The 55,933-nt window shown below is 64.0% G+C and carries 55 protein-coding genes and 2 pseudogenes (2 of these 57 running past the window's edge); 25 read left to right on the forward strand and 32 right to left on the reverse strand.

Going from position 1 to position 55,933, the window contains the following annotated elements:
• The 4 genes from E3O11_RS00290 to E3O11_RS17945 all read right to left on the reverse strand — a co-directional run.
• Positions 1-1,132 carry the 5' portion of a threonine synthase gene (locus tag E3O11_RS00290; protein ID WP_092448783.1) on the reverse strand. Its footprint begins 11 nt before the window's first position, so only the first 1,132 of its 1,143 coding nucleotides appear in the window; it begins with the start codon at positions 1,130-1,132; the stop codon falls past the left edge of the window.
• Positions 1,133-1,156: 24 nt separating this feature from the next.
• Positions 1,157-2,878: an Ig-like domain-containing domain gene (locus E3O11_RS00295; RefSeq protein ID WP_241994597.1), complete on the reverse strand. Its 1,722-nt coding sequence runs from the start codon at positions 2,876-2,878 to the stop codon at positions 1,157-1,159.
• Positions 2,879-3,123: 245 nt separating this feature from the next.
• The gene (locus E3O11_RS17940; RefSeq protein ID WP_241994598.1) at positions 3,124-3,540 is read right to left on the reverse strand and encodes an alpha/beta fold hydrolase; all 417 of its coding nucleotides are present in this window, start codon (positions 3,538-3,540) and stop codon (positions 3,124-3,126) included.
• On the reverse strand, positions 3,495-3,839 hold the full coding sequence (locus E3O11_RS17945) for a hypothetical protein (RefSeq protein WP_241994599.1): 345 nt from the start codon (positions 3,837-3,839) through the stop codon (positions 3,495-3,497). Before E3O11_RS17945 ends, E3O11_RS17940 begins: the two co-directional genes overlap by 46 nt.
• On the opposite strand from E3O11_RS17945, the gene E3O11_RS00305 reads away from it, so the two are divergent.
• The 5 genes from E3O11_RS00305 (at position 3,838) to E3O11_RS00325 (ending at position 6,723) form a co-directional block, all read left to right on the forward strand.
• Entirely contained in the window at positions 3,838-4,068 is a 231-nt protein-coding gene (locus tag E3O11_RS00305; RefSeq protein WP_134479338.1) for a hypothetical protein, read from the forward strand. The genes E3O11_RS17945 and E3O11_RS00305 overlap by 2 nt on opposite strands.
• An 82-nt stretch (positions 4,069-4,150) precedes the next feature.
• A complete protein-coding gene (locus tag E3O11_RS18625) occupies positions 4,151-4,546 on the forward strand; it encodes a PIN domain-containing protein (protein WP_373866146.1) in 396 nt (131 codons plus the stop codon).
• A 73-nt stretch (positions 4,547-4,619) separates the two neighbouring features.
• The gene (locus tag E3O11_RS00315) at positions 4,620-5,714 is read left to right on the forward strand and encodes a type I restriction endonuclease (RefSeq protein ID WP_092448785.1); all 1,095 of its coding nucleotides are present in this window, start codon (positions 4,620-4,622) and stop codon (positions 5,712-5,714) included.
• 39 nt (positions 5,715-5,753) lie between these two features.
• The gene (locus E3O11_RS00320) at positions 5,754-6,248 is read left to right on the forward strand and encodes a hypothetical protein (protein WP_092448786.1); all 495 of its coding nucleotides are present in this window, start codon (positions 5,754-5,756) and stop codon (positions 6,246-6,248) included.
• A 37-nt stretch (positions 6,249-6,285) separates the two neighbouring features.
• Positions 6,286-6,723 (forward strand): hypothetical protein, encoded by a 438-nt coding sequence (locus tag E3O11_RS00325; RefSeq protein ID WP_092448787.1) that lies wholly within the window; start codon positions 6,286-6,288, stop codon positions 6,721-6,723.
• Here the strand turns inward: E3O11_RS00325 and E3O11_RS00330 are convergent.
• Positions 6,720-6,992 (reverse strand): annotated as a pseudogene (locus tag E3O11_RS00330) (DUF2277 domain-containing protein). The gene E3O11_RS00325 and the pseudogene E3O11_RS00330 sit on opposite strands and share 4 nt — an antisense overlap.
• 118 nt (positions 6,993-7,110) lie before the next feature.
• Positions 7,111-7,272: a hypothetical protein gene (locus tag E3O11_RS17950; protein WP_241991213.1), complete on the reverse strand. Its 162-nt coding sequence runs from the start codon at positions 7,270-7,272 to the stop codon at positions 7,111-7,113.
• On the opposite strand from E3O11_RS17950, the pseudogene E3O11_RS18525 reads away from it, so the two are divergent.
• Positions 7,201-7,617, forward strand: a pseudogene (locus E3O11_RS18525) (N5-glutamine methyltransferase family protein); the annotation flags it as partial. The gene E3O11_RS17950 and the pseudogene E3O11_RS18525 overlap by 72 nt on opposite strands.
• On the forward strand, positions 7,611-7,865 hold the full coding sequence (locus E3O11_RS18530; protein WP_307725672.1) for a class I SAM-dependent methyltransferase: 255 nt from the start codon (positions 7,611-7,613) through the stop codon (positions 7,863-7,865). The pseudogene E3O11_RS18525 and the gene E3O11_RS18530, both read left to right, overlap by 7 nt.
• Here E3O11_RS18530 and E3O11_RS00340 read toward each other — a convergent pair.
• From E3O11_RS00340 to E3O11_RS00355, 4 genes are read right to left on the reverse strand one after another with little or no spacing between them, the layout of a single operon-like run.
• Entirely contained in the window at positions 7,855-8,643 is a 789-nt protein-coding gene (locus tag E3O11_RS00340; RefSeq protein WP_092448788.1) for an ABC transporter ATP-binding protein, read from the reverse strand. The two genes, E3O11_RS18530 and E3O11_RS00340, sit on opposite strands and share 11 nt — an antisense overlap.
• Positions 8,644-8,671: 28 nt before the next feature.
• On the reverse strand, positions 8,672-9,457 hold the full coding sequence (locus tag E3O11_RS00345) for an ABC transporter permease (protein WP_092448789.1): 786 nt from the start codon (positions 9,455-9,457) through the stop codon (positions 8,672-8,674).
• Complete coding sequence (locus tag E3O11_RS00350) at positions 9,454-10,314, reverse strand: ABC transporter permease (protein ID WP_092448790.1); 861 nt, start codon at positions 10,312-10,314, stop codon at positions 9,454-9,456. The genes E3O11_RS00345 and E3O11_RS00350 overlap by 4 nt, the downstream gene beginning before the upstream one ends.
• Positions 10,311-11,315 (reverse strand): ABC transporter substrate-binding protein, encoded by a 1,005-nt coding sequence (locus E3O11_RS00355; protein WP_092448791.1) that lies wholly within the window; start codon positions 11,313-11,315, stop codon positions 10,311-10,313. The genes E3O11_RS00350 and E3O11_RS00355 overlap by 4 nt, the downstream gene beginning before the upstream one ends.
• A 339-nt stretch (positions 11,316-11,654) precedes the next feature.
• Between E3O11_RS00355 and E3O11_RS00360 the strand changes: the two genes are divergently transcribed.
• From E3O11_RS00360 to E3O11_RS00390, 7 genes are all read left to right on the forward strand, one after another.
• Positions 11,655-12,311 carry an IclR family transcriptional regulator gene (locus E3O11_RS00360; RefSeq protein ID WP_092448792.1) on the forward strand — a complete coding sequence of 219 codons (657 nt, stop codon included), beginning with the start codon at positions 11,655-11,657 and terminating at the stop codon, positions 12,309-12,311.
• Between the two features lie 58 nt (positions 12,312-12,369).
• Positions 12,370-14,052, forward strand: a complete 1,683-nt coding sequence (gene hutU / locus E3O11_RS00365) for a urocanate hydratase (RefSeq protein WP_092448793.1) — start codon at positions 12,370-12,372, stop codon at positions 14,050-14,052.
• Between the two features lie 2 nt (positions 14,053-14,054).
• A complete protein-coding gene (locus E3O11_RS00370; protein WP_092448794.1) occupies positions 14,055-15,245 on the forward strand; it encodes an allantoate amidohydrolase in 1,191 nt (396 codons plus the stop codon).
• Positions 15,242-16,561 carry a formimidoylglutamate deiminase gene (locus tag E3O11_RS00375; protein ID WP_092448795.1) on the forward strand — a complete coding sequence of 440 codons (1,320 nt, stop codon included), beginning with the start codon at positions 15,242-15,244 and terminating at the stop codon, positions 16,559-16,561. The genes E3O11_RS00370 and E3O11_RS00375 overlap by 4 nt, the downstream gene beginning before the upstream one ends.
• The gene (hutI, locus tag E3O11_RS00380) at positions 16,558-17,721 is read left to right on the forward strand and encodes an imidazolonepropionase (protein WP_092448796.1); all 1,164 of its coding nucleotides are present in this window, start codon (positions 16,558-16,560) and stop codon (positions 17,719-17,721) included. Before E3O11_RS00375 ends, hutI begins: the two co-directional genes overlap by 4 nt.
• 88 nt (positions 17,722-17,809) lie before the next feature.
• Positions 17,810-19,924 (forward strand): S9 family peptidase, encoded by a 2,115-nt coding sequence (locus tag E3O11_RS00385; protein WP_092448797.1) that lies wholly within the window; start codon positions 17,810-17,812, stop codon positions 19,922-19,924.
• A gap of 2 nt (positions 19,925-19,926) precedes the next feature.
• Positions 19,927-22,599 carry a DEAD/DEAH box helicase gene (locus tag E3O11_RS00390; RefSeq protein ID WP_092448798.1) on the forward strand — a complete coding sequence of 891 codons (2,673 nt, stop codon included), beginning with the start codon at positions 19,927-19,929 and terminating at the stop codon, positions 22,597-22,599.
• A gap of 69 nt (positions 22,600-22,668) precedes the next feature.
• Here E3O11_RS00390 and mgrA read toward each other — a convergent pair whose 3' ends face one another.
• The 6 genes from mgrA to E3O11_RS00420 form a co-directional block, all read right to left on the reverse strand.
• Entirely contained in the window at positions 22,669-23,694 is a 1,026-nt protein-coding gene (gene mgrA / locus E3O11_RS00395) for an L-glyceraldehyde 3-phosphate reductase (protein WP_092448799.1), read from the reverse strand.
• Positions 23,695-23,763: 69 nt separating this feature from the next.
• Positions 23,764-24,552, reverse strand: a complete 789-nt coding sequence (locus E3O11_RS00400; protein WP_092448800.1) for a glycosyltransferase family 2 protein — start codon at positions 24,550-24,552, stop codon at positions 23,764-23,766.
• Positions 24,549-25,973, reverse strand: coding sequence for a PIG-L family deacetylase (locus E3O11_RS00405; RefSeq protein ID WP_092448801.1), 1,425 nt, complete (start codon positions 25,971-25,973; stop codon positions 24,549-24,551). The genes E3O11_RS00400 and E3O11_RS00405 overlap by 4 nt, the downstream gene beginning before the upstream one ends.
• The gene (locus E3O11_RS00410) at positions 25,967-26,971 is read right to left on the reverse strand and encodes an acyl-CoA dehydrogenase family protein (protein WP_092448802.1); all 1,005 of its coding nucleotides are present in this window, start codon (positions 26,969-26,971) and stop codon (positions 25,967-25,969) included. The genes E3O11_RS00405 and E3O11_RS00410 overlap by 7 nt, the downstream gene beginning before the upstream one ends.
• Before the next feature lie 36 nt (positions 26,972-27,007).
• Positions 27,008-27,496, reverse strand: coding sequence for a Dps family protein (locus E3O11_RS00415; protein ID WP_092448803.1), 489 nt, complete (start codon positions 27,494-27,496; stop codon positions 27,008-27,010).
• A 144-nt stretch (positions 27,497-27,640) separates the two neighbouring features.
• The gene (locus tag E3O11_RS00420) at positions 27,641-27,928 is read right to left on the reverse strand and encodes a helix-turn-helix domain-containing protein (protein WP_092448804.1); all 288 of its coding nucleotides are present in this window, start codon (positions 27,926-27,928) and stop codon (positions 27,641-27,643) included.
• Between the two features lie 139 nt (positions 27,929-28,067).
• Between E3O11_RS00420 and E3O11_RS00425 the strand changes: the two genes are divergently transcribed.
• A complete protein-coding gene (locus tag E3O11_RS00425) occupies positions 28,068-28,625 on the forward strand; it encodes an MOSC domain-containing protein (RefSeq protein ID WP_092448805.1) in 558 nt (185 codons plus the stop codon).
• A gap of 178 nt (positions 28,626-28,803) precedes the next feature.
• Here E3O11_RS00425 and E3O11_RS00430 read toward each other — a convergent pair whose 3' ends face one another.
• Positions 28,804-29,628 carry a DarT ssDNA thymidine ADP-ribosyltransferase family protein gene (locus E3O11_RS00430; protein WP_166787440.1) on the reverse strand — a complete coding sequence of 275 codons (825 nt, stop codon included), beginning with the start codon at positions 29,626-29,628 and terminating at the stop codon, positions 28,804-28,806.
• 187 nt (positions 29,629-29,815) lie between these two features.
• Positions 29,816-30,496, reverse strand: coding sequence for an HAD-IA family hydrolase (locus E3O11_RS00435; protein WP_092448807.1), 681 nt, complete (start codon positions 30,494-30,496; stop codon positions 29,816-29,818).
• Between the two features lie 139 nt (positions 30,497-30,635).
• On the opposite strand from E3O11_RS00435, the gene E3O11_RS00440 reads away from it, so the two are divergent.
• Positions 30,636-31,379, forward strand: a complete 744-nt coding sequence (locus tag E3O11_RS00440) for a sulfite exporter TauE/SafE family protein (protein ID WP_092448808.1) — start codon at positions 30,636-30,638, stop codon at positions 31,377-31,379.
• A 20-nt stretch (positions 31,380-31,399) separates the two neighbouring features.
• On the opposite strand, the gene E3O11_RS00445 is transcribed toward E3O11_RS00440, so the two are convergent.
• Positions 31,400-32,161 (reverse strand): endonuclease/exonuclease/phosphatase family protein, encoded by a 762-nt coding sequence (locus E3O11_RS00445; RefSeq protein WP_233195448.1) that lies wholly within the window; start codon positions 32,159-32,161, stop codon positions 31,400-31,402.
• Between the two features lie 115 nt (positions 32,162-32,276).
• The gene (locus E3O11_RS00450) at positions 32,277-33,596 is read right to left on the reverse strand and encodes a short-chain fatty acid transporter (RefSeq protein WP_092448809.1); all 1,320 of its coding nucleotides are present in this window, start codon (positions 33,594-33,596) and stop codon (positions 32,277-32,279) included.
• A 207-nt stretch (positions 33,597-33,803) separates the two neighbouring features.
• Here E3O11_RS00450 and E3O11_RS00455 point away from each other — a divergent pair, with 207 nt between their 5' ends.
• Complete coding sequence (locus tag E3O11_RS00455) at positions 33,804-34,403, forward strand: histidine phosphatase family protein (protein ID WP_092448810.1); 600 nt, start codon at positions 33,804-33,806, stop codon at positions 34,401-34,403.
• Between the two features lie 227 nt (positions 34,404-34,630).
• On the opposite strand, the gene E3O11_RS00460 is transcribed toward E3O11_RS00455, so the two are convergent.
• Positions 34,631-34,921, reverse strand: a complete 291-nt coding sequence (locus E3O11_RS00460) for a hypothetical protein (protein WP_092448811.1) — start codon at positions 34,919-34,921, stop codon at positions 34,631-34,633.
• A 61-nt stretch (positions 34,922-34,982) separates the two neighbouring features.
• On the opposite strand from E3O11_RS00460, the gene E3O11_RS00465 reads away from it, so the two are divergent.
• The 3 genes from E3O11_RS00465 (at position 34,983) to E3O11_RS00475 (ending at position 35,992) form a co-directional block, all read left to right on the forward strand.
• A complete protein-coding gene (locus E3O11_RS00465; RefSeq protein WP_092448812.1) occupies positions 34,983-35,279 on the forward strand; it encodes a hypothetical protein in 297 nt (98 codons plus the stop codon).
• A 49-nt stretch (positions 35,280-35,328) separates the two neighbouring features.
• The gene (locus E3O11_RS00470) at positions 35,329-35,601 is read left to right on the forward strand and encodes a glutaredoxin family protein (RefSeq protein WP_092448813.1); all 273 of its coding nucleotides are present in this window, start codon (positions 35,329-35,331) and stop codon (positions 35,599-35,601) included.
• A gap of 67 nt (positions 35,602-35,668) precedes the next feature.
• Positions 35,669-35,992, forward strand: a complete 324-nt coding sequence (locus tag E3O11_RS00475) for a hypothetical protein (protein ID WP_092448814.1) — start codon at positions 35,669-35,671, stop codon at positions 35,990-35,992.
• A 174-nt stretch (positions 35,993-36,166) separates the two neighbouring features.
• Here E3O11_RS00475 and E3O11_RS00480 read toward each other — a convergent pair whose 3' ends face one another.
• The 3 genes from E3O11_RS00480 to E3O11_RS17955 all read right to left on the reverse strand — a co-directional run bounded on the left by E3O11_RS00480 (position 36,167) and on the right by E3O11_RS17955 (position 42,645).
• Entirely contained in the window at positions 36,167-41,008 is a 4,842-nt protein-coding gene (locus E3O11_RS00480) for an NAD-glutamate dehydrogenase (protein ID WP_092448815.1), read from the reverse strand.
• 208 nt (positions 41,009-41,216) lie between these two features.
• Positions 41,217-42,065 carry an aggregation-promoting factor C-terminal-like domain-containing protein gene (locus tag E3O11_RS00485; protein ID WP_092448816.1) on the reverse strand — a complete coding sequence of 283 codons (849 nt, stop codon included), beginning with the start codon at positions 42,063-42,065 and terminating at the stop codon, positions 41,217-41,219.
• 196 nt (positions 42,066-42,261) lie between these two features.
• Complete coding sequence (locus tag E3O11_RS17955; protein WP_241994600.1) at positions 42,262-42,645, reverse strand: Wadjet anti-phage system protein JetD domain-containing protein; 384 nt, start codon at positions 42,643-42,645, stop codon at positions 42,262-42,264.
• Between E3O11_RS17955 and E3O11_RS17960 the strand changes: the two genes are divergently transcribed.
• The gene (locus E3O11_RS17960) at positions 42,644-43,099 is read left to right on the forward strand and encodes a Rossmann-fold NAD(P)-binding domain-containing protein (RefSeq protein ID WP_241994601.1); all 456 of its coding nucleotides are present in this window, start codon (positions 42,644-42,646) and stop codon (positions 43,097-43,099) included. The two genes, E3O11_RS17955 and E3O11_RS17960, sit on opposite strands and share 2 nt — an antisense overlap.
• A gap of 244 nt (positions 43,100-43,343) precedes the next feature.
• On the opposite strand, the gene E3O11_RS00500 is transcribed toward E3O11_RS17960, so the two are convergent.
• From E3O11_RS00500 to E3O11_RS00520, 5 genes are all read right to left on the reverse strand, one after another.
• Positions 43,344-44,999, reverse strand: a complete 1,656-nt coding sequence (locus E3O11_RS00500; protein ID WP_092448819.1) for an ABC1 kinase family protein — start codon at positions 44,997-44,999, stop codon at positions 43,344-43,346.
• A gap of 54 nt (positions 45,000-45,053) precedes the next feature.
• Entirely contained in the window at positions 45,054-45,602 is a 549-nt protein-coding gene (locus E3O11_RS00505; protein ID WP_092448820.1) for a PadR family transcriptional regulator, read from the reverse strand.
• Between the two features lie 139 nt (positions 45,603-45,741).
• Entirely contained in the window at positions 45,742-46,182 is a 441-nt protein-coding gene (locus tag E3O11_RS17865; RefSeq protein ID WP_198415519.1) for a hypothetical protein, read from the reverse strand.
• A gap of 47 nt (positions 46,183-46,229) precedes the next feature.
• The gene (locus tag E3O11_RS00515; protein ID WP_092448821.1) at positions 46,230-46,820 is read right to left on the reverse strand and encodes a dihydrofolate reductase family protein; all 591 of its coding nucleotides are present in this window, start codon (positions 46,818-46,820) and stop codon (positions 46,230-46,232) included.
• A 34-nt stretch (positions 46,821-46,854) separates the two neighbouring features.
• Complete coding sequence (locus E3O11_RS00520; RefSeq protein ID WP_092448822.1) at positions 46,855-47,265, reverse strand: DUF2256 and DUF3253 domain-containing protein; 411 nt, start codon at positions 47,263-47,265, stop codon at positions 46,855-46,857.
• 90 nt (positions 47,266-47,355) lie between these two features.
• On the opposite strand from E3O11_RS00520, the gene E3O11_RS00525 reads away from it, so the two are divergent.
• The gene (locus tag E3O11_RS00525) at positions 47,356-47,730 is read left to right on the forward strand and encodes a YccF domain-containing protein (protein WP_092448823.1); all 375 of its coding nucleotides are present in this window, start codon (positions 47,356-47,358) and stop codon (positions 47,728-47,730) included.
• Between the two features lie 60 nt (positions 47,731-47,790).
• On the opposite strand, the gene E3O11_RS00530 is transcribed toward E3O11_RS00525, so the two are convergent.
• Positions 47,791-49,017, reverse strand: coding sequence for an exonuclease domain-containing protein (locus tag E3O11_RS00530; protein WP_092448824.1), 1,227 nt, complete (start codon positions 49,015-49,017; stop codon positions 47,791-47,793).
• Between the two features lie 77 nt (positions 49,018-49,094).
• Here E3O11_RS00530 and E3O11_RS00535 point away from each other — a divergent pair, with 77 nt between their 5' ends.
• Positions 49,095-49,457: a hypothetical protein gene (locus E3O11_RS00535; protein ID WP_198415520.1), complete on the forward strand. Its 363-nt coding sequence runs from the start codon at positions 49,095-49,097 to the stop codon at positions 49,455-49,457.
• 567 nt (positions 49,458-50,024) lie between these two features.
• Positions 50,025-51,821, forward strand: a complete 1,797-nt coding sequence (locus tag E3O11_RS00540; RefSeq protein WP_092448826.1) for an AIPR family protein — start codon at positions 50,025-50,027, stop codon at positions 51,819-51,821.
• Between the two features lie 192 nt (positions 51,822-52,013).
• Here E3O11_RS00540 and E3O11_RS00545 read toward each other — a convergent pair whose 3' ends face one another.
• Together E3O11_RS00545 and E3O11_RS00550 are read right to left on the reverse strand one after the other, a co-directional pair.
• Entirely contained in the window at positions 52,014-53,006 is a 993-nt protein-coding gene (locus tag E3O11_RS00545; RefSeq protein WP_092448827.1) for a DUF4928 family protein, read from the reverse strand.
• A complete protein-coding gene (locus E3O11_RS00550; RefSeq protein WP_198415521.1) occupies positions 52,999-54,144 on the reverse strand; it encodes a DNA cytosine methyltransferase in 1,146 nt (381 codons plus the stop codon). The genes E3O11_RS00545 and E3O11_RS00550 overlap by 8 nt, the downstream gene beginning before the upstream one ends.
• A 1,235-nt stretch (positions 54,145-55,379) precedes the next feature.
• Between E3O11_RS00550 and E3O11_RS00555 the strand changes: the two genes are divergently transcribed.
• On the forward strand, positions 55,380-55,933 hold the 5' end (the start) of the coding sequence (locus E3O11_RS00555; protein WP_092448828.1) for a DUF6361 family protein. Its footprint extends 649 nt past the window's final position; the window shows 554 of its 1,203 coding nt (coding positions 1-554); it begins with the start codon at positions 55,380-55,382; the stop codon falls past the right edge of the window.

The raw sequence follows: 55,933 nt of genomic DNA on the forward strand, positions 1-55,933 counted from the left end.
ATTTCAGGCCGGCGCCGCACAGCGGCACGACCACGGACTCGGCCGTGAGCAGGCTCGCGGCCACCGCCCAGGTGGGGCTGGCTTTGTCGAACGTCGAATCAACGGCGGCGCGCACGGCAGCGAAGCAGACAGCCGAGGTCGGCTCGACGAAGAGTCCCTCATCGGCCAATTCCTGGCGCGCGCCCGCGGTTTGCCGGTCACTGACGGAAACGATCGTGCCACCGGTGGCACGCACGGCGGACAGAATCTGCCGGCCCCGGGGAGGCGCCGCGATGGCGATACCCTCGGCGATCGTGGCGCCGCCGTCAACCGCCGCGGGCATCGCAAATCCCTGCGCCATGGCCTGTTCCAGCGGCGAACAAGCGGATGCCTGCACCGCGACAATCCGCGGCATCCGCTCGGCGAGACCAGCGGCGACCAGCTCGCTGAAGGCGAGGTAACAGCCGAGCACCAGCGTGCCGTTGCCGACCGGAACCACCACCGTCTCGGGCAGCGAGCGCCCGCGCTGCTCCCAGATCTCATAACCGTAGGTCTTCACGCCGTGCAGAAAGTACGGGTGATAGACGTGGCTCGCGTACATGACGCCGGGTCGGCCCGCTGCCCGAAGGGCCGCCGCGGAGGTATCCGCGCGCGAGCCGGGTACCAGCTCGACCGTGGCGCCGTGCGCCCGCATCTGCGCGAATTTGCCGGGCGAGGTGGACTCGGGAACGTAGACCGTGCAGCCGATGCCGGCCCGCCCGAAATAGGCGGCCATCGCCGTGCCGGCGTTTCCGCTGCTGTCGACCATGGCGTTGGTCACACCGAGCCGTTGGGCGAGGGTTGCGAGCAAGACCGCGCCGCGGTCTTTGAACGAGAGCGTCGGCAGCAGAAAGTCGAGTTTGAGCTGTACGTGGGCCAGAGAGCGGGACGGCACGAGGGGCGAAAAGCCCTCTCCCAGGGTGATCGCCGGGTCGACGGCGATCGGCAGCGCCTCGGCATAGCGCCAGAGCGAGGGGGCGCGGCCGGGCAGCGCCTGGGCATCCACTTTAATGTCGAATTCGGCGACGTCGAGTAGGCCGCCGCAGGTGCAGCGCCAGACCAGGCTCGCGACCGGATAGACGGCGGCGCACTCGGAGCAGACAAGGTCAGGCATCCCTCGATGCTAGCTGCCCCGCCGTCAGCTGCCGGTGGTGAACCTCCAGATGCTCGTCGAGACGGGGTTGCCGGCCAGATCACGCACGGCACTGCTGCCGCCGGTGACCGTGACGGTGACGTTGGTGGTGGCGGCCAAGGTGTTGCCCGGGTTCAGAATCCACTGATTCGTTGTGCCGCTTCGGGAGACGACGGCGGCGATCGCAGCGCCGGTCGCGGTGTTCTTCAGCCTGAAAGTGGATGCCGCCACCCCCGCCATTCCCTCGCTGAACGTCACCGAGACACTCGCGGTGCGGCTGGCACCCGTCGCCCCGCTGGCGGGAGTGCGCGTGGTGATCGTCGGCGCTGGGCCGGTCGTGAAGCTCCAGCTGGTTGACACCAGCGGTGTGCCCGTCGCGTCACGGATTGCTGCGGCCCCGCCGGTGAGGCTGACGCTGTATTTGGTGTCCGGCGCGAGGGTCGCGGTCGGATTGAGCGTCGCGACCCGGGTGGTCGCGTTGTAGCTGACCGCGGCGGAGAGAACCGTGCCGGCCGGATTCTTCACCCGCATCGTTGTCGTCGACACCCCCTGCACGGCTTCGCTGAAGGTTGCGGTCGCGTTGGCGGTCTGCGCGACCCGGATGGCCAGGCTGACCGGTGGTTTCGCCGTGACGGTCGGCGGGACCTCCGCCGCCACAATCGGGCTTAGAAAACCGCTCCTGGCGGTGTTCCAGTGCGTGGCCAGGTAGTTCGACGCGGGCGGCGTGCCCGAGAAATAGTAGTCCTCGTCGTGACAGTCGATGGCCCATTCGGTGCCCGGGCAGGTGAAGGTCAGGGTGCCGCCCGCGGCGAAGTGCGGCCCGCCGTCGTCGTAACACATGAGGTCGGCCTCGTCGTAGCAGTGGCCGGCCTGGCTGGAATGCGGCGCCGAGTACTGCACCGCCCCGATATTGTGGCCGATTTCGTGGGCGATCACGAGCAGGTCCAGGTAGGCCGACATCGAATAGCGCGGCCGGGTGTCGTTGTTGGCGTTCAGCGCGGGATTCGGCTGGTCGTCGATCGAGAGCTCACCCTGACCTCCGTCGGGATAGACATCCTGAATCTGATCGATATAGGTGATGTACAGACGATCATTGGCGATGAAGTCGACCGGTCCCAGCCCGAATGCGACCTGATTTTGCAGGCTCCAGACGTAGTCGTTGAAGTCGTAGGTGGCGTCGGATCCGACCGGCAGCAGGGTCACGTTGCGCACCGTGACGTCGACGCCGTTGGTGCACAAAAAGCGGTAGTTCTGGCTGGTAGCGGCACCCGCTGCCTCGAGATTGTTGTTCACTTGCCGCATCACGTCACGCAGGGGTGTCAACATTGTTGCGTACCGGTTGGTGCGATCCTGCGGAACCCCGTAGATCACCTCGATGCGCTTACCACTCACACCGCCGGCGCTGCACAGTGCGGTCAGCTCAGAGGCCGGTGCGGCGGGAACGCTCTCTTCTGCCGCAGCGGCTGTCTGTTTCAGCCTGGCCGCGCCGCCGAACGCCTCGACCGGGTCGGGTCCGTGGCTGCACAGGAGGGTCTTGGCGACCGTGATCTTGAGCTTGGCGCACAGTTTGGCCAGATCGGGAGCGGTCCGCACGCTGCTCGAGGTCGAAGCGTCGGCGACATTGGTCGGCAGCAGCGCACAAGAGGTGGCGACGAGGGCACCCAGCGCGAGCGCGGCCAAGGAGCGACAGATGATGCGGGACGGCTTCGGAGCACGAACAAATTTCAATCTCGTGTCCTTCCGGTGCTGGCCACGGCGTGACCGTCACATTAACGCGGTTCATCCCAACCGACAAGGACTAGTCGTGCTCGCGCAGAGCCAGTCCATCGCGAGGGCGCAGGCGTTCAGCACGGAACTGTGGCCGTCCCGAGGCCGCAGCCGCAATTCCATCTCGGGCGTGTTCTGCAGCAGCCAGGTCACGTGCGGTGGCGGCACGACACGGTCACGGCCGCTCTGCGCGTACAGCACCGGTGTCACAATGTCGGCAACACTGAATCCCCACGGCAGCACGAAGGCCAGGTCGTCGACGACGAGCCCCTCGGTTCCGTCTGCTGCCGCGAGCCGACATCGGTTCCAAGGGACGCCCAGGTGCCAGCCAGGGTCGCATAATCGCGGTCGTTGAAACTTTCGGGATCGAATTCGGCGGTCAGCTCGAACTCTTCGCGGGCAGCACGGCCGAGCAGGGCGACGCGCAGGGACTCCCCGTCGGAGGCCATCCCGCCGAACCAATCGAGGGCATCCGCTTGCAGCGGAGCGAGGCTCGCCAGGCAGGCTGTGGCTGGGACCTGCTCGGGAAGCACCGCGGCGCAGGCGAGCGCATGCGGACCCCCTCCCGATGCACCCATCACCGCGAACCGCTCGAGGCCGAGCTGATCGGCCAGTTGGGCCACGTCGGCGCTGGCCGAGGCAACGGTGCGCCCGCGCAGCCGGTCGATCCGCCGTAGCTCGGCCTGCCATACGACACCAGACGGATGCCCCGCACGGCCGCCGCCACCAGCACCGGCTCGAGCAGTGCCCCGGTTTGCGGCGAGCCGCGGTGCCCGAGCACGGTGAAGGCATCCTTTTGGGAATGCGCGTCGGCGCTGTCGTGCACTCGCAATGTGCGTCCGTCGGACAGGGCCAGATTCTGCGTGGAAACCGCTGAAACAGAGTAGGACGATAGCCGGGACGAGTCCATGCGAGAGGTCATGTCGCGGCAGTCCGCCTACTACGGCGCACACCTGAAGGACCGGGTCATCGACACCGATCCTGCCCTGCTTCGTGAGCTTAAGGAAGCCTACGGGCTCCGTTCGAACAAGGAGGCGGTCGCGTTCGCCATCGGCGAGGCTGTCATGCGGCGCAGGCAATTAGTCGCCATTGACGCAATTGCGGCTCTCCACCTCGATCCACAGCCAAAGCGCTTCGACCTCGACGAATGAATAGGACGGATCCCCGATTTCGACGTCTCACAATTCGTCCCATGCCCGGCTTCAGGTCAAACGGTTCATCATCAACCACAGCGTGTGGGCCCGGTTAGGTACGTCGCCCAGTCTTGTGGCCGCCTTGCGCAAAGTCGTCGAGCTGCACAGCCCCGCCTCAATCTGGGTTTGCGCGCCGACCGCCATAGAAATTGGATTCAGCGCACGAAATGGGCCCGAGCATGACAGCGCGTGGACTCCGCTCTCGGCCTTTAGCGATTGCCCACGTGCGCCCACAATCGACGAATCTTTAGTCATCCAAAACCGACTCTGGCATGCCGCGCTCGTGCGGTCGGTCGGTGAGGTCGACACGCTTATCGCCGCATACGCTCTCATAAATGATGCGACGGTTTTGCACTACGACAGTGACTTCGAGTATGTCGCGAGGGTAATGCCCCGGTTCAGACACGAGTGGATCGTGCCACGCGGTACCGTTTGAGGTTTCAGGCTCGTCTGAGACTCTAAATTGTTTCGATAAGGTCGAAGGTAGCGATCCACAAACCGGGGGAATCATGGAATTTGCAGAACTAATCAGGGCATTGGCTCTCAAGGTGCGCAACCAGCGCGAAGCAATTCAGACTGAAGAAGCAACCAAGAACGCGTTTATCATGCCGTTCATCTCGACCATTTTGGGCTACGACGTTTTTAATCCATTGGAAGTTGTCCCCGAATTTACCGCTGATGTCGGCGTGAAAAAGGGCGAGAAAGTTGACTATGCGATTATGCGCGACGGTGAGGTCCAGATCCTCATCGAATGCAAGAAATCCACGGAAGCATTGAAGATAGAACACGCCTCGCAACTCTTCCGTTACTTCGCGGTCACCAATGCGCGTATCGCCGTTCTCACGAATGGCGAGATTTACCAGTTCTACACGGACCTGGATGCACCCAACCGCATGGACGAGAAGCCGTTTCTGGTTCTCGATTTGATGGACATCGATGAAACACTGATTCCGGAACTGCGGAAGCTCACCAAGGAAGTCTTTGATCTCGACTCGATCATCAACTCGGCTGAAGAGCTCAAGTACATTGGTCAAATCAAGCGCACTATCGCAGCTCAGTTCACGGAGCCCGAAGACGACTGGATTCGATTCTTCACGACGCGAGTCTATGAGGGTGCGTTTACGCAGAAAGTCCGTGAGCAGTTTACTTCCCTGGTCGCAAAGTCTACGAAGCAGTTCCTGAATGACCAGGTCAATGACCGCTTGAAGTCGGCGTTAGGCGGGTCGAACTTCTCAGGAGCTTCAGCAACAGAGAGCGGTGTCATCAACAGCCACGACATTGTTGAAGTTGATCTCGCCCGTGACACGGAGATTGAGACGACCCTTGAGGAGTTGGAAGGGTATCAAATCGTTAAGGCGATCGCCTGCAGCGAGGTGAAGCCTCAGCGAGTGATGCACAGGGATTCCAAGTCGTATTTCGCTGTTCTTCTCGATGACAACAATCGCAAGCCGGTCGCTCGACTTCACTTCAACGGAAAGAAGCAGAAGTATCTTGGAGTCTTCGACGCTGAGAAGGTCGAGACTCGCCACCCTATTGAAACTCTCGATGAGATCTACCTATTTGCGAATGACATCCGCGAAACGATTAAGAGTTATCAGGACTAGATACGTTCAAGTCAATCTCCGCATTTTAGGGTTGGACGCATGATGGTTCACCGCTACTGGCGCATCGCGCTGGTTGCGCCCGTGATCGGGTTCCTCCTCGGTGCCGCCGTGGTGGGAGTGATGTCCTTGGGCAGTAACCCCCAGGCGCGAGCCGGCCAGACGATCGAAGGCGTCGTGCGGGCGATTCTGGGCTTCGGTGCCGTCGGCCTGGTCGTCAGCATCGCCGCGCTGGTCGGCGGCGTCGTTCTGGTTGGCGGCCTCGACCGGCACCTCGCAAAATCGTCGGGTGCGCGCACCGCCCTGGCCTCCCTCGGTGCGGCCGGTGGCGTGCTGATTCTCGGAATCGTGTTCGCCACCGTGCAGGGAATAATCGGAGCGGGCTGGGCGTACCTCATCATTACCTTCACGGTGGCGCTCGCTATCGCGGCGGGGATCGCGGCAGCGTTTCTGGTGCACCGGGCTGAGCGACGAAGCGAGCGCACCCGGCCAGAGCGGCTGGAGCATCCGCTGCCCAGCGCCTGGGTCGATTTCTAGAATGCCGGTGCGAACCGTCGCAACGTAGGGTGGGCACATGATAGTTCGGCGCTACTGGCGCATCGCGGTGTTCGCACCGATCGTGGGGTTTCTGATAGCGGCCTGCGTCGCAGTCGTCATGACCGACGCCGGCAGCGGTGAAACCGAGTTTCGGTTCTGGTTTGTCGTGCGTTCCATGGCGAATTATGGCGTGATCGGCCTCGTTATCGGGGCGGTCGCTTTGCTGGGCGGTCTCGTGGCGGTGGCGATTGCTGATCGAAAGCTCACTAAATCGCGGCGCCTGCGCACGACAGCGGCCGCATTGGGCGCGATGGGCGGTGTGGTGTTGCTGTCCCTGACGATCGCCGCAGTCTTGACGATGCTGGACGACGGACTGTATGCGGGCATCACCATCGCCTTCGGCGTTGCCTTTGGCGCGGCGGCAAGCGTGGTGGCGGCCGTGATGGTGCTCTACGCGGAACATCACACCCGCTAGGCCGCAGCAAACCGCTTCTGCGAGCGCGCTTTGGCGTTCTCGGCCTCGATTTCCCGGTTTTTCGGCGGTGCGGAGCTCACCAGATCTTCGAGCAGGTGCCGAGAGATGCGCGCTATCTCGTGCACGGCCAGCTAAAAGGCTTCTTCGTTCGCCTTCGACGGATGCGTCGACCCGCTGATCTTGCGCACGTATTGCAGCGCCGCCGCGTGTACCTCATCGGCGGTCGCGGCGGGTTCAAAGTTATGCAGGACGTGAATGTTTCGGCACATGATTTCAGGGTAATCACAGTTCGCGCACCCTTCAAGACCCGGGCGCAGGATGCTTCTGCCCGCCGTCGACAGGAGGCGTCCCATGCCTGCACCCACCCCCGATCTGGTAGGCATCACTTCACGGTTGAGCGCTGCCGGCTGCGTCTTTGCCGAGGAGGAGGCCGGCCTGCTGCAGTCCGTGCAGCAGTCGCCCGACCAGCTCAGCGCGATGATCGAGCGCCGTCTCGCGGGCGTGCCGCTCGAGCAGATTGTGGGCTGGGCCGAGTTCTGCGGCCGGCATATTCTGGTCGACCCTGGCGTGTTCGTGCCGCGTCGCCGCACCGAGTTCCTGGTCGAGCAGACCCTGGCGCTGTGTCCACCCGAGGCGGTCATCGTCGATCTCTGTTGCGGATCCGGCGCGTTGGCAACCGTGCTGGTCGCGCCCCGACCCGGCGCGGGGCTGGTCGCGGTCGACATCGATCCGATCGCGGTGGCCTGCGCTCGCCGCAACCTGGCTGACCGCGTTCAGGTGTTGCAGGGTGACCTGTTCGCGCCGCCGCGTGCGTCGCTCACGGGGCGGGTCGACATCATTGTGGCCAACGCACCGACGCGCCGACGGACGAGGTCGAACAGATGCCGATGGAGGCCCGACTCTATGAGCCGCGCGCTTCGGCCGATGGTGGCGACGACGGCCTCGACGTTCAGCGGCGCATCAGTGCCGCCGCACCACACTGGCTCTCTTCCAGCGGATGCCTGCTCGTCGAGACCGGGCAGCGGCAGGCTCCGCATACGGCCGAGATCTTCGCCCGGCACAGTCTGCTCCCCCGCATTCTGCGGAGCGAGGAGCTGGACGCGACGGTGGTCCGGGGCGCGCGGGAATGGACTATGCCGTGATCGTGAGTGCCGAGTGAGTCTTGGCCTTCTGAATCTCTGCATACAAGTCATGGCGCAGCTCGGAGAATCGCGGCAACGAACGGGTGGAAAGCTGATCGCGTTCCGCAGGCAGGTCGACGATCATCTCTCGCTGCACGATGGTGGGCGTTGACGAGAGCACGATGACGCGCTCGGCCAGGTAGACGGCCTCGTCGATGTCGTGCGTGACGAACAGGGTCGTGATCTTCAAGTCGCGCCAGATCGTGCGAACGAGGTCTTCCAGCTCGGCCCGCGTCTGGGCGTCGACGGCCGCGAAGGGTTCGTCCATGAGCAGCACGTCGGGCCGGTAGGCGATAGCCCTGGCGATGGCCACCCGCTGTTGCATTCCACCGGAGAGTTGCCACGGGTACGACCTCGCCGAGTTCTCGAGGCCGACATGAGCCAGCGCTTCGGCGACCCGCGCCAGCCGTTCCTTCTTCGGCAGTCTCAGTTCCTTGAGCGGCAGCTCGACGTTCTCGGCGATGCGCAGCCAGGGAAACAGGCTGCGACCGTACTCCTGGAAGACTAGGGCAAGTCCTTCCGGCGGGCCAGAGACTGCTTTGTCGGCTACCCGCACCGAACCGGCCGACGGTTTCATCAGCCCAGCCATGCACTTGAGCAGCGTGGTTTTGCCGCTGCCGGAGGGCCCGACCAGGCAGACGAATTCGCCGGGGGCGACGGTGAAATGCACGTCCCGCAGTGCTTCAAAGCTGGTGTCGGCGGTGCGGTAGATCTTTTGCATGTGGGTGACCTCGAGCATGGGATTCCTTTGTTTCTGGTCTGGTCGATCAGGCGTCACGTGCGGCGCGGCGCATGCCGGTGTACCACCGCAGGGAATGCGACTCGAAGTATTGGAAGACAACGGACGCCACGAGTCCCAACAGACCGAGCACGATGATTCCCGTCCACATTTCAGGCAAGGCGAAGTTGCGTTGGAACTGCACGACGCTAAATCCAAGCCCATTCGTAGCGGCAAACATCTCACTGATGACCATGAGGATGATGCCGACCGAAAGGCCTTGACGCATACCGGCAAGAATCTGCGGAGATGCCGCCGGGAGGATGAGGGTGAAGATGCGACGCCGTGCGCTGAGACGGTAGGACCTGGCAGTGTCGATCATGACGGAATCGACCGCCCGGACGCCCTCGACGGTGTTCAGGAGAATCGGCCAGAGGCAGCCGAGGAGTACCACGATGATCTTCATCGTGTCTCCGATCCCGGCGAACAGCCCGATGATCGGCACAAGTACCGGCCCCGGAATGGCACGGAATAATTCCAGGGTCGGCTCGCAGAACGCCCGAACCCGCGGCAACAGGCCGATCAGCGTTCCCAGGGATACAGCGATGACGGTTGCTGCGACAAAGCCGAAGAGCAGCCGCCAGATGCTGGCAAAGCCGTCCACGACCAGGCGTGATTCCCCACCACCGTCGAGCCAGGTCGCCGGGAACGCAGCGAGAATGCGCTGCAGAGAGGGGAAATAGACATTCGTGCTGTCGTAACTGACGATCCACCAGGTCGTAAGGAGCACGACTGGCAGAGCGAGGATATAGCCGATGGACTGCAGTGTTTTCATTCGCTGGCATCCTTTCGAAACGACATGTGCCAGGCCAACACGCGCTTCTCCACCAGCCGCACGACGATGTTGACCGCGAGGCCGAGGAGCCCGGTGATGAGTACGAGCGCATACATTCGCGCGTTCGCCCCGCCGGATTCGGCCTGAGCGATGCTCTGCCCGAGGCCGGGGGTACCGATGATCAGTTGAGCGGTCACGGTCAGCACCAGGGCCACCGTGGCGGCCAGGCGGATACCGGTCATCACGAAGGGCAGTGCAGTCGGCCAGATCACGTAGCGCATCACACCCCAGCGGCTGAATCGGTACGACCGGGCGGTATCGGCGACGACCGGGTCGACATCCGCTACGCCGTACACCGTTTGCACCAGCACCTGCCAGAAGGCGGCGTAGATGACCAGGACGAGGGCTGACTCGTACCGCGGGCCAAAGACGAGCACGACCAGCGGCACGAGAGCAACCGAGGGAATCGGCCGCAGAAACTCAACGGTTGAGGAGGTCGCGCGGCGCAGGGGTTCGATGCTGCCGAGGAGTATCCCGACGACGACACCGGCCACAGAGGCCACGGCGAGTCCGATAGCCCAGACGTAGATCGTGTCGTAGACGGCCATCCACATCGTGGATTCGCCGAGAAGTCCTGCCAAGGCGGCCATGATCACGGTCGTCGGCGGCAGGTCCTGTTCCCGAACAATGCCCAGCGGGGCAAGAAATTGGGCGACGAGCGCTACGGAAAGCAGCCCGGCACAGCCGAGCAACACGTTCGTCACTCGGCCGCGTGCCCGGAACCGCCGCCGCGGCACCGGAGTGAAGGCGCTGGCCTCCACTCCGACCGCGGGCACGACATCCAGGCGAGTACTCATTCCGCGATGAAGCCGTCGTAGTCTGGCTCGCCGCTCAGTACGCCGTACGAGACGGCGGCGGCGGCGAGGGTTTCGAGACCGGACCGATTGATCTCGGGGAGCCACTGCGACAGGCCAACCGAGGCTGCCAACTCAGGGCTGAGCGAAGCATAGTCCTGGATGATCTCCCGAACAGCGTCTTCATTAGCGGATGCGTACGCAAACGATTCCGCGAGCGCCGCCCGGAAACTCGTGACTAGGGCCGGGTTGATCTCGACCGTTTGCGCCGACGCGAAGTAGAACGCGGAGTCGAAGTTCTCGGCCATGTCGACCATGGGGCTGGCAACAATAACGCCACCCTCCTGCACGATCTGGGTGCGGAACGGTTCCGTCGTCCACGCGGCGTCGACCTCTCCGGCGGCCAGCTGGGCCGGCATGTTCGGGTAGGGCACCTCGACGAACGAGATGGAATCGGGGTCGCCGCCGGCCTGCTCCAGGGAATTTCGAATTGTAATCTCACCGAAGTTGCTCAGCGCATTGATGGCGACCGTCTTGCCTTCGAGATCGAGGACGTCGGCGACACCGCTGTCGGCCAACGCAGCCACCTCGGTGGTGTCGGCGCCGTCCACGTTTGTTGACGTCGATCCGTTCGAGATTACCCGAATCGGGATGTCGTTCTGGTGGGCTACCAGAAGGGAGACCACGTTACTGTAGCCGAAATCGTATTCGCCGGAGACGACGGCGGGAACGATAGCGGCACCGCCCTGAGCCAGCTGGATATCCAATTCCAAACCGTGATCAGCGAAAATTCCCTGTTCAATGCCCAGGTAGATGGGTGCAACATCCGTGATGGGGATGAGCCCGAGCGTCACCGTGGTGAGTTTCCCGTCTGCGGTGGTGTCGCTGCCGCCGGGATCGCTCGGGCTGCAGCCGGCCAAAGCGAGGGCAGCGACGAAGCCGATCGCGGCCGACCTGATTACCGGGCCGAAACTGCGTGGCGAGCTGGAACGATTTGCGCTCATGGTGGGTGGTCCTTCCGAAAACGCTGAGCTCCTCCGACATGGTCGGGGAGGTTACTGAATCAGGTACTGGCTGACAACGACGCACAGGCGTTCAAAATGAAACTTCATTGTCAATCTATGAAAAGTAACGGCCAGTGCCAAACAATGTCAAGGTCTCGTCAGATGGTAATGATCACGTTACCTGAGCGAAACATCCGCTCCACAGGCTGACTGTGCACTCATTGCGAGCACCGGACCGGCGTTCAACCGACAGTGATGACTGAATTCTCTTGTCATCTAATGAAATAAGTGTTTTACTAAATGCAATTGTGAGTGGCATGGAAACACGAGGAGCTTGACATGAGCGCAATACCCGGCAAACCAGACACGACCACGCGAACGGCCGAGCGTGCCCTCGCTCTGCTCAGCGTCGTCTGCGAGCGAGGCTCACTCACCCTCGGTGAGGCCGCGAAAGCGGTCGATCTCTCCGCCAGCACAGCACTTCGCCTCTTGCGCACCCTCGAGGCAGCCACCTTTATTCGCCGTGACGACGAGGGCTCCTACCGCCCAGGAGTGGCGATCGTGCAGCTCGGCGTACTCGCCCTGAGTCAGGAATCACTCGTGGCGCTCTGTCGCGATCCGATGACGCGAATTGTCGAACAAACCGGAGAATCCGCGTATCTGAGCATCCCGGCCCCGGGACGACAGGGCCTCTACGTGGCCATTGTCGAAGGAACCCACTCCGTTCGGCACTCGAATTGGGTGGGCCGCAAGTTTCCCCTTGACTCGAGCGCCTCGGGGAAGGCCCTGCAGGGCGGCACCGGTGACACCGGCTACTGCGTCGTGAGTGACGGTGTAGAGCGTGACGTCACGGCAATAGCGGTACCGATCAGCGTCGGCGACCGCATCGTGGGCGCCCTCAGTGTGGTCGTTCCGAGCTACCGCATCACCACGTCAAGCATCGAACGTATCGGCCAGCTCTTGCTCGGCGAAGCGCGCCAGCTCTACGCCCGCTGATCACCCTGAAACTTTCCCGCACCATCCACTGCCCCGCCAGAACAAGGGAGCCCCACCTATGACTCACACCTCGTCGCACCCGACCACCCACACCCCACGCCCCGTTCGCGCCGCCCGCGGCACCGAACTGACCGCGAAGAGCTGGCAGACCGAGGGCCCGCTGCGCATGCTCATGAACAACCTCGACCCCGAGGTTGCCGAGCGCCCCGACGACCTCGTCGTCTACGGCGGAACCGGCAAAGCCGCCCGCAACTGGGAGTGCTACGACGCGATCGTGCGTACCCTCGAAACCCTCGAGAAAGACGAAACCCTGCTCGTACAGTCGGGCAAACCGGTCGGCGTGTTTCGCACCCACGAATGGGCGCCGCGGGTGCTGATCGCCAATTCCAACCTCGTCGGCGACTGGGCCACCTGGCCGGAGTTTCGCCGACTCGAGCACCTGGGGCTCACCATGTACGGGCAGATGACCGCTGGATCGTGGATCTACATCGGCACTCAGGGCATTCTGCAGGGTACTTACGAAACCTTCGGCGCCGTGGCCACCAAGAAGTTCAACGGCACCCTGGCGGGCACGCTGACCCTCACCGGCGGGGCCGGCGGCATGGGCGGCGCGCAGCCGCTCGCCGTCACCATGAACGACGGCGTTGTGCTCATTGTCGACGTCGACCCGGCGCGGTTGCAGCGCCGCGTCGATCACGGTTACCTCGACGAAATGACCGACGACATCGACGACGCCATCGCCCGGGTGCTCGCGGCCAAGGCGGAACTCCGCGCTCTGTCGGTGGGTCTGGTCGGCAATGCCGCGACCGTGTTCGCCGAATTGCTCGCCCGCAAAGTGCCGATCGATATCGTGACCGACCAGACCAGCGCGCACGACCCGCTCTCCTACCTGCCCGAGGGCGTCACCGTCGAGGAATGGCACAGCTACGCGGCCGAAAACCCGGAGGAGTTCACCGTGCGCGCCCGCGCCGCCATGGCCAAGCAGGTCAAAGCGATGGTCGAATTTCAGGATGCCGGTGCCGAGGTCTTCGACTACGGCAACTCGATTCGGGCCGAGGCGAAGCTCGGCGGCTACGAGCGGGCGTTCGAGTTTCCGGGGTTCGTGCCCGCCTACATTCGCCCGCTGTTCGCCGAGGGCAAGGGCCCGTTCCGCTGGGTGGCCCTCTCCGGCGACCCGGCCGACATCGCCGCCACCGACAAGGCCGTTCTGGAGCTGTTTCCGAACGACGCCGGGCTGCACCGCTGGATCACCAAGGCCGAAGAAAAGGTGCAGTTCGAGGGCCTGCCGGCCCGCATCTGCTGGCTCGGCTATCAGGAACGCCACCTGGCCGGGCTCAAATTCAACGAGATGGTCGCCTCCGGCGAGCTGCGCGCCCCGATCGTGATCGGCCGCGACCACCTCGACTCCGGCTCGGTCGCTTCGCCCTACCGTGAGACCGAGGGTATGTTGGACGGCTCCGACGCGATCGCCGACTGGCCGCTGCTGAACGCGCTGCTCAACACCGCCTCCGGCGCGACCTGGGTCTCCATTCACCACGGCGGCGGGGTCGGAATCGGCCGCAGCATTCACGCCGGGCAGGTCATCGTCGCCGACGGCACCCCGCTGGCCGCGGAGAAGATCGCGCGTGTGCTCACCAACGACCCGGGCACCGGAGTGATGCGGCACGTCGACGCCGGCTACGAGCGGGCCAAGGGAGTGGCCCGCGACCGCGGCCTGCGTGTGCCCATGTGGGAGGACTAAACGTGCTCGCCGGTCTCGCCGAGATCGCCGAGGTCGGCCGCGACCACCGGCGCGGCGGGTACTCCCGCCATCTCTGGCAGGTGGCCGACCTCGAACTGCGCTCCTGGTTCGTCGAACGCGCCGAACGGCTCGGCCTGCAGGTCGAAACCGACCGCAACGGCAACCTCTGGGCCTGGTGGGGTCAGCCAGGACCGGATGCGGTCGTCACCGGCAGCCACCTCGACTCCGTTCCCGGCGGCGGCGCCTACGACGGGCCGCTCGGCGTGATCTCTTCGCTCGAGGCCATCGGCCGGCTGCAGGCGAGCGGGTTCGTGCCGACCCGGCCGTGCGCGGTGCTGATGTTCGCCGAAGAAGAGGGCTCCCGTTTCGGCATCGCCTGCCTCGGCTCGAGGCTGCTCACCGGAGCGATCGACGCCGATCAGGCCCGCGCCTTGACCGACCGTGACGGCGTCACGCTGGCCGAGGCCGCCCGGAAAATTGGTGTCGACCCGGCGCACCTCGGCGTCGACCTCGTTGCACTAGAACGCATCGGACTGTTCATCGAACTGCACGTCGAACAGGGCCGCGGCCTGATCGACCTCGACCAGCCGGTGGCCGTGGCATCATCGATTCTGGCCCACGGTCGCTGGCGCCTCACCGTCACCGGCCAGGGTAATCATGCCGGCGCGACCACCATGATCGAGCGCCGCGACCCGATGGTCGCGACTGCCCAGGCCATCGTGGGTGTGCAGGCCGCCGCTCTGGGTCGCCCGGGAACCCGGGCGACGATCGGCCGCATCGAAGCGATCCCTGGCGGAACCAACGTTATCGCCAGTTCGGTGCACGCCTGGCTCGACGCCCGCGCCGAGACCGACGAAGAAACCCGCCTGCTCGTGGCCGACATTGCAGCCCGCGCCCAGCAGGCCGCCCAGCAGAACGGATGCTCCGCCACCCTCACCGAGGAATCCTGGGCCGGCGCCGTGCAGTTCACCCCCGGCTTGCGCGAGCGGTTCGCGCAAGCGCTCGGCCAGGTGCCGCAACTGTCGACCGGAGCCGGCCACGATGCCGGCGTGCTCGCCGCCCACGTGCCGAGCGCAATGCTGTTCGTGCGCAACCCGACCGGAATCTCCCACGCGCCGGAGGAATTCGCCGAAGCCGCGGACTGCGTGGCCGGCATCGACGCGCTCGAACTGCTGCTGAGGGATCTGCTATGAGCAACTTCTGGTGCGAAACCCTGCTGATCGACGGGGTCGCCGTGACCGGGGTGAGGGTCGAGGTCGACGACCACGGTCGCATCTCTCGGGTTCAGATTCACGGGGCGGAGGCCGCGGACATCCGTTTGGGAACGGTGCTTCCGGGGTTCGGTAATGCTCACTCGCACGCCTTCCACCGGGCCCTGCGCGGTCAGACCCACACCGAGGGTGGCGATTTTTGGATTTGGCGCGAGCGGATGTACCGGGTCGCCGCGCAGCTCGACCCCCTGAAGTACCAGGCGCTGGCGACGGCGGTGTTCGCCGAGATGCTGGTGAGCGGCTACACCGCCGTCGGTGAGTTTCACTACGTGCATCACCGCGCGAATGGCGAACCGTATGAGACGGAGCACGCCATGGAACTGGCGCTTGCGGCGGCGGCGCGGGCCGTCGGCATCCGTTTGGTGCTGCTCGACACGGTGTATCTGCAGGGCGGAATCGGGCAGGAGTTGGCACCCGAACAGCGGGCGTTCGGCGACTTTGACGCCGCGGGCTGGCTGGCCCGATGGCACTCGCTGCGCGCAGCACTGGGGAACGACGACCTCGTGACGCTCGGCGCCGCGCTGCACTCGGTGCGTGCCGTCACGCCCGAGGCGATGCGTGAAGTGCTCGCCGGGTTGCCGGCGGACGTTCCGCTGCACGTGCACCTGTCGGAGCAGCCGCAGGAGAACGCGGATTGCCTCGCGGCGTATGGCCTGACCCCGACCGGTGTGCTCGATTCGCTCGGTGCCCTCGGACCGCGACTGAGTGTGGTGCACGCAACGCATCTGAGCGACGCGGACCGCGCGCTGCTCGGCGACGCCGGCGTGACCGTCGTAATGTGCCCGACCACCGAGGCCGATCTCGGCGACGGAATCGGTCCGGCGCTCGCCCTGGCCGAGGCGGGCTGCCCGATTGCCCTAGGCTCCGATCAGCACGCCGTCATCGACCCGTTTTTGGAGATGCGCGGATTGGAAATGGGCGAGCGGCTGGCCTCGCGACAGCGCGGACGCTTTGCCCCGACCGCCCTGCTCACCGCGGCCACGAGCGCCGGCTATGCCTCGCTCGGGCTCGGCCGTCTCACGATGCGCGAGGGCGACCCGTGCGATCTGGTCGAGATCAGCACCGCCGGCGTGCGCACGGTCGGATCGTCTGTCGAGCAGCTTCCGCTGACCGCGACCGCCTCCGATGTGCTGCGGGTCATCGTGGGCGGACAGGTCGTGGCCGATGGCGGTCGGCTGGTCGGCGGCGCGCGGCCGTCGGAGCTGATGGCCGACGCGCTTGGAAGGCTCGGCGAATGAGCGGCACCGAGCTCATCACCGGAATCGGTGAACTGACCACGCACGATGAGTCCGGCGAGCGTCGGCACGACGCGGCACTCGTGATCGGCGACGGCCGCATCCTCTGGATCGGTGCGGCCAGCCAGGCTCCGGCTGCCGATCGTCGAACGGATGTCGATGGCCGCGCCGTTCTGCCCGGTTGGGTCGACTCGCACACCCACCTCGTCTTTGGCGGCGACCGTTCGGCAGAGTTCGAAGCCCGCATGGCCGGCCAGAAGTACGCCGCCGGCGGCATCAACACGACCGTCGCCGCAACCCGCGCGGCGTCCGAGGAGCAGCTTGTAGCCACAGCGCTGGGCCTGCGCCACGAAGCCGAAACGCAGGGCACCACCTTTCTCGAGACCAAAACCGGCTATGGGCTCGACGTGGACAGTGAAGCGCGGTCGGCCCGGGCCGCCGCCCGTGTCGCCGACGTCGTCAGCTATCTCGGCGCCCACATCGTGCCGACCGGGCTGGATCGTCGCGACTACCTCGACCTCGTCACCGGGCCGATGCTCGCCGCGGTGCTTCCCTACGTGCAGTTCATCGACGCGTTCTGCGAGCAGGGCGCGTTCGACGTGGAAGAAACGCGGGAGGTGCTGCTGGCCGGCCGGGCCGCCGGCCTCGGGCTGCGCGTGCACGGCAACCAGCTCGGCTTCACTGGCGGCGTGCGGCTGGCCGCTGAACTCGGCGCGCACAGCGTTGACCACTGCAACTACCTGGAGCCATCCGATATCGACGCACTGGCGGCGTCGGCCACGGTCGCCACGCTGCTACCGGCCTGCGACCTGTCCACCCGGCAACCGTTTCCGCCGGCCCGCCAGCTGTTCGACGCCGGTGTGACCATCGCCCTGGCGACCAATTGCAATCCAGGCACCTCCTACACCACGTCAATGCCGTTCTGCGTGGCGACCGCCGTGCTGCAGATGGGGCTGACCGTGACCGAGGCGGTCTGGGCGGCGACCCGTGGTGCGGCCGCGTCGCTCGGCCACGATCAGGGAACGGATGCCGTCGGCTCGCTGCGGGTCGGCGGCCTAGCCGACCTGCAGGTTCTGAACGCCCCGTCGATCTCGCACCTGGCCTACCGCCCCGGCGTGCCGCTGACCGCAAACGTCTGGAGACGGGGAGTGCGGGTGGCCTGAACCGCGAAAGCGAGAAAATAGCTGCTTCAGCACACCCGAAGCAACCTTTTTCCCGCTCTGGCGAGACGCGGCAAACTACGCTGGGGGGATGACCTTTGGCCCGATCACCCCTCCCCTGGCAACCAAGAAGCCGCAACGCCGCGAGCACCACAACGACGTCTACGTCGACGATTACGAGTGGTTGCGCGACAAGGACAGCCGCGAGGTCATCGCCCACCTCGAGGCCGAGAACAGCTACACCGCGGCCCGCACCGCCACCCAGGAACCACTCCGGCAGCAGATTTTCACCGAGATCAAGAACCGCACCCAGGAGACCGACCTGAGCGTTCCGGTGCGTCGCGGCGCCTTCTGGTACTACACCCGGACGGTCGAGGGCCAGGAATACGGCATACACTGTCGCGCACCGATCAGCGGCCCGGATGACTGGGCGGCGCCCGTGCTCGGCACCAACCAGAGCGTGCCCGGCGAGCAGATCCTGCTCGACGACAACGTCGAAGCAGCCGGCCACGAGTTCTTCTCGCTCGGCAGCTTCGACCTCAGCGACGACGGCACTCGGCTGCTCTACGCCGTCGACGTGGAGGGCGACGAACGCTACACGATTCGGGTGCGCACCATCGCGACCGGCGAGAACCTGCCAGACACGATCGAAAACACGAGCGCCGGCGCCCTGTTCGACCCGAGCGGACGCTACCTCTTCTACACCACCGTCGACGACGCCTGGCGCCCGGACACCGTATGGCGGCACGAAATCGGTGCCGCTGAAGTCGCTGACGCCAGCATCTTTCACGAGCCCGACGAACGATTCTGGGTGGGCGTCGGCATCACCCGCAGCCGCAAATTCCTCATGATCGAGGCCGGATCCAGCGTCACGACCGAATCGTGGGTGCTCGACGCGAGCAACCCCACCGGCGACTTCGCCGTGGTCTGGCCGCGCCAGGACAACGTGGAATACGATGTCGAGCACGCCGTGATCGCCGCGGAAGACCGCCTGCTGATCGTGCACAACGGCGGCGCGGCCGTCAATTTCGAACTGGTCAGCGTCGCAGCCGCAGACCCGCAAGGCGAAAAGCGGATGCTGCTGCCGCACGACCCGCAGATCCGGCTGGAAAGCGTCGATGCCTTCGCCGACTTTCTCGTCGTGGAGTACCGCCGCGACGGCCTCACCCGCCTCGCCATCGACCGACACGACGCGAGCGGCCTGACCGAGCTCGACTTCGACGAACCGTTGTTTGCCGTCGGTTCAGCCGGCAACCCGGAGTGGACCCAGCCGACCCTGCGGTTTGGCTTCACGAGCTTCATCACCCCGTCAACGGTCTACGACCTCTTCGTCGCGACCGGCGAACGACGCCTGCTCAAGCAGCAGCCCGTGCTCGGCGGCTACGATCCGGCGCTCTATGAGCAGCGCCGCGAGTGGGCGACCGCCGAGGACGGTACCCGGGTGCCGATCTCGCTGGTCTACCGCCGCGACCTCGTTACGCCCGGAACCCCGGCGCCGACCCTGCTCTACGGCTACGGATCCTACGAGCACAGCATCGACCCCGGCTTCGGCATCGCCCGGCTCAGCCTGCTCGACCGCGGCATGATCTTCGCCATCGCGCACGTGCGCGGCGGCGGCGAACTCGGCCGCACCTGGTATGAAACCGGTAAAACCACGACCAAGCGCAACACCTTCACCGACTTCGTGAGCTGCGCCCGGCACCTCATCGACGCAGGCTTCACCACCCCGGCCCGGCTGGTCGCCGAGGGCGGCAGCGCCGGCGGACTGCTCATGGGTGCCGTCGCCAACCTCGCGCCCGAGCTGTTCGCCGGCATCCTCGCCGAGGTGCCGTTCGTCGATGCGTTGACCTCGATTCTCGACCCGTCACTGCCGCTGACCGTGATCGAGTGGGACGAATGGGGTGACCCGTTGCACGACGCCGCGGTGTACGCCTACATGAAGTCCTACTCCCCCGTCGAGAACGTGCGGAACGTCGCCTACCCGGCGATTCTCGCCGTGACCAGCCTGAACGATACCCGGGTGCTCTATGTGGAGCCGGCCAAATGGGTGGCCAAGCTGCGCGAGGTGGGAGCGGATGCCCTGCTCAAGACCGAAATGTCAGCCGGCCATGGAGGAGTCTCCGGTCGGTACAGTGCCTGGCACGAACGCGCGTTCAACTACGCCTGGGTGCTCGACACCGCCGGCCTGAACATGCCCGAGAGCTAGAAATGTCAGAGGGCACCCCAGCCTGGAAGCGGCTGGTTCTGCCGGGGGAACCGCCGGCATCCGCTGGTCTGCGCATCGGCAATTTTGGGCAGCCGAGACCGCTGGCCACGGGACTGAAAGTGCCGATGGGGCTGCAGTTCGAGCTGCGCGAGCAGACTCCGCGCACCAACGACCGCTGGCGCGGGCCGACCGCTAAACCGGTGAAGGCGCTCGTGGCCGGGCACGGCGACTATCGGCTCGGCGTTCGGCCGGTCATCCACAATGCGCAGGGCAACTGGGTGCGCAGCAACGTCACCTGGAGCCACCTCACTTTTCAGCTCAACCGGTTCAACCTCGACCCCGAACACCACCGCTGGATCTCCCAGTTCGCCGCCCTGTACAAGGCCGTGCGCGAGGTTTACACGAGCCAGGAAACCGACTGGATCTACCTCGACAACTTCACCAGCCCGCTGCTGTGGCCGCTGCTGCGCGAGGCCGAGCAGCTCGGCATCGGCTTCGTCGGCAACAAAAAAGACGTCGTCGTACGCATCGGTTCGCTCGCCGAAATCAGCCTCGACGCCTCGCAAACGGATGCTGCTGGCCCGCTGCTCCTGCAGTCCCGCCTGCAGATCGACGGCGTCGACCATCCGCTCGAGGCCGCCGGAGTCATCGCCGGCCACGGTATCTACAGCGTGCGCTTCGGCACGCCGACCGTGTTCACGCTCGCCCCGGCCGCCGGCCCGCTGAGCGGCGAACAGCGTCACCTGGTCGGGCAGGTCGAGGCGGCGAGCGTTCCCGCCGAAGACACGGTCGAGTTTCTCGGCACGGTCTACCCGGCCCTGCAGCGCACGGTCGCGGTCACCAGCATGGATTCCTCGGTGCGCTTTCCCGCGGTAATGCCCGACGACTTTGAGCGCACCGAAACGCCCCACCTCGTGATCACGACGGTCGAGACCGACCAGCGCGACTGGTTCGACCTCGGTGTGATCGTCACGGTCGGCACGATCACGGTGCCGTTCGGCCCACTGTTCAAGGCCCTCGCGAAGGGGCAGACCCGCCTGAAACTGGTCGACAACAGCTATCTCTCGCTGCAGAGCCCTGAGTTCGAGCAGCTGCACGAGCTCATCAACGAGGCCCGCGCGCTGCACGAATGGGAGACCGGCCTGCGCATCAGCCGCTATCAGGCCAGCCTGTGGAGCGATTTTGAGGATCTCGCCGATGAGACCGTTCCGGCCGTGTCGTGGCGAGCGGCCGCCGCCGGTCTGAAAGATCTGACCGGGATCGACCTGGTCGACCTCCCCGCTGGCGTGAACGCGACCCTCCGGCCGTACCAGCAGGAGGGGTTCGCCTGGCTCGCCTTCCTCTGGAAGCACCAGCTCGGCGGGGTGCTCGCCGACGACATGGGGCTCGGCAAGACCCTGCAGACCCTCGCGCTGCTGGTGCACGCGCGCGACTCGAGGCCGTTTCTGGTGGTGGCGCCGACATCCGTTGTCATGAATTGGCTGAACGAAGCCACCCGGTTCGCTCCCGGGCTGCGGATACGCACGGTGACGGCGACCGAGGCCAAAAGCCGCACGCAGCTCGCGGATGCCGCCGCCGACGTCGACGTGCTCGTCACCTCCTACGCTCTGTTCCGTCTCGACTTCGACGCATACCAAGCCCTGAATTGGGCCGGCCTCATCCTCGACGAGGCGCAGTTCGTGAAGAACCGCACCAGCCGCGCCTACGCCTGCGCAAAAGAGCTGAACACACCGTTCAAACTGGCGATCACGGGCACTCCGCTGGAGAACAACCTGATGGACCTGTGGTCGCTGTTCAGCATCGTCGCACCCGGCTTGTTCGCGTCCGCGCGCAAATTCACCGAGAACTACGTGCGGCCGGTGACCCTTGGATCGAGCCCGGAGCGGCTCGCCAAGCTGCGCCGGCGCATCCGCCCGCTGATTTTGCGCCGCACCAAAGAGGTCGTCGCCCGCGATCTACCGCCGAAACAGGAACAGGAAGTGCAAATCGCGCTGAACCCGGCGCACCAGAAGCTCTACGACACGTTCCTGCAGCGCGAACGGCAGAAACTGTATGGGCTGATCGAGGACCTCGACAAGAACCGCTTCATTATTTTTCGCTCACTCACCCTGCTGCGACTGCTGAGCCTCGACGCCTCGCTGGTCGATCAGAAGTATTCCGGCGTGCGCTCCAGCAAGCTCGACGCCCTGTTCGAGCAGCTCGACGACGTCATCGCCGAGGGGCACAAGGCCCTGATTTTCAGCCAGTTCACGTCGTTTCTGAAGCTCGCCGCCGCCCGGCTGGACGCTCTGGGCGTTCCGTACTGCTACCTCGACGGGTCGACGCTACGGCGCAGCGAGGTGATCGACCGGTTCAAGAGCGGCGCGACCCCGGTGTTTCTGATCAGCCTGAAAGCCGGTGGCTTCGGCCTCAACCTCACCGAAGCCGACTATGTTTTTCTGCTCGACCCCTGGTGGAATCCGGCGACCGAGGCGCAGGCCGTTGACCGCACCCACCGCATCGGCCAAACCCGCAACGTCATGGTCTACCGGATGGTCGCCACCGGCACGATCGAGGAGAAGGTGATGGCGCTCAAGGCCCAGAAGGCGCAGTTGTTCAGCGCGGTGCTCGACGACGACGCCCTGTTCAGCACCGCGCTGACCGCCGACGACATTCGCGGCCTGCTCGAGCCCTGACCGCCGCCCCTGGTCAGAGCGTCACCGCCACTTCCGTTGGCCGGCCCGGAAGAAAGCCGGCGGGAGAGGCTAGACGTCGCTTGAGGCTGACCACAGGTTGATGCCGTTGTCGACGGCATGCACGTCGATCGCGGTCAACTCCGCAGCGCTGAACTCGAGGTTCTTCAGAGCTCCCACGTTCGTTTCGAGCTGGGCGACCGACGATGCGCCGACGAGCGCGCTGGTCACTTCGGAGTTGCGCAGGACCCAGGCCAGGGCCATCTGGGCGAGCGACTGACCGCGCTCGACGGCGATCTCGGTCAACGCCCGGATGTGCACGAGCGCCTCGGTGCTCACCATGGACTTCTTGGCCGAACCCCCCCGCGCGACGCGGGAGTCCGAAGGGATTCCCCCGAGGTAGCGGTCGGTGAGCAGCCCCTGCGCCAGCGGCGAGAACGCAATGCAACCCGCTCCGATGTCTTCGAGGGTATCGAGCAGATCGCCCTCAACCCACCGGTTGAACATGGAGTACGAGGGCTGGTGAATCAGCAGCGGTGTGCCGAGGTCGGCCAAAATCGCCGCGGCCTGGCGGGTGCGCTCCGGCGAGTACGAGGAGATCCCGGCATACAGGGCGCGGCCACTCGTGACGGCGGTGTGCAGCGCGCCCATCGTCTCTTCGAGCGGGGTGTCTGGATCGGCGCGGTGGGAGTAGAAGATGTCAACGTAGTCGACGCCCATGCGGCCGAGCGACTGGTCGAGGCTCGAAAGCAGGTACTTGCGGCTGCCGAAGTTTCCGTAGGGGCCCGGCCACATGTCGTAGCCAGCCTTGGTCGAGAGCACGACCTCGTGACGGTGGGCGGCGAAGTCTTCGCGGAACAACTGACCGAAGTTCGTTTCGGCTGAGCCGTACGGGGGGCCATAGTTGTTGGCGAGGTCGAAGTGGGTGATGCCGAGGTCGAAGGCCCGGCGCAGAATGGCCCGCTGCGTTGCGAGCGGCTTGTCATCGCCGAAATTCTGCCACAGTCCGAGGGAAATGGCGGGAAGTTTGAGGCCGCTGCGTCCGACGCGACGGTAGGGCATGGACTCATATCGAGAGTCATTGGGAAGATAAGTCATTCGATTATTCTTCCACTTCCAGGCCACGCCACGCCACGCCAGAGGCTTGTACGAAAGCTCGCCTGCGAATCAGTGCGCCACTTCAGTGTCAGCCCAATCGGGTTTGATGTGTTCGCGCAGGTACTCGGCGAACCCCGCCGGGGCTCGGCCGACGCGTCGTCCCGAGGTCAGCACCGGAATCAACGCCGTGCGTGCCTCGGCGACCCCCAGTTCACGCAGGGCTGCCACGAGAAGCCTGTCTTCATCGCAATCGACCGGCGCAAATTCGCCGGCGGCCAGGTACAGATCAGCCCGCACGCCCAGATTGCCTCCGTGAACGTGCGGATGCCCCTCACCGATCATGTGCAGGGACTCCCAGTTCACCAGCTCGTGGGCGGCCAGGTCGTCGTCGGGATGCACCGTTCCGAGCACCAGATCGACACCGTTGCGGGCAAACGCCAACTGGGTGATCAGCCAGTTCGGCGGCACGGCCGAGTCCGCGTCGGTGCTGGCGATCCAGATTCGCTCGGCTTGGCCATCACCCACAGCGGATGCCGCCGCACCCGACGCCGAGACCGCTTCCAGCCGGCGCAGCGCGCGCTGCACACCGAACCGACGCGCCACGCCGACGGCGCCGGCCTCAATTTCAACTCGGTCGAAGTCGGGCCAGAGTGCGGCGACTCGGGCCGATAAATCGGTGCACTGGTCCAGGACCAGCAGCACCGACACCGCTGGGCGGTCCGGCTGCGGCAGCACGGTGAGCGCGTCGATCGCCACGGCGAGTGCTGCCAGGGCGCGCGGCAGCAGGACCTCCTCGTTGCACACCGGCACCACGATGGTCACGAATTCGGGGCTCGACGGACTTGTTTGTACGCTCACGGCACGAGGCCGTCGCGCTGCGCGACCGAGAGTGCGGGCCGGGGTTCATACACCTCGAGCACGAAGTCGCGTTCGAGGTGATGCACGGTGCGCTGCAGCCCGACCACGTGGGTGAGCTGCGTGTGCACAGCATCGCCAGTGAGGGGACACTCCGCTACCGGGTGTCGCCAATGGCAGGCCACCAGAACCCCGTCGGGGGCGAGGCTGGCCCGGCAGCGCTCGAGCAGTCGCCGCAGGTCGGCACTGGAACAGTAATATCCGACCTCGGACAGCACAATCAGGTCGAACTCCCCCTCCGGCCAGTCCGCCGGAACCGTTCGCCGCTCAAACCTCACGCCGGGCTGGCCGGCGAGTCGCGCTCGTGCAATGCTGAGCGGCTGTTCGATCAGATCAATGCCGAGCACGGTGTCACACCGTTCGGCCAGCTCGGCCGTGAGCACACCGTTCGAGCAGCCGAGTTCGAGGGCTGCGCCGAAGCGCTGCCGGGGCAGCGCCGCGATCAGGGCGGCTCGTTTGCGCTTCTCGTACCAGCGGGTCTCGAACCCCCACGGATCCGGACCCGAGGAATAGATCGAGTCAAAGTACCCGGTCGTGAGCGTGTGATTCGGGTCGGCGGGTGCGGGGGCATCCGTTTGCGGGCGCGCTGGCGCTCCTCCGGATTTTTTCACGGTCACCTCGATGAGGGTCTCGAAGGTGCGCGTGAAATGTTCCTGAAAACCGGCCGGTAGGATCACTTCGTCGCCGAACGAATCCGACAACGGGCCGACCTGACTGCGATGCAGCGCCAAAGCGCGCGCCTTGGCCTTGCGCTCGGTCGGCAGCAGATCAAAGACGCGCACGGTGGAGTCCGACCAGATGGGGGCATCCGGGTTTGACCAGTGCCAGGCCCAGATCGGGTACTCGAACAGGCGGGCGCTGCGTTCTCGTGCGGCTCGGTCGGCGGCCGCGCTGGCTGCCGCATGATCCGGATGCCCATCGGCTCGCCACGGTGCCACCACCCAGGTCGACGCGTCCACGTCGCCGATCGCCTCGACGATCGCCCCGGCGGCCAGGTCGATGTGCTCGGCGAGTTTGCCGTCGGGGAGCTCGAGCAGGTGCACCTGCGCGTTCGGTGCCAGGTGTGCGAGAGCATCCGTCACTTCGATGCGGCGAATCTGGGCGAGTCGGGCCAGGTTGTGGGTCGGGGAGCTCGGGTGAGACGCCTCGCCGTTGCTGAGTACGATGACCACGATCGGCACGTCGAGCCCCGCAACGTGCGCGATCAATCCGCCAACGCCGAGGCTTTCGTCGTCCGGATGCGCCGCGACCACGACGAGACGGCCGAGCCCGTCCGTGCTCAGCGCGGCGAACCGGTCTGGCCAGTTCGCTGCCTCCCAGCTCTTCTCAGGTGTTCCGCCATCGAGGTTGTTGAATGTCACCACGGTGCACTCCCCTTCGTTACGAGCATGCGCCCCAACGCAGCGTCATCGTGCTCGGCATGGTGCTGGCGTACGTACAGCTGCAGATCGGCGACCCGCTGCGCGTGCCGATCGTTCAGGGCCAGCGGCGCCGGTCCGAGGGCATGCCCGATATGGAATATGACGTCTTCGGCCGCGCGGGCGACGATCCCGCGAACCCGGGCGGCCAGGAGGGAACCGGCCGGTCCGTCGGCCTCGCCGGCATCGATCGCGGCCGCGGCCGCGGCCAGTGCCGTCGCCGCAGTGGTCACTGCCACGTCGACAGCGCCGAGATGGGCGAGCGCAATCTGGTCGGGGGCGCGCCCCTGGGTCGAGTCGTAGAGGGTGCGCGCCAGGCCGACGGCACCGCCGCACCACACGGCGGCGACTCCGATACCGCCCCACGCGAACCCAGGCCGGCGCAGGTACCAGCCCGCATCACCAACCGCATCGGCCCCAACACCGTCGAAATCGACCGGGCCGCTCGTCACCTGCGGCAGGCCGCGGGCGATCCACAGCTCGTCATGTACCGTAATGCCGGCCTGCCGCAGGTCGACGGCGAACAAGCGTCTGCCGTGGTCGCCGACGTGGGCGGTGACCAGCGCGTGAGTCAGCAGTCCCGCGAGGGAACACCACGGCTTGGTGCCGTCGAGCCGCCAGCGGTCGCCCTCTGGCGTCGCTGTGAGCACCGTGTCGGCGGTCTCCGCGGCGAACACGCCCCAGGTGTGATCGGACTGGGCGTCCTGGCCGGCCTGGGCGAGAATCGCCCGCGCATCGAGGTGCGCCTCGGCCACTCGTGCTGCCGTGAGGTCGGCCAACGCGAGCGTGCACAGCGTGTCGAACAGAACGGCCGTTTTTCCCTCCCCCGGGCGGGGAACGGATGCGAGACTGCTCGCCAGTGCAATCGCCCGCTGCGCGTCACCGTTGACCTCTAACGCAGCGGCACTGAGCGGGCCCGGTGGAAGCTGCGATTCAAGCCTCATTACTCCCCCTCGACCCACGCGGCATCAACCGATGTGTTACGACACCCGCGAGGTGGATTTCAGTGCTGCGCGCTTGCGCGGTTTACGGTTCTCCGCACTGACCATCCAGGAATACTGCTCGAGCTTCTCAATGAACGCGTGCAGAATATCCGCGCTCGTGGGGTCTTCCTCATCGACCTCATCGTGCACCTTGCGAATATTGTCGACGGTGGCATCGAGTCGTTCGGTGATGAGCGTCACCGTCTCCGCCGTGTCGACTTCGCCATCGGGAAACTTGGGCAGATGGGTGGTTTTGGTGACCGTCTCGCTGCGGCCATCGGGCATGGCGTCGAGGGCGCGCATCCGCTCGGCTACTTCGTCGGAGAATTCGCGCGCATCGAGAATGATTTCGTCGAGTTGCAGGTGCAGGTCGCGAAAGTTCTTTCCAACGACGCTCCAGTGCGCCTGTTTTCCCTGCACGTGCAGCTCGATCAGGTCGACCAGAACGGACTGCAGGTTATTACTGAGTGTTTCTGAGGCTTTCATGGTGTCCTCTCAATTGGGGGGAATTTGACTCGAGACTATATCACCGGAGGCGAATCCGGTCCAGAATTCCATCACTCCCATTGGGCGGCCGCTGACCCGACGTGTGGCCCCCGGTTTTCGGGCGTGCTGATGGCTGCCTGCCCGTCAGTCGCCTCGCGGCGGGCGCGGCTTGCTGTACTTCTTGTGTGCGGTCTGCGGAGCGGTACCGAGAATTCGTGCGATGTCGGCCCAGGAGCATCCGCCGTCGCGCATGGCGTTGACCGCCGCGGTCACCCGGAGGTTGACCTCCACCCGATCGCGCACCGCCCGTTCCAGTTCGCGTTCGAGAGCTCGGTACGGACGCGCAATGTGCGGGGCGACGTCTTCCGCGCGCGGAAAAACGGACGCGGATTCGTTGGGCTGGTCGTTATTGGCGGGCGCAACACTGGTCATTGAGAAACCTTTCCATTGATGCAATGTAGGCCTCGGGCGGTGCCGCGTCAACGGGTTTACACAGACACGGTGACGTATCCGGTTACAGGGCTGCTGGCATGCCTTCGAACGCGCGTGCGCCTGTGGCAGAATCGTCTGCATGACACACGACAAGCGCCCCGGCACGGTCGTTTCGGTCAGCCGCGACGACCTGCACCGGTTCAGCAAGCCGGCGGTGGGCAGCATCCGTTTGCTGGCTGGAATCGGAGTCGAGGGCGATTCCCACGCCGGAGTCACCGTGCAGCACCGCTACGCGAAGAAGCGCAACCCATTGGCACCGAACCTCTGCCAGGTGCACTTCATGGCCGCCGAGCTGTTCGACGACCTCGTGCCGACCGGGTATACCGTGACGCCGGGCGAGCTCGGCGAGAACGTGACCACCGCCGGAATCGGCCTGATGACCCTACCGCTCGGCACCCGGCTGCATCTCGGCGCCGAGGCCGTGGTCTCGATCACCGGCATGCGCAGCCCATGCTCGCTCATCAACGGCTACCAAAAAGGCCTGATGAAGCAGCTCATCACAACGGATGCCGTCGGCACAGTGCACCGCCGCGGCGGCATCATGGGCGTCGTCGTCACCGGCGGGGTCGTGAACCCGGGCGACGGCATCCGGGTGGAGCTACCCGCCGGCGAACACGTGCCCCTCGGGGTCGTGTAGCAGGACCCATAGCCGGGGCATCCCGCGACCGGGCCCACGCCCGCATCCGCATCCGCATCCACATCCGCCCCCCGGGCCCACGCACGCATCCGCCCCCGGGCCCACCTTAGGGAACGGGGCCCACGATAGAACATGGGCCCCGTTTCCGGGCCCGGGCCCCGGACAGAAAAGGGTCGGGCTACTCGGCGTCGGCGGAGGTGTGGAACCACGGCGGGTAGACCGCGACCTTGGGCTTGAACGCGCTTGCCTTCAGAATGCCCCGAACCGTCTCGCGCACATTGTCGTTGCAGACGCCGATGAGCGTCACCAGCTCCATTGGGACAGCATCGGGAACGAGCAGCTCGGCTTCGAGCATCATCGCGCCGTCGGCTTCGGCGCGGAGCGTCTGCAGCATGCGCTCGGCCGTGGCCGGTGTGGCACCGAACCGGGTGAGCGATCCGGCCGCATCACCGTTGGTGACGGCGACCAGGCTGGGAACGAGGGGGGTCTCGTCGTCGGTGGTGGAAGCATCCGTTACAGCGGCGAGCCCGTCGTTGATCTTCTTCACGGTGCTCACGAGCATGACGAAGGCGAAAGCCTCGGAGCCGTGGGCGTCGAGGGCGAGGCGCGGGTCGGTGGACTCGGCACGAATGCTCTCCCACACGGTCGCATTCGGCGACAGGAAGAACGGCACGTACTCTGCGACACTGCGTTCAGTGCCAGCGACGAGGGCGTCGCGACGCGATTCGCGCGTGGCGGGCGCCGAGATGTCCACGGCGGGTCGGGTGGTGAGCGCAGCGTTGGCAAACAGGCATCCGTCGCGCAGAATGGCGGCGAGGTTGCTGATGTGGGTGAGGTGGTACACGCGCTGCTCGTCGACGTTGTCGGTCGAAGCTTTCTCGGCGCGCACCGGGCGGGGAGCGCCTGCCACGCGAACCGGGCGAGCCGCGCGGGCGGGCGGTGTAGCCGCCGTGGGCAGCGGGTCGCGCAGGGACGACAGCTTGGGAGCGCGGGTCTTCTTCACCGGCACCAGGGGCTCAGTAACGACTTTGGGATAACACAGGGCGCACAATTTGCCCTCAAGTCCGTGGATGCATTCGTCGTCCAAGTGCCAAAACCTTTCTCTTCGCGTACTCGCGCCACCCGGAAAAGCCGAACGTGCATACCGCCTATCAACGTTACGTTCATTTGGGCCCGGGCGGTGACCGTTCTTAGCTTTTCGGTGACTCCACGTGAACGATCAAACCGTCAGGCGTGACCTCAATGCGCAGCGAGTCGAGCCCGGGCACGACCAGATCGGCGTCGAGCTCGGCGGCTGGGTAGGTTCCGGTGACGGCGATCGTGGTGCAGCCGGCGGCGCGGCCGGCCTGCAGACCGGCGGGTGCGTCCTCGATTACCAGGCAGCGGTTCGGGTCTACGCCAAGCCGCGCCGCCCCCTCCAAAAACGGGTCGGGCTCGGGCTTGCCGTTCGGAGTGTCATCGATGGTCACGATCACCGCGGGTGCCGGAAAAGCGGATGCTGCCAGCCTCGCTCCGGCCAACGGCCGGGCGCAGGACGTGACGATCGCGCGCCGGGCTTCGGGCAGGCTCGTCATGAGCGCGGCGGCGCCGGGCAGCACGGTGATATCGTCCGTGTCGGCTGTTTCGAGCGCGAGGACGCGGGCAATGGCTTCGTCTACCCGGTCGGCCGGTACCAGTTCCTCGATAATGTCGCGCGCCGGACGGCCGTGGGCGGTGTCGTCCTTCGCCACTCCCCATTCCCGCGCCCAGGCAGCCCAGGAGCGGTCGACCGCCGGCGTGGAGTCGATGAGGGTGCCGTCCATATCGAACAGCACGGCATCGAAGGTGCGCCCTTGCAGAACGTTCTCGGTGGGCAAGCTCGCGTGGGGCATCCACTGTCCTTTCGTCGATTTGTCGGGTGACTGCCGTGCAGCGGCCCCGCATTAACGGTAGCCCACGCGTCCGCGACGTCGGTTGGTGTGGTCTGGGCCGGTATCGTTGGGTGCAACAACCGAGCTGGGAGACCGTACCGTGTGGACGACCGTTCTGGTGATTGCGGCCGTGCTGATCGGCTCGAGCATGCAGCGCATCACCGGCATGGGGTTCGCCCTGGTCGCTGCGCCCTTTCTGGTCCTGCTGTTGGGGCCGATTGACGGTGTCATCGTCGTCAACGTCTGCGGGGCCCTTACCGCCGGGGTGATCCTGACGCGCGTGTTTCGAGACGTGGACTGGCGGCGCTACGGAATTCTGGCGGCCTGCGCCGTGATCGGCATCGTGCCGGGCTCCTACGTTTTGCAGTTCGTACCGGTGGCGTGGCTTGAGATCTCGATCGGTGTACTCGTGGCCGCCGGGCTGACCGTATCGGTGAATCTCGGCCGGGTGGTCGTGCGGGACCGGCTGAGTTTTCGCGTGATAGCCGGCATGACCAGCGGGGTCATGAACACGACGGCCGGCGTCGGCGGCCCGGCAGTGAGCATCTACGCGATCGCCACAGGCTGGCCGCAGCGGTCCTTCGCCGCGACCATGCAGCCGTACTTTCTGACCATCGGGCTGGCCTCGTTGTCGTCCAAATTCGCCCTCGGATCCGCCGGCGTGCCGGAGCTGCCCGTGCTGGTCTGGATTCTGATCGGGTGTGCCTGCATCGTCGGGCTCATCGTCGGCGACCTGCTGTCGCGGGTGATCGAGCCGCACGTAGCCCGCCGCCTGCTCGTGATAGTGGCGTACCTGGGGTCGTTTGCGACGATCGTGCGCGGCGTGCTCGAGCTGCTCGCCTGACCGCGCGAGACGCCGCGGGGCTAGATCGTGAAGTCGGCGCCTTCGACCGTGACGGACTCACCGGTAGCGGGATTGGCCAGGTGATGCGCGGCATCCGTTTGCATCGGTTGTTCGTCAGGGTAGGTAGCCGTCACCAGAATGGGCATGTGATCTGAGGTGCCCTGCGGAAGGGTCTCCACGTTGGTGATCGCCAGGCCCATCGAGGTTGCGAGGTCGAAGTGTCCGCGAAAGAACTTGTACCGGGTGTAGGTGCGGGTGTCGCTGAGGGTCAGGTCGTAACCGGACTGGTTGACCTTGTTGCCGAGCTTGCCCTGGAAGATCGGGTAGTTGTAATCGCCGACCATCAGGGTCGGCAGACCGGGGCCGAGCAGACTGAGCTCTTCGTGGGCGGTGCGAATCTGTTTGCGGCGCAGGGAGTTGAGCGCGGTCAGCGGCGCTGCGTGAAAGGATGCGACGACGAGCTCCCGCTGGGCGACGTTGTCGATCAGGCGGGTGGCGATCAGGCGCTCGTGTGCCGGCGCCGCCAGGTGATCATGCAGGGATTTCTTCAGCGCGAAGGCCTGCGTCTTGATCGCCGTGTAGCGGTCCCGGTTGTAGTAGATGGCCAGGCCCAGCCGGTTGCGCCGGGTCGCGTCGGCGAGGTGCAGAGTGCCGACCTCGGCCGGCAGGTCGATGGTGTTGCATTCCTGCAGGCAGAGAATGTTGGGACTGTAACGCTCGGACAGCGCGACCAGTTCGCCGCTGGCACGATTCTTGCGGAGGTTGTAACTAATGACCCTCATGGCACCCGTCTCAGACTTGATGGCTTTGAGACAAGCCTACGGCTCTCGCCCGCGTTGAAATTGAACTTCTATCGCAAATTGGGATATACGCAGGCGGCATCCAGTCTGCGCCGGGTTAGCCGGCACCGACGATGAACATCGTCGCGATGAAGACCAGACCGGCCGCCAGAAAAGTGATCGTGGTGTAACCAAGAATGTCGCGCATTTTCAGCCCGGCGATCGCCAGAAGCGGAAGCGCCCAGAACGGCTGAATCATGTTGGTCCACTGGTCGCCGTAGGAGACGGCCATGATGGCGACGGAGGGGTCAACGCCGAGCCGTTCGGCCGCGTCGAGCATGATCGGGCCCTGCACGGCGAATTGGCCGCCGCCGGAGGGCACGAAGAAGTTCACCAGTCCGGCCGCCAGCAACGCCATCACGCCAAACGTCGCCGGAGTCGACACGTTCACGAAGAAGTCAGAGAATACCCCGATCAGCCCGGATCCGACCATCATGCCGAGGATGCCGGCGTACAGCGGAAACTGCAGCAGGATATCGCCGACGTTGGAGGCGGCATCCTTGGTCAGCCGAATCAGTTCGAACGGGTTACGCACCAGCAGGAATATGAGCGCGAGGAATGTCCAGTTGACGATGTCGAGCGTGAGGGTACCGCCCTCGACGAAGTGAACGACCAGGTAGGCGACGAGGGCGAGCCCCACGATCAGGGTCATTATGCGGCTGGCATCGAGCCGGTCAGCGGGCGTCACGACCGATTCCTCGGCGACCTGCTTATCGCGGGCATCGACCTCAAGCACGAAGATCGGGGCGTTACGCCGCGGGGCGACGAGGGCCAGCGCCAGCGCGACCACCACGATGGTGGCGACGGCCGCCAAAATATTCCACAGCGAGAATGTGGTGTCGCTGAGCGAAATGGTGCGCCCCAGTTGCTCGGCCAGGAAGGAGCCCTCGGTGGCGGCGGTGAGCGGTCCCGACCCGGAATATCCCATGTGCCAGATCACAAAGCCGGAGTAGCCGGCGGCAACCAGGAGCGGGAAGTGCACCGGAACGCCCTTCGCGCGCAGCTGAAAAGCCACCTCCTTGGCGAGCAGCCCCCCGACTACGAGGCCGAGGCCCCAGGTGATCAGGCACGCCACCGCGGCGATGGTGAAGACGAAAACGTAGGCCTGAAGCGCCGTGCGTGGCACAGCACCCAGACGAACCAGCAGCCGGTGCACCGGGGTCGTGTTGGCCAGAATGTGCCCGAGCAGCAGCACGAGGGCCATCTGGGTCATGAAGGCGAGCAGCCCCGCGAGACCGTCGCCCCAACTGCGCACGACATCGATCGGGCCGGAATCGGTGAGCACCAGGGCCAGAATCGCCACGATCACGGTCAGCACGATCACGAACACGAGCGCGCTCGGAATGAATCGTTCGACGAGCGAATTTATCGGGCGCATGAACGCAGCGGCTGGGCCGCTTGCGCGCTTCTCGGTGGCAGTTGACACGATGGTTCCCCCTGATTTGCTACAACATTGTGGCTCAGGGCGTTTGCACTGACGTATTAAACGTAGCAGGCGGGTCGTCCGTTCCCCCGTCGGGGCACCTGTGGCTGGGTCGAAACGTAGACTTGACCTGCCGCACAGCGGCAACCGCGAGGGAGCAGCATGACCCAGAACGACATCGTTCTTATTCGCCACGGGCAGACGGAATGGAGCATCTCCGGCCAGCACACCGGGCGCACCGACGTTCCACTGACCGATTTCGGCCGTCAACAAGCGGATGCCCTCGGCGAGATGCTGGACGGCCAGCATTTCGATCGGGTCTACTCCAGCCCGCTCGTGCGCGCGTGGGAGACCATGGAGCGGGCCGGGTACTCCAGCCAGGGCGTGGCGAGCGACGACGTGCTCGAATGGGACTACGGGGTCTATGAGGGCCGACGCACCGTGGACATCCGCTCTGAGATACCCGGCTGGACCGTGTGGGGTAACCCAATTGTGGGCGGTGAGACCGTCGATGAGGTGGGGGCGCGAGCCGACCTCGCGATCGAGGAATGCCTCGCCGCCGAGGGTCGTGTCGCCGTCTTCGCCCACGGACATTTTCTGCGTATCATGACCGCGCGCTGGATGGGCCTGCCGGCAATCGCCGGCAAGAACCTCAGCCTCGGCACTGCAACCGTCTCCACCCTCGGCTGGGAACGCGAGAACCGGGTGCTGCAGATGTGGAACGACGCCTGCCATCTGAGCTCGATGGACCCGGTGGTCTGACGCAGCACGGACCAATACCCCTAGTTCGGGGTAGGAAGATTCTTTGTGTTGAAACCGTTGTCGTTGGGGCGTGCGAACGGAACTTCGACCGACGTGTTCATGTTTCAGCTCTCTCTGGACCGGCAGCAGGCCTCGGCCCAGAACCTGACTTGGCAGGTGGCCGCGCCCGTCGAGCAAGCCACCGGGTGAGGACGTGGGTAACGTATTGTCCCCACGCCCTCGCCGGTTCAGCGCACCGGCACCCAGGTACCCTTCACGCGCTCGGTGATCAGGGACGCCCGCAACTCGGCGACGACGCGCAGGTCGGCCACCACGTGGGCGCCGATCCGCAGGGCCGACGCCGCGTCATCCGCTGTGAAACGCACGATGACCCGGGCCGCGCCGGCGACGATGGTGAGGTCGGAGGCCTCCACCGTGGTGAATTCGGCCGCCGCCGCTGCGGCCCGCGGCACGACCGAGGCGGGTTCCGTTCCCGGGTGCAGGGAGTCGATACTCATGGTGACGCGATAAGAAGGCATGGTTTCAGGGTACGGGTACTGCTTTACTGATTGGGTCCCTCATCCCCAAGTTCGGAGACCCATGACTTTCACGGCCACGATCGTTGCCCAGGTTCAGCGCACCAAGCCCGATGCCCTGTGGGCCATCGCGACCGCACTCAGCCGAGAGGTCAGTGGCACATCGGCCGCGGACGCGTTCATTGCACTGCCGGACGGCGGTCGGGTCGAGGTGGAGATTGCCAAGTTCGGCGAAAGCCTGCCGTTGGCGATCGACGTCGTCGATGCGCGCGGCGCGGCCGAGGCGCGGGCATCCGCTCAGAATATTCTGGACCTGCTGGAGCAGTCCACCGGTTGGCAGGTTGACCACCTGCACGACTGAAACGGATGTCCACCCGCGGCACACAGGCGCGCCGCCTAGGATCGTTAGCATGACTGAAACCATTGCCCCCGCTGCTCGCATCACGATGTATGGAGCCCAGTGGTGCGGCGACTGCCGTCGTTCCAAGTCACTGCTCGACCGCCTCGAGGTGGACTACGACTATGTCGACCTGCTGCTCGTCGAGGATGGCGCCGACCGCGCCCGCGCCATCAGCGGCCGCACCAACATTCCGGTCATTGTGTTTCCCGACGACACTCACATGGTGGAGCCGAGCGACGCCGAGGTGCGCACGAAGCTCGTGGCGCTCGGCCGCATCAGCTGAGCATGCCCGGCGACTGACCGGCTTCGTGCTACTGTCAAAAATCGCAGATACCAATGGGGGTCGCACCATGCACGCAATAACCGCCCAGCCGACTCGACGCCTTCCGCTCTCGTTGTGGGTGAGCATCGTTCTGTTCGTGCTGTACAGCGCTCTGGGCATCGCCGTCTGCGTGTCACTCCCGACCGACCCCCGCCTGCTGTTTGCGCTGCTGACCGTGTCGCCACTGTTGTTCATCGGCATGGTCGTCTCGGTGGTTGACATCGTGCGCACCCGCAAACGCGGCGACGCCGGGCAGACCTATACCCGGTTGCAGTGGGGTGGCCTCATCCTCGTGGTTGTGGCGATGCCGCTCTGGCTGGCCATTGCCATTCTGATCGTCTCGTTGATCTAGTGCCCTCCAAAGAGTTTTTCTACCGTTAACAGCCGGGTCCTGGCACGTCACCGCGAGCATGCTCGGCGACTGGATCAACAACTTGCCGTCGCGCGGCTGAGACGGCGGATCGCCGTCAACAAAGCGCTGGAGCACCCTCGAACGGATGCTCCAGCGCTTCAGCGGGCTAGTCGGTCAGCGGCGCACGATGGAGCGCAGCAGCCGCACGGCGACCGACAAGGACGCCATGTCGTCCTGCGCGAGGGAGTTGACCTCCTCGAACACGCTGCGCGCCCGGCCGAGCTGTTCGGCGTTGAGTGCTTCCCAGGCGAGGAGGCGCTCGTCGGGGGCGCCGGCATCCGTTTCATCGAGCACGGACCTGGCCATGTCGGCGACCGTGGAGTACAAGTCGTCGCGCAGGGCAGCACGGGCGAGGGCCTGCCAACGGTCCTTGCGGGGCAGCTTGGTGATGCGCTCCAGCAGGTTGTCGACACCGAACCGGTTGTACACCGCATAGTAGATGGCCGCGACTTCGGTGACCGGAAGGTTGGACCGGGCGGCGACCTTGGCCACGTCCAGCAGCGCGTACGCCTCGAAGAGTTCCGACCAGCGGCGACCGAGATCGTCGGGCAGGCCCCATTCTTTGGCCTGCTCCTGCTGGGTTTCGAGGCGTTTGAGGTCGGCGCCCTGCAGGTATTCCCCGAGGTGCTCGCGCATCAGCGCGACCTGCGGCTGGTACTTTGCGATCACCCCGGCGACGGGCATATTGCCCCCATGGTTAACCTGCCAACGCACCGCACGGTCGAGCAGCCGGCGAATGTCGAGGTGAATCGCCGTCCACTTCTCGGTCGGGAACGATGACGGCAGCGCGTTGAGCTCGTCTACCATCTCGTTCAACTCGAAAATCTCCCGGAGGGCCACGAAGGCTCGCGCGATCGTCGCCTGGTTCGCCGACGTCTCCTCCATCGTGCGGAACGCGAAGGTGATGCCGCCCAGGTTGATCATGTCGTTCGCTACGACCGTCGCGATGATCTCCCGGCGAAGCGGATGCGTATCCAACTCGGCATCGAAACGTTCAGACAGGTGCGTCGGGAAATACCAGCGCAGGGTGCTGCCGAACCACGGGTCATCGGCCAGATCGCTGTCGCGCAGCGCGTTGGCCAGTTCGATCTTGGCGTAGGCCGCCAGCACGCTGAGCTCGGGGCTGGTCAGCCCCTGGCCCTGGTCGAGGCGCTCGCGCAGCGTGGCCGTCGTCGGCAGTGCCTCGAGCTCACGCTGCAGATCGCCGGATGCTTCGAGCCAGTTCATCAGGCGCTCGTAGCTCGGGCTCCAGTTATTGACGAGGACCCGGTCGTTGAGCAGCAGAATGTTCTGATCGACGTTATCGACCAGAACCAGGCGGCCGACCTCGTCGGTCATCTCGGCCAGAAACTCGGCCCGTTCGGCGGGGTCGAGCTTGCCGGCGGCGACCATACGGTCCACGAAGATCTTGATATTGACTTCGTGGTCGGAGCAGTCCACTCCGGCCGAGTTGTCGATCGCGTCGGTGTTGAGAATGACGCCATTGAGGGCAGCTTCAATGCGCCCGAGCTGGGTGAAGCCGAGGTTTCCTCCCTCACCGACGACCTTGACTCGCAGGTCCTTGCCGTCGACGCGAATGGAATCGTTGGCCTTATCGCCAACCTGCGCTGCGGTCTCGGTGCTGGCCTTCACGTAGGTGCCGATTCCGCCGTTGTAGAGCAGATCGGTCGGGGCCAGCAGAATTGCGCGCAGCAGCTCCGGCGGGCTCAGGTGCGTCGTGCCCTCGGGCAAACCGAGCACGACCTGTACCTCAGCCGAGATCGGAACAACCTTGGACTGGCGCGGAAAGACGCCGCCGCCGGCGCTGATCAGGTCGGTCGCGTAGTCGGCCCAGGAGGAACGCGGCAGTTCGAACAACCGCTTGCGCTCGGCAAAGGAAAGCGCCGGGTTGGGGGTCGGGTCCAGGAAGATGTGGCGATGGTCGAAGGCCGCGACGAGCTTGGTGTGCTTGGAGAGCAGCATGCCGTTGCCGAACACGTCGCCGGACATGTCGCCGACGCCGACCACGGTGAACTCCTCGGACTGGGCGTCGACGCCGAGCTCGCTGAAGTGGCGTTTGACCGACTCCCACGCGCCCTTGGCCGTGATGCCCATCTCCTTGTGGTCGTATCCGACCGAACCGCCAGAGGCGAAGGCGTCGCCGAGCCAGAAACCGTACTCAGCGGCGAGTTCGTTGGCGATATCCGAGAACGAGGCGGTTCCCTTGTCGGCCGCGACGACGAGGTAGGTGTCCGCGTCATCGTGGCTGACCACGCGGTTCGGCGGAACAACCCGTTCACCCTCGGGCGTTGCCACGAGGTTGTCAGTCAAATCGAGCAGCCCGCGCACGAAGGTTTGGTAGCTCGCGATGCCCTCGGCCATCCACGCCGCCCGGTCCAGTGCCGGATCTGGCAGCTTCTTGGCGAAGAATCCGCCCTTGGCACCGGTCGGCACAATGACGGCGTTCTTGACCGTCTGCGCTTTGACCAGCCCGAGCACCTCGGTGCGAAAGTCCTCGCGGCGGTCCGACCAGCGCAGGCCACCCCGGGCAACCTTGCCGAACCGCAGGTGCACGCCCTCGACGCGCGGCGAGTACACCCAGATTTCGTACATCGGTCGCGGTGAGGGCATCTGCTCGATCTGCGACGGATCGAGTTTAATGCTCAGATACGGCTTGTACTGGAAGAAGTTAGTGCGAAGCGACGCTTCGATCAGCGTGATCAGGGTGCGCAGCACCCGGTCGGCGTCGAGGGTCGCGACCTGCTCCATGGCCAGGGTGAGCTGGTCGCGCACGTCGGCGACGCGCAGCATCCGCTCATCGTCGGCGAGATCTGGGTCGAATCGGGCTTCGAATAGTGACACCAGGCCACGCGTAACGGCCGGGTTGGCGAGCAGGGCGTTGGCGACGAAACCGTAGGAGTTGGTGTTGCCGATCTGGCGCAGATATTTGGCGTAGCTGCGCAGGATGACGACGCGGTGCCACGGCAGGCCGTCCTGCAGAACCAGGCGATCGAGGCTGTCGGACTCGATGGCGCCGCTGATCGCAGCACCAAACGAGTCGGCCAGCAGAGTCCCGGTCGCGATCGGGTCGACTCCGGCCGGGTAGTGCAGGCCCAGGTCGTACAGGTAGAAGCGGCGCCCGTCAGCGGTTTCGATGTCGAACGGCACCTCGTCGAGGACCTCGATGCCAAGGTTCTGCAGAAACGGCAGAATCTGGCTGAGGCTCTTCGGCTCGGTCATGTACAGCTTGATGCGGGCGTCTTCGGCGGGGTCACCGACACTGTGAGGCCGGTAGACGTGCAGTCCAGGGCGGGTGCGCAGGTCAGCGGATGCTCTCACCGGCGCAGCGCAGGCCTCGAACCGCCCGATGTCTTCGAGGGCATCGGCAATTTCATAATCGACCCGGTAGCTATCGGGAAAAGCTTCAGCCCAGACAGCGGCCAGGCGCTCGGCTTCCTCGACCGAGTGTGTCTCGCGGAGTTCGTCGCTGATCCCCTCGGGCCAGGACCGCACGGCCATGGCGAGACGGTGTTCCAGGGCGGCGGCATCGACCGTGTCGGCGGCGACATCCTTTGGCAAGCGGATGCGATAGAAGAGTCTCGCGAGTGCCGATTCGGTCATGCGCGCTTCGAAGTCGAGGGCCTCCGAGTGGAAGGTCTCCTGCAATTCCTTCTCAATGCGCAGGCGCACGGCGGTGTTGTAGCGGTCACGCGGCAGGTAGACCAGGGCCGACATGAACCGGCCGTAGATGTCGGGGCGCAGGAACAGCCGGGTGCGTCGCCGCTCCTGCAGACGTTGGATGGCGAGCGACGCGGTGATCAGGTCGGGAACTTCGATCTGGAACAATTCGTCACGCGGGTAGGTTTCCATGATGCCGAGCAGGTCTTTGCCGCTGTGCGACTCGAGCGGAAAACCGACCTCGGTCATGACGGCCTTGACCTTTTCGCGCAGCACAGGAACGGCAGTGACCGAGCTCGTGTAGGCGCTCGCGGCGAACAGGCCGATGAAGCGCTGTTCTCCGCTGACCTGACCGGCGGCGTCGAAACTCTTGATGCCGATGTAGTCGAAGTAGGCGGGGCGATGCACGGTGGAGCGCGAGTTGGCCTTGGTGATCACCAGGGCGGTGCGCTCGCGCGCTTTCTGCCGACCGGCATCCGTTAGATGCTGAATCTGGTGACGATCGTCGGCGGAACGCAGCAGGCCAAGTCCGCTGCCGTCGATCAGGGTGAGGACGTCTTCGCCGTCCCGCGTCTCGAGGTTGTATTCGCGGTAGCCGAGAAAGGTGAAGTTGCCCTCGTCGAGCCAGTGCAACAGCTGCTGGGTTTGGGCGAGGTCCTTGACCTGATCGGCGCCGACGACCTTGTCGAGGGCGTTCGCGATCTGCATCGCCTTGGTGCGCATGAGCGGCCAGTCCGCGACGGCGGCGCGAACATCGCCGAGAACGGCTGTCACGCCAGCCACCAGCAGGGCCTGCTCCTCGTCGCTCGCACTGTCGATCTCAATGGCGATCCACGATTCGAGGTGCGAGGCGTCATCGCCGGTGGCGATCAGGTGGGCAATATTGGGCATCGCCGAGGTATCACCGCTGGAGACGCCAACACCGGCCGGAATGCGGTTGATGTCGACGAGTTCATTGCTGGCCTTGCTGCGGGCCACGATGAGCAGCGGGTGCACGACGAGGTGGATGGCGGAGTGCTGGCGCACCAGCTCGGCGGTGACCGAATCCACCAGGAAGGGCATGTCGTCGGTGACGATATAGATGACGCTGCGTCCGGGCTCATTCTGAATCTCGACCGAGGCCGTTTTGGGCACCCGGTACTGCGCGACCTTCCAATGGGCTCGCGCTCGGGCTTGCAATACTGGCGGGGAATAGTGCGCCGCGTCTTCGTCCGTCAAATGCTCATAATAATCAGTTATGAACGACTCGAGTGTGGGGTCTACCGGGGCTAGACCCGTAGGGGTGAAACCAGACGACATCGAAAAAACGCCTCCATCAAATATCTGCGCAGGGATCCTGCAACGGGTACTTCGGTGTACCAGTCGAACTCAAACGTGGAGTTCCCTTACTTTCTCATCGTAGCGCTGGCCCCAGCGCCCCAGCCGTGCCGCCGCAGAACCTGCGGCGGCACGAAAGAACTGATGAGCGGCCCGATCTTCGCTACGGTTTGGTGTCGACGGCGGTCGGTCAGTACCAGCCGACGGACTGCGAGTGCGACCAGGCCGCACACGGCGTTCCATAGGAGGAGGCCTTGATATAGCCCAGGCCCCAGCTGATCTGCGTCGTGGCGTTGGTGGCCCAGTCGGTGCCGGCCGACGCCATCTTGCTGCCCGGCAGCGCCTGCGGAATGCCGGTCGCACCGCTGCTGGAGTTCAGGGCCGAGTAGGACCAGCCCGATTCCTTCTGCCACAGCCGGTCGAGGCAGCTGAACTGATCCTCGCCCCAGCCGTACTGGGAGGCGGCCATCGAACGCGCTGTGGCGCGGGCACCGTCGACGGTATTGCCGCCCGCGAGGGACTCCATTCGAGCGGCTTCAGCGGCGGCGGCCGCAGCGGCCTCGGCTGCAGCAACTTCAGCTGCGACCCGGTCGACTTCGGCGGTGGCCGCAGCAACTGCGACGGTCTGCGTCTTCGCCTGGGCCGTGAGGTCTTCGAGCTGGTCGATCGGCATGATCTCGTAGCTGGCGAGCGAGCTGGCTACCGAGGTGAGGGTGGAGGCATCCACTTTGCTCACGCTGGCGGCAATGACCAAGTTGGCTTGCGAGAGGGCAGCGGATGCGCTGTCGCGGCTGAGTGCCTCGCCGCGCTGGGCGTAATAGTCGAGTTGTTCAATCTGGCGGCCGGTGCTCTCGGCGAGTGCGGTCGTGGCTGCGATCCTGTCTTGCTTGGCATCAGCCGACTGGGCGGCGAATTCGCTGCCGGCGACGAGGCCGGTGACGACCAGCACGGCACTGGCGGCGAAGATAATCTGGTGCCCGCGTTTTGGGGATTTGCGGACGGTACGAGCATGGGAAGTTTCGAAGTTTTTTTGGCGCATATCCTTCATCGGGAGCGAGGACGCGGCGCTAGGTACGCCGGCTCGCCGGGTTTCGGGCTCGCGCGCTTCGGGTCGGCGCGGGCAAGGTCGCTAGCTTGCACCGCATTTTTGAATGAAACCTCACGATTTTCTCCGAATACCCTGACTTTCGGTCACGATCGCTCAGCCGTGACATACTTTGCGACCCGCGGGGTACCTAAGAGGGGTTCGCGGCGAGGGTGAGTAGCCGGGGCAATGCGTAGGTCCAGTCGATGCGTTCCTGCTCGCGGCGCACGTTTCCCTCCGAGCGGATGCGCTCGAGCGCGGTCTGCTCCCCCGCCGTCAGCGTCGAATACGTTCCGCCGGCGGCCTTCGGTTCCGGCACCCAGAGGTCGCGAAATTGCAGCAGGGTCGCCTCGTCCATGAGTGTGCTCGTGACGTTGTCGCAGCCCGAGCGGAGCGCGTGCAAAATGGTAAATCCGTCGGAGTCGAGGTCGCCCCAGTAGATGACGCGGCCCGTTTTTATCCACGGGATGGCGCCTAGGCGAGGCGCTGCATTGCCGCCGCCGTGCACGACGACGGTCTGGAACGCGCAGGCCATGGGCCGGCTCGATTTCGACGACCTGCCGGGCGAGCGGGAGTACTCCGGTTCGGGGGCCGACAACCAGTCCACACTCACCAACGTCATGTTCACCGACGCGCTGGTTCCGCGCCTGTCGGAAACCGGAGTCACCGCGAACGCCGTGCATCCGGGGCTCGTGAGTACGAGGTTCGGCGTCGAGGATCCCGTGCGGGCCCAGCGCCTGCTCGTGCCACTGTTGCGACCGTTCATGAAGCCTCCCGCAAAGGGCGCAGTCACCTCGATTTACGTGGCGACCACTTTTGAGCGGGGGGGGTCCGCCTGCTACTTCACCAATAAGCGGCCCAGAAAGTCGTCGGCCGCCAGCGACGACACCGCGGCTGCGGCCCGGCTCTGGCAGGTGAGCGCCGATTTGGTGGGCCTGCCCGGTATCCGGGAGCGTTCGCCGCGAACGGATGCCGCCCGCCCGGTATAAAAGCCGGCTCCTGGGCGCTCTCTGCGCATAACTCCTGCAATTTGTTAGCGCCGCGCGACGAAAAAACGTCCCCGTAATTCCGAGGTGGAATGTCGCCCGCGGCCCAAATCGCAGGGGTTGTGCCGCTCTGGGCCGTGAAACGGATGCCGCAGCCGGCACCGCCGACTGCTCCGACCGGCCCTGGAACACGCGGGGACGGGTCGACTGCAAGTTTTTGCCGGACGACCAAACGGCTACGCTCCGTTCAGAACCCGCGACGCCCCGCGAACAGCGTGTGCAGCAGGGGGACGACCGACGCGACCATTAAGACGGTGCCCAGCACCGCATCATCCGCTCGCAGCAGCACGCCGGCGATGAGCAGGGCGCCGAACAGGAGCGCCGACACGGCTTGCCGCAGGGTGCGCTCGAGGCGGGCGACGCGCTTCTCGAGACCCGGGCTGGCAACCGCAACGGAGCCGTCTTCGATCCGGGTGATCAATCCGTCGAGGCGCTTGGGCAGGCGAACGGCGATGCCGACCGTCTCCGTTGCCTGCTTCGCGATGTCCTGCACGAAGTTGCCGCTCTCGTCGCGCAGCAGCTGCGCCGCGTAGGGCTCGACCGAATCCCAGAGGTTGAAGGCGGGATTGAGCGCGCTGGCCACGCCGGAGGTGAGCGACATGGCTCGGATGATGAGCAGAAAGTTCTCGGGCAGCTGGAACGGCAGCGAGCGCACCACGTCGCCGAACTGCACCGCGAATTCGCGGAACTCTCGCGGGTCCACCTCGCGCAACTCGGCGAAACCCATACCACCAAACCGGGCGAACAGAGTGGTCATGGCCCGTTCGAGCTCGGTCGTCTCGGCCGAGGGAAGGAGCACGCCGACATCGTTCATGGCATTGACCAGGCCGCGCCCATCGCGTGAGGCGGCCGCGATGAGCATTTTGCGCAGTCCGGTACGCGTGCTCGTGGGCACCTCGCCCATCATGCCGAAGTCAATGAAGGTGAGTTGCCAGCCGCGCTCGCTGTCGGCGTCCGGGGTGACGAAGATGTTGCCGGGGTGCGGATCGGCGTGAAAGAAGCCCCTCGTGAACATCTGGTCGAACATGACCTCGGCGAAGACCGGAGCCACCTCGGCCGGGTCGATGCCGGCCTTGATCAGGGCGTCGACGTCGGTGATCTTGATCGCCGTGACATCTTCGAGAGTGAGCACCTTGCGGGTGGTTCGTTCCCAGACGACACCGGGAACGCCGACTCGGTCGTCATCGGGAAAGGCCGCTGCGAAACGTTCGGAGCTGCTCGCCTCGTGCAGGTAGTCGATCTCTTCGAGACTCGTCTGTGCGAACTCTTCGACCAGCGCCGGCATGTCGACCCGGTTGGAGACGAGTTTCACATGGCTGAGCCAGCCTCCCACCTTGCGCAGGGCGGCAAGGTCGACGTCGATGATTTCGTCGATTCCCGGGCGCTGCACCTTGATAATGACCCCGTCGAGCCCCGTGTCAGCAGCATCGAGCGCGGTGAGCCGGGCGCGATGTGCCTGCCCGAGGGATGCCGCCGCTACCGGAGTCTCGTCGACCGACGTAAAGGCCCGTTCGAGCGGCATGCCCAGCTCCGCCTCGACAGCAGCGCGAATGGCCGCAAACAATACCGGCGCGACTTCGTCCTGCAGCCCCTCGAGCTCTTTAGTGATCTCGGGTGGCAGCACGTCAAGGCGCGATGACATGAACTGCCCGACCTTGATCATGAGACCGCCAAGGTCGGCCGCGAGCACGTGAAAACCCTTCGCGAAGCGCTGCATCCGCTTGGAGCGCGTGCGCTCGGCGATCTTCACCAGCCCGATGCGAGGCAGGAACAACTCGAACCACCACGTTATGGCGAGATACCAGCTGGCAAAACGCAGAATGCGGCGGTACCGGGCGCGCATGTTGCCCGCGCCCGAATTCGAATCGTAGCTACCTCGACGAGCCAGCGGCACCCGTCAGTCCTGGGCGAGGATCGAGTAGAGCTTGCGACGCGCGTCGTCGAGCACGGTTACAGCCTCTTTGATCTGTTCCGGCGATCCGGTGCGACCCACCTGAGCAGCAGCCTGGGCGAGTTCGATGCCCGCCTTCGGCAGCGCAGTGTGGGTGTGTGACCCGGTGGAGCTCGTCGCGGCCCACGGGGCGCTCGTGTCGGCGTCAGCGACTGCCGCGCGACCCTCATCGGTGAGCGAGTAGATCTTGCGACCGTTGTTCTCTTCGGCGCTGATCAGGCCCTCATCAGCCAGTAGCTGCAACGTGGGGTAGACCGAGCCGGCGCTGGGCTTCCAGGTGCCGCCGCTGCGCTCTTCGATTTCGTGGATGATCTGGTAGCCGTGCATCGGCTGCTCCGCCAGCAGGGCGAGCACCGCCGTGCGCACCTCACCGCGACCGGCTCGGGTGGCTGTGCCTGCCTGCTTCTCGAATCGGGAGCGGAACTGTTCCATGGCCTGCCAGATGCCGTCCATGTTGGCGGCGTTGAACCCGCCGGTGGGGAATGTGTTGCCCATGATTGCCTCCTCGGTATGACGTGCGAACGATATACAGCGATAGGTCTAACGATACCCAGCGATGGCCTCGAGCGTTACCCCAGAACGGATGCTCAGGGCTGGCTCCCAGACACCGCCGACCGATCATGGCAACTCTGTGTCAGGCGCCGTTTGCGTGCCTCAGCGCCAGCATCCGCTTGGAGCGTGCGCGTTGGAACAGCACGAGAAATGCGACGAGGGCCGCGGCACTGACCGCGCTGGCCACCCACACGTACCAAGCCTGCCCGGCTATCGCGAACAACACCAGGCCGACGGTGATCACCAGCGACATTATGGCCAGGGTGAGGTAACGTCCGTCGGCCTTCTCAAACGGATTCCGGAGTTCGAGTGGCGGCTGGGTCAGCGGTTCCCAGACAACAATAAAGAACGTGGCCACCGGCCCGAGAAACAGCGAGAGAACGAACCAGTTCCAGCGGGAACGGTTCTTCTGTTCGGCCAGGCCCGCATTCACCAGGGCTAACACGAACCACCCGCCACCGTTCAGCCACCAGTTGTTTTGCTGCACAGTCTGGGTGACGATCTCGCTTACGAAGTTGGGCATGCGTCATGCTCCCACGAATGGCGTCTCACGTGGGCGGGACAATCCCTTCAGCGCACCACCCGATACGTCACGTGGGTGACCAGCTCTCGCTCCACCGAGCTGACCTGTTCCAGGTTGAGGTGTTCCAGTCCCGCCAGCAAGGGCTCGCCGGCGCCGAGCACCGCCGCCGCTACGTGCAGCCGCAATTCGTCGATCAGCCCGGCGGACAGAAATTGCCGCGCCGTCGCGGCCCCACCCGCAATCGCCACCTTGCGATGGCCCGCAACGGCGCGAGCCTGCTCCAGCGCCGCCAGGATGCCAGCGGTCACGAACGTGAAGGTCGTGCCGCCTTGCATCACGAGCGGAGCCCGCGGGTAGTGCGTCAGTACGAACACCGGCGCGTGGTACGGCGGGTCGTCGCCCCACCAGCCCGTCCACTCGTCGTCCCACTCGCCACGGCCAGGCCCGAACATGTTGCGCCCCATGATGTAGGCGCCCGCGGTGGCGATGGCGGCGATCTCTGCCGCATTCTCATCGGGCCGCTCGAAACGCCAGCGGGCCAGTCGTTCGCCGTCCTCGCCCAGCGGATGCTGCAGGCTCTGATTCACGCCGGCCGCGTAGCCGTCCTCCGAGACCATCATGTCGCAGGTCACTGTCATTTTTGTGTGCTCCTTTTTATGTGGTACGGAACGCTTATCGCGGCGTTCGCAACCGAATTGCACCCTTGGCGGTTGACGGGTCGACCACGACGCCGCCCTGGGTGATCTGTAATTCGCCGCGGGCGACCATGCGTCGTGCGGCTCGTCGGGCAGGCTCCATCAGGTCGCGCCACTCCTCGCCGCCGATGGCGCGCGCCGCGTCAGACGGACAGATCGTGGCATCGTGCGCGCTTTTGTGCAGCAATGACACGATGGTCGTTTCGAGCTGGAGGTCTGTCGTGTTGATCCCGTGTGAGCGGCAGGCTGCCGAGCAGTACTTCACCGAGTCCCAATTGTTGGCCCACTTCGCACGCCACTCGATGCGTCGCCCACACGACGCGCAGGTCTTATCCGCCCGGTCGGTTACGGGGTCAGCATCGGAACGGTGCCGTTGACGGTGGGCCATGGCCTCTATCTTGCCCGGAGTCCTGCAATCGTGCCACGTGTGTCTCCCGCACCGTGCCCGGCACGGGCGACCTGCGAGAATGGAACCACCATGAAGACCCTTCTCAACATCATCTGGCTCGTGCTGTCAGGCTTCTGGCTGTTTCTCGGCTACATTCTGGCAGCCGCAATCATGTGCATTCTCATCGTGACGATCCCCTGGGGAATCGCCGCGGCACGCATCGGCGTCTACGCGCTCTGGCCGTTCGGCAAGACCGTGGTCGACGCCCCGGGCGCCGGAGCCGCGTCACTGTTCGGCAATGTCGTCTGGGTGATTCTGGCCGGCTGGTGGATCGCCCTCGAGCACCTGCTCTCGGGCATCGCCCTCTGCGTGACGATCATCGGCATCCCGTTCGGCATCGCCAACTTCAAGCTGATTCCGGTCGCGCTCACGCCGCTCGGCAAGCAGATCGTCGACACGCCCTAACAAAGCGGATGCCGCCTGCTCCGTCGCCAAATCACGCCGGAGCCGGCGAACAACCGGAAGTCAGAGCAGAGGGAACGCCCCCGCCAGCCGGGCCAGGGCGGCCTCTCCCACGATCGGAATTCCGTAGTCGCGGGCCTTGCGCGCCTTGCCCGAGAGCGAGTCCGGGTCGGCGGCCACGAGCAGCGTCACCTTTTTGGTCACCGCACTTTTCGGCGCGAAGCCGCGGGCCAGCAACTCCGACTCCCAGTCGCTGCGGGGTCGGGTCATCTCGCCGGTCAGTACCACGAGGTCGCCGAGGTGCAGTTCGAAGTGTGTACTCGTCACGGTGACGACTGCCGTTTCCGGCTGGTCGAGTGCGGCGTCAAGGGCATCCGCTGAGATGTCGAGCAGGTTGGCGACGTCGACGAGGTCGGCCATCTCATCCGTTGTGAGCACGCCGTCGGCCCAGGCGATGCGGGCGAGCGCGGCGAAATACTCCCCGTGCAGCAGCTCGCACCGGTGGCGGCTGAGGCCGAGCTCCTCGGCGAGCTGTACGAGCGCCTGCGCTTCGTGGGCGGAGAGCTTTCGGTCCAGCAGGCAGCGATCGAGCAGGGCGAGGTAGTCCTGGTGTTCGGCCGGCCCGGTGATCTCGGGCAGCCGCACACTGATGCGTTCCAGAAAAGCGGATGCCGTCTGCTCTGTCGCGAAATCCGGCCGCGGGTACCACGGGCGCTCCGGCAACGACAGGGTCGGCCAGCGGTAGGCGGCGGCACGGTCGAGGGCGTCGGCCCACAGGATCGGATCGGCGGCACCGGTGATGTAGTGGCTGAGCAGTTGGGCGGTGGCGCAGGTATCAACCGAGGCTCGGTGGGCACCGGTGAGATCGATGTCGTAGGAGGCGCAGCAGTCGGCGAGCGACCGGCCGGTGCCGGGTAGAAAGTCGCGGGCGAGCTGCATAGTGCACAGGCTGATCACCGGTTCGAAAATCGGGTAGCCGGCGCGGGCGAGTTCGGCGAGTAAAAAGCGGGTGTCGAACGCGGCGTTGTGGGCCACAATGACGCGGCCGTCCAGCAGCGCCACGAGCTGTGGGGCAATCTCGACGAAGCTGGGCGCATTCATGACATCGGCGGCGCGCACGCGGTGAATATCCTGACGACCGAGGTCCCGCCCGGGGTTAATGAGCGTCTCCCACTGCCCTTCGATCTGTCCGTCAGCGCTGACATGCGCGACGGCGACCTCGATGGCGCGGTCTTGGCCACCCGCGAAGAGTCCGGTGGTCTCGAAGTCGATGACGGCGAAACCGGGCATGGTACTCCTGAGCTGAGGGTGGTGGTCCCTTTGACTGTACCGAGGGGGTAGACGCCGGCGGCGCCCACGGATGCGGGGTGTCAGCGGAACGAATTCTAACCAGCCATCTTGCCCGACGCGGTATTGCTGCTTATACGCCGCCACGCCATACTGACAACACGCGAAAATACATCCAGAATGGCGAGTACATAATGGCACGAATTCGTTCGATAAACATCGGAACGCAAAACGTCAGGATTCATCCGACAGAAGTAGATTGTCTTCTGCAGGTCGTCGACAGCCCGGTCGGAACCAGATTCTTGCAACTCTCAACATTTGGTTCTGACTTCCGGGAATCTCTGCCGAAGACCAGCCAAACTCTCCAGTTTGACGAACAATCTGCTGCAATCATGATTCGTGAGATGCGCCGTTGCTTCCCGCAAATTGACCGTATTGGGTAACCAGCACGCGCCGCCGATACCATCCGTCGAAGTTTCGACCTAATTTACTCGCAGGACGGCGAGCCATTCCGAGAATGTATAGCGCTTGAACAATCAGTTCGACCGCATTTGATGCTCGTGCTCCATGCAACCGATTAGTGATCCCCTATTCGCCAGCGACTTTCAGGCACTATTGGCTCTAGAGCACCTCCGCGGCACAGCCTTGGTCTTCCGAAACCTGACGCACTACATAGCCCGCTCGCTCCTCGAAGCTGGTGGATTCCGACTCCAACTACGCCCCTAATTGCGAAGACCATCTCTAGAGCCGAAACGTACTGAATTTTAGCGTGGACCCATCGACAATAATTTAAAGCCAACTCGATACACTCGTGGTGCATGCGATATTTCACCGAGAATCTGACCCGCGTCGACAGCGTCGATCGCAGCCTAGCTCGCGATGGCCGTTACGGGGACAGTACGATCTCTGATTTCTAATGAACTACACGAGCCCATCAAGGTTTTACCAATCAGACTGAAGGGTTCTGAGAACAGGAGCGGAAGCGCGGCCTGGTCCGCTAGCCTGCGTATATGACTTTAAACGCAACGCAAGAAATCGTTGAGTTCCACTTTGATCAGTTTCACAAGACCCATTTTCCGAAATTTACGCGGGGGGATGCATTCACCCAGTTCTGCGCGCGACTTGCGCTTAAGCCATTTAAACTTGGTGAGGACAGCATCCAAAGCGGAATCGTCGACGGGAAGTATGACGGAGGAATCGATTCCTTTCACATCGTCGTGAACAAAACCGGGACCGTCACTTCCGACACACGAGGGCTATCTACCGCAACCGCGCCAAAGGGGCTTCAGTCGGGCGTACCATTCGATGTAATAATAACCCAGGCAAAGTCGGGTGAGGTGTGGGACCAGGACGCACTCTGGAAATTGCAAGAGACAATTGGGACTCTCCTCGACCCAAGACAATCGTTGATCGATTTGCGCTCTATCCCATTAAACGATGCAGTTGTGAATCAAATGGGCGCATTGCGCAGGTTTGAAAAAAAGCTTGTATCTCTTAATCCGATTCGAAGTTTTCACGTGTATTTAATGGCTAACGCCGCTGAAGGGGCAATTCATAAGCACCTGCAGAGCACTCAGAAAGCACTCGAAAAATCCGTTCGCTCCCTATTACCGCACAACACTGACGTTCAGATTCGCCTAATTGGGGCGGAGGGCCTCGATGAGCTGATTCGTGCAGAGGCGGACTTCGATGGGCTGATGACCTTCTCGAAACCGCCGATTAGGGAGCAACGAGGCAAGAGCCAGGCGTTCCTTGGCCTGGTTACTGTTAAACAGTATTTGGATTTTCTTCGAAGAGGTAAGACTAACGTCCTAAGGGACGAATTTTTCAGCGTCAATGTTCGAGATTTTGCGGGTTCTTCGACTGGCGTGAACTCTGCGATACGAAATACTCTCTCAAAAGACTCCGACACTGCATTCTGGTGGATGAATAATGGCATAACTATTATATCAGACAGTGCGACTGAACCCACGAATGATAGCTGGCTACTTAAGAACCCGCAGATTGTAAACGGACTTCAGACAAGTCACGTTATTCACGAATCGGATCTCGACAAAGTGCTAACGAAAAAACGGCTTCTTGAAACGATTCTCATTCGGATAATTACAGAGAAAGACCCGTCGATTCGGGAGTCGATCATTACGGGAACGAACAACCAAACAAGTGTAGGTTCTCTCCAACTGTACGCCAATGAGCCGACACAGATCCGTCTCGAGACTTATCTTCTTTCCAAGGGTTGGTACTACGAACGCCGCCGTTGGCAGTATAGGAATACTGGTACAACGGTTTCAAGAATTCGGAATATATCTGAACTTGCCCAAGCGATTATGGCCGTTCATTTGTTGAGGCCTGACACCGCTCGCGCCCGCCCAGGAGCCCTACTAGGAAAGACGGCCGGATATGCGAGCGTCTTTAGTGAGTCCGCACCAGAGGGGCTTTACAGTAAGTCACTCGACCTCATGGAGGCGGTCGAATCATACCTGAGAACGGAAAATGCCCAGGCAATCTCCCCTGACTATTCAAACGACAGATTCTACATTGCCAGCGGTTTCATCGTGCGCAGCCTAGGCCTAAAGAACCTGGAGAATTATTCCGGTTGGCTAAGCGTGAACAACATTCGAACCGCGCCCAGCATAGATGAGCTGACCGAAGTACACGAGGTTCTCTACGAAGCAGTTGGGCCTGTAAAAGATGTCAAATCAAAGGACAGCCTGTTTAAGGGCAGTCTCCTGAAAGAGGTATTTTTTAAGAAATTGGTCGCCAAGAACAACCAGGGGAAAATGATTGTTGGAGATACAAGTTGCTGACCGCGATTATGAGCGACGCATCCACCGATCGATACACACACGTGTACATTTAGTCGATTCATGAACAACCTCATGATCCTCAAATCTATTGAGGGAATACGCTTCTCTAACTGCTGAAACCCCGAAGTAGAGTTTCGTCATCGATCCCGCATACATTTTTACTGAAAGCTTGCTAGTACATTTGAGTCGCAATCAAAGATTTGCCGGGATCTCAATCTGCAGTGAAGGATCGGGTTCCACGTTCCGAACCCGATCATTGTAGGTCTCCAGAAGGACTTTGAGGCCAGACTTCACTTCATCGGCTCTGAACAGCGCCATCTCCTCAATGTTCATTCCTACAAAAGACTCGATAGAGATTACTTGCACGCGTTCTCCAATTGCAGCGTTCTCGGCGAGTTGACGAGCGGCTACGACTCGCGTTTCGGGAACAATGACGAGCGGTCGAAAACCATTGGAAAGGTTCGCTCTACACCGCGACGACATCAATCGCTCGCTTGGGCTCATCGTAACGTGGATAGCAGCATCACCGACTCTGAAATCGCCCGGTCTTGATGTCTGCTGATCGGCTGTAGTGTATCCGTCATTCCCAATCAAGGCGTCGGGAAATCGCAGGGCTAACTGGGCACCGACGAGGTGTTGAGCAACAGCTCCGGCCGAATTCCCACCTCTAAGAATGGCAGCCTCAAGGACCGCGGAGATCGCAGCACTGGCCGGTAATCGCGGGTCGATCTCGGCGACTATTCGTTTCCTATCCAGATAATCTACCTGGATTCGTTTGACGAAAGATTCCTGGATGGACAACGCAACTCGCTCTTTCTCCGCTTCTACCAATCCTCCGAAACCGGCTGCCGAAACGTTTTCGTTCAAAATGTGCACGAGTTCGAGCGCTAACTCTCTGCTGCCACGAGAAGTACGGCCTCCTTCCGACGTAAATGGTCGTGACTCCCCGAATTGAATTAGCAGTTTAGAAATTGCGGCACCACTCAGCCCTCTGACTTGCGACTTCGTGACGCAATCTTCATTGCGAAGCGGAAAGTCGATTTGCATTTGCTTCGCTAGAATCAATCCGACAGTCATTACATTGGTGTGAATGATCCCCGTGCTGGGGAGTCGTTTTGACTCCAACCACCAATTCAATGCTGGCAGTACTTGTGCAAGAACTACCTCGGCTGGGCTTTCAAGCATTGCTCACCACGAGGTCCCTAGCTGATCCCAGCGCGCGGGTCTCTGCCATGAGTGGTTGTAAGTAGTGCTCGGCTAACCATGCAACAACCGGAACGCAAACGCCGTCACCGAACCCAAACAGGGCCTGATTCACGCGTAAACCTTCGAGGGCATAGTCTCCGGCTCCCATCAGACGGGCATATTCGCGGGCTGTCATCCAACGGACTTGAGCCTTCCCGTCGCCGACCATCACAACCGCCTGCTTCGAGGACCCTCCGCGGGCGGTGCGCAAGCATCCGGAGATGTCGTCTGCCCGGATTTCCCAAGTCGCGACACCCTTCCGGGTGCGACGATAGGCGGTTCGGTACATGACCCGCGGATCCCCCTTTAACGTGTTCAAGCGCGATGCCTGCAGCGGAGACAAAGACTCCAAGAATCGCTCACGGCGTTGGTCGTCCCACCATCGCGCATCCCCGCTGTCAAATTGCTCAACAATTTCACCAAATCCCCCCGTCATGGGTGCCGGGGGTTTGGGGAGAGCCGCTTGATGAGTGCGCAAGCTTTCGTCGTCGAATATTCCTTGGAGCCAGGCCGGTCGGAGCTCGTCTACGCTGCGATTTTGGCTTTCCGGGGCACTGAGCGAACCAACCATGAACAATCGCGGCCGAGACTGAGGCACGAACCGCCGGGCATCGAGCGTGACCACGTCGACCGAGTAACCGAGGTCGTTCAATTCCTGTACTGCGGCAGCCAAGTCCCGTCCACCGTGACTCGTTGCGAGACCGTTGACGTTCTCGAGTACAACCACTGGGGGCCGCGTCTCGCCCATTTCTCGGATGATTCGCGTGAAATGCCAAAACGTTCCAGAAGAAGCGCCGGCAAGGCCAGCCCGCCCCCCGGCCAAAGATAGATCGGTGCACGGGAACGATGCCCAGGCGAGTTCTACTTCCCCTGGTATTTCCTGTGGGGTAATTTCCGCAACGTCAGCCAAGCGAAACTCGTGTTCAGGGGTCGCTTCAAAGTTCGCTTCGTACATTTCCTTCTTGCTCGGCTCGATGTCATTGGACCAAATGACGTTAAACCCGGCTTGCTCCAGGCCTAATCTTGCGAGGCCAATTCCGGCGAAGAACTCTGCAACTTTTGGGCTTTGATGTGTCACCCCTGCACCTGATTCCTTTGGAATATCGATCGTATCTCTCAGACTACCGGAGTGATTCTGAGCGGAAAGCGGGCAGCACTGGAGTCCAGGCAACGCGCACTAAATCAGCCTACGTCCACCGGCTGACATCGGCTCTCGCGGCCGGGTTCACACCGCAAATCACTCAAAATTCGCTCTTGACATTGGCCAGGAGCTCGAAGGGTTCATCGAAGCGGGTCGGCACCAGAACTACCCGGTTCCAGGTTCACCGCCCGAACCTTTCGAGTTTGCCTGACCTTGATGCCTTCATACGTGTGGGTCAGGAGCGCGATCAACGGTTGCACTGTGCATTGCCGATGTAGATAGGAGTTGATTCTCGGTCCTGTACAGACCCACACGTAAAGCTTCAGCGCTGCCACTTCGGTCGAATTGAACGGTCTCGCCATCGGGTCGACTCTCCACGTATTCATCCGATAATCCCCAGCCGTCATTCCAATAAAAAATCGAAAATTCGACATGGGTTGCGCCATGAATCAGAGACCGGCGATGACACCTTCGAGAACCTTTGCGACGAGGGGCAGGCCCACGAATATCCCCAGGACAGCCGCGGTCGTAAAAGTCAGGCACGTTCGGACGATGCGGCGTGTGTGCGCCGTTCGCACGTTGACGTCGAGGTTAGTAACTTTTGCCATTAGGTTTAAAGGGGCAGGCGAGGTGAGAGTTGGCTAAGTCGCCGGTGCCTCGACGATCGCCGCCAGCTCGACCAGATTGGATTCGCCCAGAGCTACCGGCCGTTTCAGAAGCCACCGGCGCAAATTGACGGCATCCAGAACAATAACGCTATCAGGCCTTCGTGATCTGCCCGGGGCTGACCAGCGCGATCAGGTCCTGCGCGGGCGGGTGCTGCGGCATCCGCTCTTGAAGTATTTTGGTGACGCGCGTGGCCTCGAATTTGGAGTTTCCAGGTAGGGCTGCTTTTGGCCGTTGATCAGGAACGCCCGTTCGTTGATCCAGATCTTCGCTCCAGGGAAGGGCCAACGCCCGCGCCAGGGATCTCGCTGCTGGAGATACGCAGGTGGAGCGCCGCCAGCAGGTGTGGGCCGTCCAGGTGGGAGAGCGAGGTGTGGGCCGTCGAGGTAGGAGAGCCGGGTGTGGGCCATCGAGGTGGGAAAGCGTATGAACTCCCGAGGGCCCGAACGAGCTTCCGTCGACGCGTAGTCTGACGTTATGCATTGCCGTGGTCACAGGGGGAAGTAATGCCGTCACTTGTTGCCTGGCTCGATGCATCGAGCGAAGACCAGCGTCGCATGCGGGAGATCGTCAACCTCTTCAGCGAGCGCGATAGCCGCGACGAGCTCGGGTTCGGTCAGGTTCGAGACGCACTCAGCGATTCCCTCTTTCCTGGCACGTCGACGCTGCTCACCCGCGCCCGCTATATGCTCCTCATACCCTGGTGCTTCACTGCGGCACAGTCGACCGGGCGTTCCGCGGATGACATCAGCGCGGCCGTCGCCGCCAACGAGCGCAACTTGATCTTGGCGCTTAGAAAGGGCGGCGACGAGCGGGGACTGCTCGGACGGGTGGCAGGCGCGAATCTTAAGACTCTGCCGTCCAGCGTGTACTGGGCGGCGCTTCGCAAGTACGGAATTCTCAGCTCGCCGGCAATGGACCGCCAAGACGCGATCGCCTTTGATGCGGCGAGCTCGGTGAGCGACGCAGAAATCGACAACGACCGGATCGGCGCCTGGTCTCCGACCCTTCCCCTAGCGCCGAGGGGATTCCCGTCTGAATCCGCGGGCAATTTCGACCT

The organism is Cryobacterium levicorallinum, from assembly GCF_004402405.1.
GTDB classification, from domain to species: domain Bacteria; phylum Actinomycetota; class Actinomycetes; order Actinomycetales; family Microbacteriaceae; genus Cryobacterium; species Cryobacterium levicorallinum.

Excerpts from the sequence above, each read along its gene's own strand:
- E3O11_RS00305 (WP_134479338.1), top strand. The coding sequence starts at position 3,838 with ATGTCGCGGCAGTCCGCCTACTACGGCGCACACCTGAAGGACCGGGTC.
- E3O11_RS17945 (WP_241994599.1), bottom strand. The coding sequence starts at position 3,839 with ATGACCTCTCGCATGGACTCGTCCCGGCTATCGTCCTACTCTGTTTCA.
- E3O11_RS00315 (WP_092448785.1), top strand. The coding sequence starts at position 4,620 with ATGGAATTTGCAGAACTAATCAGGGCATTGGCTCTCAAGGTGCGCAAC.
- E3O11_RS00320 (WP_092448786.1), top strand. The coding sequence starts at position 5,754 with ATGATGGTTCACCGCTACTGGCGCATCGCGCTGGTTGCGCCCGTGATC.
- E3O11_RS00325 (WP_092448787.1), top strand. The coding sequence starts at position 6,286 with ATGATAGTTCGGCGCTACTGGCGCATCGCGGTGTTCGCACCGATCGTG.
- E3O11_RS17950 (WP_241991213.1), bottom strand. The coding sequence starts at position 7,272 with ATGCCGGCCGCAGAACTCGGCCCAGCCCACAATCTGCTCGAGCGGCAC.
- E3O11_RS18530 (WP_307725672.1), top strand. The coding sequence starts at position 7,611 with ATGGAGGCCCGACTCTATGAGCCGCGCGCTTCGGCCGATGGTGGCGAC.
- E3O11_RS00340 (WP_092448788.1), bottom strand. The coding sequence starts at position 8,643 with ATGCTCGAGGTCACCCACATGCAAAAGATCTACCGCACCGCCGACACC.
- E3O11_RS00345 (WP_092448789.1), bottom strand. The coding sequence starts at position 9,457 with ATGAAAACACTGCAGTCCATCGGCTATATCCTCGCTCTGCCAGTCGTG.
- E3O11_RS00350 (WP_092448790.1), bottom strand. The coding sequence starts at position 10,314 with ATGAGTACTCGCCTGGATGTCGTGCCCGCGGTCGGAGTGGAGGCCAGC.
- E3O11_RS00355 (WP_092448791.1), bottom strand. The coding sequence starts at position 11,315 with ATGAGCGCAAATCGTTCCAGCTCGCCACGCAGTTTCGGCCCGGTAATC.
- E3O11_RS00360 (WP_092448792.1), top strand. The coding sequence starts at position 11,655 with ATGAGCGCAATACCCGGCAAACCAGACACGACCACGCGAACGGCCGAG.
- hutU (WP_092448793.1), top strand. The coding sequence starts at position 12,370 with ATGACTCACACCTCGTCGCACCCGACCACCCACACCCCACGCCCCGTT.
- E3O11_RS00375 (WP_092448795.1), top strand. The coding sequence starts at position 15,242 with ATGAGCAACTTCTGGTGCGAAACCCTGCTGATCGACGGGGTCGCCGTG.
- hutI (WP_092448796.1), top strand. The coding sequence starts at position 16,558 with ATGAGCGGCACCGAGCTCATCACCGGAATCGGTGAACTGACCACGCAC.
- E3O11_RS00385 (WP_092448797.1), top strand. The coding sequence starts at position 17,810 with ATGACCTTTGGCCCGATCACCCCTCCCCTGGCAACCAAGAAGCCGCAA.
- E3O11_RS00390 (WP_092448798.1), top strand. The coding sequence starts at position 19,927 with ATGTCAGAGGGCACCCCAGCCTGGAAGCGGCTGGTTCTGCCGGGGGAA.
- mgrA (WP_092448799.1), bottom strand. The coding sequence starts at position 23,694 with ATGACTTATCTTCCCAATGACTCTCGATATGAGTCCATGCCCTACCGT.
- E3O11_RS00410 (WP_092448802.1), bottom strand. The coding sequence starts at position 26,971 with ATGAGGCTTGAATCGCAGCTTCCACCGGGCCCGCTCAGTGCCGCTGCG.
- E3O11_RS00415 (WP_092448803.1), bottom strand. The coding sequence starts at position 27,496 with ATGAAAGCCTCAGAAACACTCAGTAATAACCTGCAGTCCGTTCTGGTC.
- E3O11_RS00420 (WP_092448804.1), bottom strand. The coding sequence starts at position 27,928 with ATGACCAGTGTTGCGCCCGCCAATAACGACCAGCCCAACGAATCCGCG.
- E3O11_RS00425 (WP_092448805.1), top strand. The coding sequence starts at position 28,068 with ATGACACACGACAAGCGCCCCGGCACGGTCGTTTCGGTCAGCCGCGAC.
- E3O11_RS00435 (WP_092448807.1), bottom strand. The coding sequence starts at position 30,496 with ATGCCCCACGCGAGCTTGCCCACCGAGAACGTTCTGCAAGGGCGCACC.
- E3O11_RS00445 (WP_233195448.1), bottom strand. The coding sequence starts at position 32,161 with ATGAGGGTCATTAGTTACAACCTCCGCAAGAATCGTGCCAGCGGCGAA.
- E3O11_RS00450 (WP_092448809.1), bottom strand. The coding sequence starts at position 33,596 with ATGCGCCCGATAAATTCGCTCGTCGAACGATTCATTCCGAGCGCGCTC.
- E3O11_RS00455 (WP_092448810.1), top strand. The coding sequence starts at position 33,804 with ATGACCCAGAACGACATCGTTCTTATTCGCCACGGGCAGACGGAATGG.
- E3O11_RS00460 (WP_092448811.1), bottom strand. The coding sequence starts at position 34,921 with ATGCCTTCTTATCGCGTCACCATGAGTATCGACTCCCTGCACCCGGGA.
- E3O11_RS00465 (WP_092448812.1), top strand. The coding sequence starts at position 34,983 with ATGACTTTCACGGCCACGATCGTTGCCCAGGTTCAGCGCACCAAGCCC.
- E3O11_RS00470 (WP_092448813.1), top strand. The coding sequence starts at position 35,329 with ATGACTGAAACCATTGCCCCCGCTGCTCGCATCACGATGTATGGAGCC.
- E3O11_RS00475 (WP_092448814.1), top strand. The coding sequence starts at position 35,669 with ATGCACGCAATAACCGCCCAGCCGACTCGACGCCTTCCGCTCTCGTTG.
- E3O11_RS00480 (WP_092448815.1), bottom strand. The coding sequence starts at position 41,008 with ATGTCGTCTGGTTTCACCCCTACGGGTCTAGCCCCGGTAGACCCCACA.
- E3O11_RS00485 (WP_092448816.1), bottom strand. The coding sequence starts at position 42,065 with ATGCGCCAAAAAAACTTCGAAACTTCCCATGCTCGTACCGTCCGCAAA.
- E3O11_RS17960 (WP_241994601.1), top strand. The coding sequence starts at position 42,644 with ATGGGCCGGCTCGATTTCGACGACCTGCCGGGCGAGCGGGAGTACTCC.
- E3O11_RS17955 (WP_241994600.1), bottom strand. The coding sequence starts at position 42,645 with ATGGCCTGCGCGTTCCAGACCGTCGTCGTGCACGGCGGCGGCAATGCA.
- E3O11_RS00500 (WP_092448819.1), bottom strand. The coding sequence starts at position 44,999 with ATGCGCGCCCGGTACCGCCGCATTCTGCGTTTTGCCAGCTGGTATCTC.
- E3O11_RS00505 (WP_092448820.1), bottom strand. The coding sequence starts at position 45,602 with ATGGGCAACACATTCCCCACCGGCGGGTTCAACGCCGCCAACATGGAC.
- E3O11_RS17865 (WP_198415519.1), bottom strand. The coding sequence starts at position 46,182 with ATGCCCAACTTCGTAAGCGAGATCGTCACCCAGACTGTGCAGCAAAAC.
- E3O11_RS00515 (WP_092448821.1), bottom strand. The coding sequence starts at position 46,820 with ATGACAGTGACCTGCGACATGATGGTCTCGGAGGACGGCTACGCGGCC.
- E3O11_RS00520 (WP_092448822.1), bottom strand. The coding sequence starts at position 47,265 with ATGGCCCACCGTCAACGGCACCGTTCCGATGCTGACCCCGTAACCGAC.
- E3O11_RS00525 (WP_092448823.1), top strand. The coding sequence starts at position 47,356 with ATGAAGACCCTTCTCAACATCATCTGGCTCGTGCTGTCAGGCTTCTGG.
- E3O11_RS00530 (WP_092448824.1), bottom strand. The coding sequence starts at position 49,017 with ATGCCCGGTTTCGCCGTCATCGACTTCGAGACCACCGGACTCTTCGCG.
- E3O11_RS00540 (WP_092448826.1), top strand. The coding sequence starts at position 50,025 with ATGACTTTAAACGCAACGCAAGAAATCGTTGAGTTCCACTTTGATCAG.
- E3O11_RS00545 (WP_092448827.1), bottom strand. The coding sequence starts at position 53,006 with ATGCTTGAAAGCCCAGCCGAGGTAGTTCTTGCACAAGTACTGCCAGCA.